The sequence below is a fragment of the Streptomyces sp. NPDC001970 genome, from assembly GCF_053594115.1.
Genome location: NZ_JBSFDW010000011.1, coordinates 132,786 through 187,452, shown reverse-complemented (window position 1 = coordinate 187,452; position 54,667 = coordinate 132,786). Strand labels below are relative to the sequence as shown.

The following is a 54,667-nucleotide window of genomic DNA, read 5'->3' as shown; positions in this document are numbered from 1 at the left end:
GGATCGGACCCCGCCGGACCGGTTCTCGTCGGATCAGTCGTCGGATCAGTCGTCGTCGAAGTCGTCGAAGTAGTCCGGCTGGGTCTGTACGTTGAGTTCGTCCATCCGGATGCGCTCCGCCGGGTCCGTGCGACGGTCGTCGAGCTTCAGTACGTCGAAGCCCTTGGCGATGTCGTTGGAGTAGATGTAGCCGTTGTAGTAGTACGCCGACCACGAGCCGGCCGTGATGTTCTGGGTGGTGGAGACCGGACCGCGCTCGAAGAAGGCGATCTCCTTCGGCTCGGCCGAGTTGGTGAAGTCCCACACCGAGACGCCGCCCTGGTACCAGGCCTGGACCATGATGTCGCGTCCCTTGACCGGGATGATCGACCCGTTGTGGGCCACGCAGTTCTCGGTGTCCGCCTGGTGACGGTCGATCTTGTAGTAGCTGCGGAAGACGAGCTTGCGCTTGTCGCCCTTGCCGACGATGTCGTAGATGCCGTCCGCGCCGCGGTTCGGACCGACCGCCGCGTTGCAGGTGGCACCGACGCCGCCGCCCAGCTCGTCGGTGAAGACGACCTTGTCGGCGCGCTGGTTGAACGTCGCCGAGTGCCAGAACGCGAAGTTGACGTTGTCCTGGACCCGGTCGATGACCTTCGGGTGCTCCGGGTCGTCGATGTCGAACAGGATGCCGTCACCCATGCAGGCGCCCGCCGCGAGGTCCTTCGACGGCAGCACGGTGATGTCGTGGCAGCCCGTCGTCTTGGAGACACCCGGGTTCGTCGGAGCGCCGGGGTTGCCGCCGCCGTCCGGTCCCTCGCCCGGGAAGAGCACCGGGAAGTTCACGATCGCGGACTTCTCGGGGGCGTGGCGCGGCACCTTGATGACGGAGATCCCGTCGTGCGGCGGCTGGCAGTCCGGGAACTCCGCACGCGGCGAGTACGAGGAGACGTACACATACACGTTGCGGCGCTCGGGCACCAGGGTGTGGGTGTGCGAACCGCACGCGGTCTCGACAGCGGCGACGTACTTCGGGTTGCGCTTGTCGCTGATGTCGAAGATCTTCATGCCCTCCCAGGAGGACTTCTCGGTCGCGGGCTGCGAGACGCTGTTGCAGGAGTTGTCGCTGCGCGAGGAGTCGGTGGAGAGGAAGAGCAGGTTCCCGGAGACGGAAATGTCGTTCTGCGAGCCGGGACAGAGGACCTGGGAGACGGTCTTCGGGGCCCTCGGGTTGCTGATGTCGAAGATCCGGAAGCCGTCGTAGTTGCCGGCGAAGGCGTACTTGCCCTGGAACGCCAGGTCGGAGTTGGTACCCGGGAGAGCATCCTTGGGGATGTTGACCAGGGGCCGGATGTTGTCGCTGTGGACGATCTCGTCCACGCCGGGTATCTCGCCGTTCGCCACGGCTGCCTGGGCGTCGGCGCGCTGGGCCGAGGAGACCGTCCCCGGGGTCGGGGTGTCCCCGGGGTCGGGGATGGCGGCCGCGGGTGCGGCCGTCAACAGTGTGGCGAGCAGCCCGGCCGCGGCTGCTGCCACGCCCAGACGTCTGCGCCGCACGCGGGTGGTGTGCAACGAGATCACTGCGTCCTCCCTTGTCTCCGTTCGAAGTTGAACGGTTCTTGGACCCCGGCAGTATCGTCCTTTGCATGCCCATTCCAACAGATGGAAACAGAGTCGTAATGAAAGATTTTGATCAATGAGCCGTGCAAGCGTGCTAGTACGATCACCGACGACTCGCTGACCACCCCAAGCGCTCCAGGAGGTTGCTGTGTTGCTCCGCCGTAGATCCGGCCCCGCCGGCAGAACCGCGATCGCCGCGGCGGCGATGGCCGCCCTACTCGCCCTGAGCGCCTGCGAGTCGGGGTCGGGCGGCACGGCCGAGGCCAAGGGCGACGGGGGTCCTTCCGTGGTCGCACCCGGGAAACCGGGCGAGCCGGCGAAGACGCTGTCGGCGGAGGAGGCCAAGAAGGCGCTGCCCGACAACAGTCCCAACTCGGCCGACATCACATACGCCCAGATGATGATCATCCATCACACCCAGGCCCTGGAGATGACCACCCTCGTGCCGGAACGCGCGGGCAGCGAGCCGGTCAAGCGGCTCGCCGAGCGCATCACGGCGGCGCAGCAGCCGGAGATCGGGGCGATGCAGGGCTGGCTGACAAGCAACGGCGGCGGGAAGGACGGGAAGAGCGGGGACGGTCACGGCGCCCACGATCACGCCGCCATGCCCGGAATGGCCACCAAGGCACAGTTGGACCAGCTGCGCGCGGCACGTGGGAAGGCCTTCGACGAACTCTTCCTGAAGCTGATGATCACCCACCACCAGGGCGCGGTCACCATGGCCGGCGACGTTCTCGCGCAGGGCAACAACGTCCAGGTGGAGGAAATGGCCAATGATGTGATCGCACAGCAGACGGCAGAGATCAACCGTATGCGCGCGATGTGAGCCTCCCCGGGCGCCCTCCCAGGTGCAATCCTGGAAGCACCCTGCGGGAAGGAGCGCAGCTGTGCTTCGAGTCGCCGTCGTCGGTTCTGGCCCGAGCGGGGTGTACACCGCTCAGGCCCTCGTCCAGCAGTCCCTGGTCCCGGACGTCCGTGTGGACGTGCTGGACCGTCTCCCCTGTCCGTACGGGCTGGTGAGATACGGAGTCGCGCCCGACCACGAGAAGATCAAGTCGCTGCAGAACAACCTCCGGAAGGTCCTGGAGGACGAGCACATCCGCTTCATCGGCAACATCGAGGTGGGCGCGACCGGGCCGGGGCCCGCGCGGCTGCTCGAGCTCTACCACGCGGTCGTCTACTGCGTCGGGGCAGCGCGCGACCGCAGGCTCGGGGTGCCGGGCGAGGATCTGCCCGGCAGCTGCTCGGCCACCGACTTCGTGTCCTGGTACAGCGCGCACCCGGACGCCGCGGCCGAGCGCTTCGCGCTCGGCCGCGCCCGGTCGGCGGTGGTGATCGGGGTCGGCAATGTCGCCGTGGACGTGACGCGGATCCTCGCGCGCGGCGCGGCGGAGCTGGTTCCGACCGATGTGCCGCATGCCGCGCTCGACGCACTGGCCCAGAGCGGGGTGCGCGAGGTGCACATGGTCGGCAGGCGCGGCCCTTCACAGGCCAAGTTCACGACCAAGGAACTGCGGGAGCTGGGCGGGCTGCCGGACGCCGCCGTCGCCGTCGAGCCGTCGGATCTCGGGCTGGATCCCGGGTACGCGGACCCGTCGGGGCTGCCCGCCGTGAACCGGCGCAACGTCGACGTCGTGCGGGGCTGGGCCGCCGGGCCGTCGGCGCCGGACGCTGCGGGCGAGCGCTCGCGCCGCATCCATCTGCGGTTCTTCCTGCGGCCCGTGGAGCTTCTGGAGGGCGACGGGCGGGTCGCGGCGGTGCGTTTCGAACGGACGGTTCCCGACGGCTCGGGCGGCGTGCGCGGCACGGGGACGTACGAGGAGATCGAGGCACAGCTGGTGCTGCGGGCGGTCGGCTACCGCGGAGTGCCACTGGAGGGGCTGCCGTTCGACGCGGCGCGGGGAACCGTGCCGCACGAGGCGGGACGGGTGCTGCGGGACGGCGTCCGGTCACCGGGCGAGTACGTGGCGGGATGGATCAAGCGCGGCCCCACCGGGGTGATCGGCACCAACCGGCCGTGCGCCAAGGAGACGGTGACGTCCCTGCTCGCGGACGCCGCCGAGCTGTCGGCCCGTCCGCTCGTCGGCGAACCGCTCGAGGCGCTGCGTGAATTGGGGCACCGGCCCGTCGAGTGGCCCGGCTGGGAGGCGATCGAGGAGGCCGAGGCGGCGCTGGGCAGGTCGCTGGGGCGGCGCTCGGTGAAGATCGCCGACTGGGCGGGTCTGCTCGAGGCGGCGGCGGGCGTGGAGTCGGCGCCGAAGGAGCCGGCGGCCTGATCCAGGAACGGTGATCCGGGAGGGTGACCCAGGCGCCCGGTCACCCGGGACGGATCAGTCGGTGCCGAGGCGGCCCGCCTCGCGGGCGGCCGCGGCGAGAACGCTGTCGAGGAGGCCGGGGAACAGGGTGTCCAGGTCGTCGCGGCGCAGCCTGTTCATCTTCGCCGTGCCCCGGTAGATCTGCCGGATCACACCGCTCTCGCGCAGCACGCGGAAGTGGTGCGTGGTCGTGGACTTCGTGACCGGCAGGTCGATGTACGAACAGGACAGTTCGTCCGCCGCGGTCGCCAGCTCCCGTACCACCCGCAGCCGTATCGGGTCGGACAGCGCGTGAAGCACACCTTCCAGGCGGATCTCCTCGCGCGCGGGGTGGGCGAGTGCGCGGGGGCTGGTCGCGGTGGTCACGGCGGCTCCACTTCATCCGGGGCCTCCATCGTACGAGACCCGTCGTAGTTTGCCCCAGGGCGACGGGCCGCGCCGGGGGCGAGGGCCGACGGGCGACGCGGGTGCGGCGCCCGGCCGACCGGGCACCGCACCGCCACGCCTTCCCCTGCCTCGCCCCGGGACGCGCGGTCCACGTCACCGGTTCGTCGCATCGGGGCGCGCCGCCGTGGCGACTACTCGACGATCAGCTCCACCGGGATGTTGCCGCGGGTCGCCTTGGAGTAGGGGCAGACCTGGTGGGCCTGCTTCACCAGCAGCTCACCGGTCTCGCCCGCGAGGGCCTCCGGCAGCTCGACGCGGAGCGTCGCCGTGAGGGAGAAGCCGCCGTCCTCGTCCTTGCCGATGCCGACCTCGGCGGTCACCGAGATCTCACTGGTGTCGACCTTGGCCTGGCGCCCGACCAGGCCGAGGGCGCTCGCGAAGCACGCCGCGTAACCGGCCGCGAAGAGCTGCTCCGGGTTGGTGCCCTCGCCGCTGCCGCCCAGGGCGGCGGGTGGGGCCAGGGCCAGGTCGAGGCGGCCGTCGGAGCTGACGGCGCGCCCCTCGCGGCCGTTGGCGGTGGCGACGGCGGTGTACAGCGCGTTCATCGGGACATCCCTCTGTCGATGGGGTCTGGCAGGGGCAACTACAGCACACAATTCAGTTGTGCACAACTCAATGGCGCGAGTGATAGGTACCCTGGAGCCCATGAAGACGACACCGGACGCCACGTGGGAAGCGGAGATCCTCCGCCTCGACCACCAGATCTGCTTCTCGCTGCACGCGGCCTCGCGCGCCTTCAACGGCGTCTACCGGGCGATCCTCAAGGATCTGGGGATCACGTATCCGCAGTACCTGGTACTGCTGGTGCTCTGGGAGCACGGCGAGCTTCCCGTCAAGACGATCGGAGCCCGCCTCCGCCTGGACTCCGGCACCCTTTCCCCGCTGCTGAAGCGACTGGAGGCGCTCGACCTCGTGCAGCGCCGGCGCAGCACGGAGGACGAGCGTTCCGTCACCGTGCGCACCACCGAGCAGGGCACGGCGCTCCGGGAGCAGGCCGTCCTCGTTCCGCAGCGGATCGCGGCGGCCACCGGACTGACCCTCGCGGAGATCGGCGATCTGCAGGAGCGGCTGGCGGCCCTGACCGCCAAGCTCGACGCGGCCGATCTGGACCTCGACGACTGGTCGGCCTGCGCAGGGACGGACGCGGGGACAGGCACGGATCCGGACACCGACGCGGACTGACGGCCGACGGTCGGCAAATGCCGGCCGACGGCGGACCGGACGGCTTTGTACGAGGAGCCTCGTAGTTTGACAACTGCCGTACTACGATGGGTATCGTACGAGGACCTACTTCGGCCCCGTCGTGAATGGAGTCCGCCGTGAGCGCCCTGTTCGAGCCGTACACCCTTCGGTCGCTGACCATGCCCAACCGCGTCTGGATGGCGCCGATGTGCCAGTACAGCGCGGAGGCGGACGGACCGAATGCCGGCGTCCCGGGCGACTGGCACTTCGCCCACTACGCGGCCCGCGCGACCGGCGGCACCGGACTGATCCTCACCGAGGCCACGGCGGTCTCCCCCGAGGGCAGGATCAGCCCGCACGACCTGGGCATCTGGAACGACACCCAGGTCGAGGCCTTCCGCCGGATCACCGGCTTCCTCAAGGCGCAGGGCACCGTCCCCGGCGTCCAGATCGCGCACGCCGGCCGCAAGGCATCCACCGGCCGCCCGTGGGAGAGCGGCGCCCCGGTCGGTCCCGGCGCGGGCGGCTGGCAGCCCCTCGGGCCGAGCCCGGTGGCCTTCGACGAAGGGCACCCGGTCCCCGATGCGCTGACCACCGGTCAGATCGCGGAGGTCGTCGGTCAGTTCGCCGACGCCGCGCGGCGCGCGCTGGACGCGGGCTTCGAGGTCGTCGAGGTGCACGGCGCGCACGGCTATCTCCTCGGCGAGTTCCTCTCCCCGCACAGCAACCACCGCACGGACGAGTACGGCGGCTCCTTCGAGAACCGCACCCGGCTCGCGCTCGAAGTCGTCGACGCCGTACGGGCGGTGTGGCCCGAAGCCCTGCCGCTGTTCTTCCGGATCTCGGCCACGGACTGGCTCGAGGACAAGGGCTGGACGGCCGACGAGACGGTGCGCTTCGCTGCGCTGCTGAAGGACCACGGCGTCGACCTCCTGGACGTCTCGTCCGGCGGCAACGCCGCGCGGGTACGGATTCCGGTCGGCCCGGGCTACCAGGTGCCGTTCGCCGCCCGGGTGAAGGCTGAGACAGGACTGCCGGTGGCGGCCGTCGGGCTGATCACCGAGGCGGAGCAGGCCGAGAAGATCGTCGCCAACGGCGAGGCCGATGCGGTGCTGCTCGGCCGCGAGCTGCTGCGCAGCCCGTCGTGGGCGCGCCGGGCGGCGCACGAGCTCGGGGGCCGCGTCCGGGTCCCTGAGCAGTACCACCGCTCGGTCTGACGGGCGTACGGCGGCACGCGTACCGGCGCCGGACGGGGTCGCTCCTCGCGATGCTCCGCGACGGCACCTTCCACCAGCCCCGACGCACCCGACCGGTTGACGAGACCGACAGGGCACCCCCGGTCGGTGCAGGCCATCGGGTTTCGACGGGCCTGCGCGGGTTGGAGGCCGACCTGGCAGCCGAGGTCGCTGCACCGGCCGGCCAGGCGACCGGTGAGGCGGGCTGTGCCGGTGCGTACGAGGGAACGGCCGGCCGCCGAGATCGGCGAAGGCGACTCGCGGGTGAACATGCGCCGGATCGCGCTCATGATCGAGTGCGGCAGCGACCGAGGGCCGCCTGCGTCCGCGGCGACGACGGCCCGGCCGGGCCGAGCGGACACCCGGGGTTCAGTACTCCCGGCGCTCTGGCGGGCACGCGGAGTCCTCAGCGGCCCTCGGCAGGGAGCCGTAGCGCTCCATGCCCTTGCGCTCGACGACCGCGACCAGGCCGGTGAACACACCCATGGACAGGCCCCGGATCACCACCTGCCGGTGCATCCTGCCGATCCCCACCGCGGCGGTCCCGCCGAGGAAGAGCGCGCCCATCAACCCGGTGAGCACCGGGTGGCCGGCGGCCCGGGCGAGCGGCCGCGACGGGCGCCGGGGCGTCCCGCGGCACGCACGATCGAAACCCCACCACGCCCGTCCCAGCGGCCCAAGGGCCGTGCGCGGCGCGCTCACCGCCCTTTCCGCTCCTGCCTCCCCGCGGCCCGGGTTCCGGACGAGCACATTGCGCTCGCCCGGGACTCAGGCCGACCGGTGACGAAGCCCATGGGGGCGCCCCGGTCGGGAACGCGCCGGTCACGACGCCGCGCCCGGCCGGGCCGACCTGCGCCGACCTGCCGGGCCGACCTGCCGGGAGTGCCGAACCACGGTCCGCTGTCAGTGGTCGGGTGCAGACTGGCCCGTATCCCTGACAACGGCGTCCTGGAGGTGTCGGCCATGACCGACGTACTGCTCGCTGTAGGCACTCGTAAAGGGCTCTTCATCGGCCGCAGGCGCGGCGGCCGATGGGACTTCGACGGCCCCCACTTCAACGCGCAGGCGGTGTACTCGATCGGGATCGACACGCGCCGCCCCGTCCCCAGGCTGCTCGTCGGCGGCGACAGCTCGCACTGGGGTCCTTCCGTGTTCCACTCCGACGACCTGGGCGCGAGCTGGACCGAGCCGGCGAAGCCCGCGGTCAAGTTCCCCAAGGACACCGGGGCCTCCCTGGAGCGCGTCTGGCAGCTCCACCCGGCGGGCCCGGCGGCGCCGGACGTCGTCTACGCGGGGACGGAGCCGGCCGCGTTGTTCCGCTCCGACGACGCCGGCGAGACGTTCGAGCTGGTGCGACCGCTGTGGGAGCACCCGACGCGCGCGAAATGGGTGCCGGGCGGCGGCGGTGAGGCCGTCCACACGGTGATCACCGACCGGCGGGACCCGGACGCCGTCACGGTCGCCGTGTCCACGGCCGGGGTGTTCCGCAGCCGCGACGGCGGCGCCGGCTGGAGTCCCTCCAACCAGGGAGTCTCGGCGGTCTTCCTGCCCGATCCCCACCCCGAGTTCGGCCAGTGCGTCCACAAGATCGCGCAGGACGCGGCCGATCTCGACCGGCTGTATCTCCAGAACCACTGGGGGGTGTACCGGAGCGACGACGCGGGCGCCAAGTGGACCGACATCGGCGAGGGCCTGCCCTCCGACTTCGGCTTCACCGTCGCCGCGCATCCGCACCGGGCGGACGTCGCCTATGTGTTCCCCATCACCGCGGACGCGGACCGTGTCCCGGCCGGACGGCGCTGCCGCGTCTACCGTACGAGCGACGCGGGCAGCAGCTGGGAGCCCCTGTCGGCCGGGCTGCCCGAGGGCGACCACTACGGCACGGTGCTGCGCGACGCCATGTGCACGGACGACGCGGACCCCGCGGGGGTGTACTTCGGCAACCGCAACGGAGAGGTGTACGCGAGCGCCGACGACGGGGACAGCTGGCAGGAGCTCGCCTCGCACCTGCCGGATGTGCTGTGTGTCCGCGCGGCCACGGTCGGTTGAGAGAGCGCTCCGCGGGGCCAGTAGAGTGACGCCCCGTGGCAGCACGACCCTTGAATGAGATTGTCGAACCGGGATGGGCGCACGCCCTCGGTCCGGTGGCCGAACGCATCGCCGCGATGGGCGACTTCCTCCGCGCGGAGATCGCCGCGGGGCGGACGTATCTGCCGGCGGGTGCACATGTCCTGCGCGCCTTCCAGCAGCCGTTCGAGGAGGTGCGGGTCCTGATCGTCGGCCAGGATCCGTATCCGACCCCTGGACATGCGGTCGGGCTGAGCTTCTCGGTGGCGCCCGAAGTGCGGCCGCTGCCGGGCAGCCTGGAGAACATCTTCCGCGAGATGCACACCGACCTGGGGCTGCCCCGGCCCTCGAACGGCGACCTCACGCCCTGGACCCGGCAGGGGGTGCTGCTGCTCAACAGAGCGCTGACCACGGCTCCCCGCAAGCCGGCCGCGCACCGCGGCAAGGGGTGGGAAGAGGTGACCGAGCAGGCCATCCGGGCCCTGGTGGCCCGTGGCAAGCCCATGGTGTCCGTGCTGTGGGGGCGTGACGCGCGCAATCTGCGTCCGCTCCTCGGCGAGCTGCCGTCGATCGAGTCCGCGCATCCCTCCCCGATGTCGGCTGACCGCGGCTTCTTCGGTTCCCGCCCGTTCAGCCGGGCGAACGAACTGCTCATCCGCCAGGGGGCGCAGCCGGTGGACTGGCGGCTGCCATGACCGACGGCGGCGCCGTGGGCGGATGGGTGCTGGGGGTCGACTCCGGGGGCTCCGGTCTGCGGGTCGCACTCGCCCCGGCCGCCGATCCGTCGTCCGCCCTGACGACGGCCTCGCGGGAACCGGTCCGTACCGGCCCCGCAGGGATCGACGCCGCGCATCTGCTGGAGCAGTTGCTGCCGATGGCTCGTGCGCTGCTCGAGCGTGCCTGTTCCACGGGTGCGGGCGACTCGCCGCCCGCGCCGCGCACGGACGGTGGCGCCGGCGGAGCCGCCGGGCCGGCCGCCGTCGCCATCGGGGCCGCCGGGATGGCCACGCTCGGGGACGAGCTGCGGGCCGTGCTCCCGCGGGCACTGGAAGCGGCGTTCGGGGTGCGCAGGCTGGCGCTCGCCGCCGACGCCGTGACGGCGTACGCGGGGGCCATCGGGCAGCGGCCGGGGGCGGTCGTCGCCGCCGGGACCGGCATGATCGCGATCGGGACCGATCTCATTGGCTGGCGCAGGGCGGACGGCTGGGGTCATCTGCTCGGAGACTGCGGCGGCGGCGCGTGGATCGGCCGTGCAGGCCTGGAGGCGGCCATGCGCGGGCACGACGGGCGCAGGGGCGGTTCGGCCGCGCTGCTGGCCAGGCTGGAGGCGGTGTTCGGCCCGGCGGACGAGCTGCCGGGGCTGCTCTATCCGCGCTCCGACCGGCCGGCGCTGCTGGCCTCCTTCGCACCCGAGGTCGCCCGCTGCGCGGCGGACGATCCGGTCGCCGCGCGCATCCTCGCCGAGGCCGCCGACGACATCGCCGCCGCCGCGGCCGCGGTCTGTCCGCCGCCGTCGGCCGGTTCGTGCGAAGTCGCCCTGACCGGGGGCCTGTTCAAGATGGGCAACCCCCTTCTCGTACCGCTGCGGGAGGCACTGTCCGCACAACTGCCGCACGCCCGGCCGGTGTCCGCGGCCGGCGATCCGCTCAACGGTTCACTGACCCTCGCCGCCGCCCTCGCGACCGGCTCGCTGACGCTGCCGCGCGACCCTCGCATGCTCCAGGTGACAGCGCCGCCCGATGACGCAGACCAGGACACCTAGTTATTAACGAACTCATCGGATAAATACGGACAGACGTCGCGCGAGTGCCCCCTCCCCGAACAGCTGCGCCGACAAAACCAGTAGCATGCGGCGCCATGAGCTCCCCCACTGGGCCTGCATCCGGCCTGCCTGTACGAATGCCGCGACCCCGCCAGCCCGGGCGGCACCGCCGCCCGGAGCCCGTGGCCGCCCCCGAGGGCGCGCCCGCGCTCGTTCTCGCCGTGCCCGGCACCCCCACCTCCGCGATACGCGGCCTCGCCGAGGAAGTCGTCAGCATCGCCCGTTCCGAGCTGCCCGGCCTCAACGCCGCGATCGGCTACCTCGACGGTGACGATGCCGAGTACCCCACGCTGGGGAGCGTGCTCGCGCAGTCGGCCGCGCAGCGTATCGAGCGGTACGAACTGGCCAAGGCCGCCGGTCGCGAGGTCGCCGAGCCCGATGGCCCGGCCTCCGTCGTGGTCCCGCTGCTCGCGGGCCCGGACAGCGCCCTGACCCGCCGGATCCGCCAGGCGGTCATGGACAGCCGGACGACGGCCGAACTGACCGACGTGCTCGGCCCGCACCCGCTGCTCGCCGAGGCGCTGCACGTGCGCCTCTCGGAGGCCGGTCTGGCCCGCGCCGACCGCGCCAGGCTGTTCACGGTCGCGACGGCCGCCGACGGCATCGTGCTGGCCACGGTCGGCGGCGACGAGGCCGTCCAGGCCGCCGGGATCACGGGCATGCTGCTGGCCGCCCGGCTGGCCGTGCCGGTGATGGCCGCGGCGCTGGACCAGGAGGGCGCGATCGCCGCGACCGCCCAGGAGCTGCGCGCTTCCGGTTCCGGTCAGCTGGCCCTGGCCCCGTACCTGGTCGGCCCCGAGCTGCCGGAGGGTCTGCTGGCCGCCGCCGCCGAGGAGGCGGGCTGCGCCGCCGCCGAGCCGCTGGGCGCGTACCCGGCGATCGGCAAGCTGGTGCTGTCCCAGTACACGACCGCGCTGGGCATCCCGACGCAGCCGCAGGGGGCTCAGGCCCACTGATCCGGGCGACGCCCGGGGACATCCTCGCGGCATCGCGTCCGTACAGAGACAGTCACGCCCGCACAGACGGAAGGGGCCCGCGCCGAGACGGCACGGGCCCCTTCGTGCACGCCGCCGACGACGAAGCGCCGGGCGACGGGGACCGCGGACGGAACACGACGCACCGCCGTGGGCGTACCGCCGACGGAGTGCCGTCGACGGAGCACGGCATACGGTCAGGCGAAGACGACGCAGGACGCCGCCGGGGCCGCCGTCGACCCCGCTCTGTGCGGCACACCCGTCTCGTCGTCGATCTCGAACCAGGTGACGTCGCCGGAGCGCTCGTTGGCGGCGTACAGCCTGGTCCCGGTCGGGTCGAGGGCAAGGCCGCGGGGCCAGTGACCGCCGCACGGCACGGTGGTGACCAGCTGGGCCTCCTCCCCCGCGGCCTCGAGCCGGAGCACGGCGATGGAGTCGTGGCCCCGGTTGGCCACCCACAGGAAGCGGCCGTCGTGCGCCACGGCCACCTCGGAGGCGTAGCTGGGGCCTTCGGCGCCCTCGGGCAGGACCGCGGTCTCGCCGAGAGGTTCGAGCACGCCCTCGCCCGCGTCCCAGCGGCAGACGGTGAGGGTCGGCTCCAGCTCGTTGAGCACGTACGCGTACCGGCCCGACGGGTGGAACGCGAGCTGGCGCGGCCCTGTGCCCGGCCGCAGCGCTGTTTCGCCGTGCAGCGTCACGGCCCCGGTGGACGGGTCGAGCTCATGGATGCGTACGCGGTCGGAGCCCAGGTCGACGCTGAGGAGTCGTCGTCCGGTGAGGTCGGGGACCACGTGATGGGTGTGCGGGGCGCGCTGCCGTTCAGGATGCGGGCCTACGCCCTCGTGCCGCAGCACGCCGACGGCGGCGCCGGGCTCCCCGCCGGGGCCGACGGGCAGGACGCTGACGCTGCCCGAGGTGTAGTTGGCGGTGAACAGGTGGCCGAAGGCCAGGGCGAGATGCGTGGGGCCTGCGCCGCGCACCGGAACAGGCGCGCCCAGAAGCCTGGGCGCCGCCGCGTCCTCGCTGATGTCGAAGGCCGCGACGGCTCCCTCCTCGGTCTCGGACACGGCGTAAAGGACGGGGCCCCGCTCCGCCACGCCGAGGGCGAGATACGACGGGTCGGCGACGGCGTCCGTCGCGGCGGTCTCCGTGAGGGCCCCGGTGCCGTCGTCCACGGCGGCCGTGATGATCCCCCGGCCGCCCGCCGAGGTGAAGGACCCGATGAAGGCCCGTCCGCCGCTCCTGTCGCCCATTGCGCTGACCCTTCGCCGTCGGCATGTCCTGTGCCGGGCCGACGGTAGCAGGCACGGTCTAGACCATCCCCTCCTCCTCGCCCTGGGCGCGCGCCAGCGCCTCCCGGTGGTGGACGAAGGCGGGCTTCGACTCCGTCGTGTCGTACGTGCGGTGGAAGACGGGTGTGGCCGAGCCGGAGATGGGCGGCACGATCCAGGACCAGTCGGCGCCCACCCGGCGTCCCCTGTCGTGCTCGCGGTCGATGTGGGTGAGGAAGCGGCGCGCCTCGGTGTGGTGGTCGGCGAGGGTCACCCCGGCGCGGTCGAAGGAGTGCAGGACGGCCCGGTTGAGTTCGACGAGCGCGCGGTCCTTCCACAGGGTGCGGTCGCTGGAGGTGTCCAGGCCGAGCCGTTCGGCGACGACCGGCAGCAGGTGGTAGCGGTCGGTGTCGGCGAGGTTGCGGGCGCCGATCTCGGTGCCCATGTACCAGCCGTTGAAGGGCGCCGCCGGGTAGCAGACACCGCCGAGCTCCAGGCACATGTTGGATATGGCGGGTACGGCGTGCCAGCGCAGCCCGAGGGCCGCGTGCCAGTCGTCGTCGGGGTGGCGCAGTGCGACCTCGAGTACGGCGTCGTCCGGCAGCGCGAACCACCGGGGCTTGTCGTCGCTGCCCTGGATGACCAGGGGCAGTACGTCGAACGGGCTGCCGGGGCCGCCGGGCCAGCCGAGCCGCTGGGCGTAGGCGGTGAGGCCGGCGTTGCGCGGGTCGCCGGTGACGCCGCTGCCGAACCGGTTGGCGTAGCCCGCGTAACGGACCAGCTGCTCGTTCCATATGCGCGGGCCGGGCAGGCCGGGGGCGTCGGGTGCGAAGATCGTGATCACGGGTCGTATCCGGCCTCCGTTGGTCGCCTCCCGCAGATGGGCGGCGGCCTCGACGGCCATGGTGTCGGCGTCGCGGACGTCACGGCGGTCCCTGACGCGTAACGAGCGCCAGTAGAGGCGGCCTATGCAGCGGTTGCTGTTGCGCCAGGCGACGCGTGCTCCGTGGGCGAGTTCGGCCGCAGTGTGCCGGTACGTTCCGGTCGCGTCGATCTCGGCGTTGACGGCGGCGATACGGGCGGCCAGGGCGGCAGGACCGCCCGACGCCGGCTCCTCACGGTGGTGGAGACGCAGGAACTCCTCGGCTTCGTGCCGCAGTTGCGTGTGACGGCTGCTGCGGGCGGCGGCGGCTCTTCGTCGGGTCTTCCGCATGGTGCGCACCCTCGGTCGTGACGGGGACGGGACATGATTGCCCACCACTACCCCATTTGCGGACTGATCCACCCTGTACGTGCCACTCGCACATGCCTCCCGCGAGAGCCGAATGCCGGGCAGGGCGCTGCCGTTGCCCGGGCAGGGGCCGCTCGGGCGGAGCCGAGCGGGGCGCGGAGAGGTACGGAGAGGCGCGGCGAGCTCGGCGAGCGCCCGTGCAGATGCGTGAGAGCGGCGTCCGCGGTGGGGTGTTGCCGCTGGGCGGGCAGGGCGACCCGGCCCTCGGCCGACGCGGTCGCACGGTCGGGCGACTCCAGGGCGTGCACGGCCGCCTCGACGCGCCGGCAGGCGGCGGCCAGCCGCGCGTCGTGCGAGGCGTCCGGGTCGGCCGCGACGGTGACCAGGCCCCGCATTTCGCGGGCGCAGTCGTCGAGCAGGGCGATGACCTGGCGGGCACGGGCCTTTCGCGCGCAGCGGGCTGAGCGGGTGGACGAGCGGCGCCAGCGACATCCGTACGCGCCCGAGGAGCAGCTCCAGCTCGACGGCGAGCGGTGCCGGGTCGGCCTCCGTGTCCCCGGCCGGCCTGCGCGTCGCCGCCGTGGTGCACTCGTGCACGCAGCGCACGGCACGCCGGCTCCATGCGTCGGTCGCCGCGTGCGTGGTGACGGACAGCACGAGCGCGACGCCGATCACGGCGCCCAGGGCGCCGACCGCCGTCTCCTCGAAGCGGAGGAGCAGCAGCCCGGGGTGCAGGACGCCGAGGAGCCCGTACAGCAGTCCGGGCATCACCGTCGGGAGTCGCCGCGTCGGCACCTTCACACCTGGCCTGATCGAGGACTGGCTCAATGGCATGGAACTGGACAAGGTCGGCTCGGCCGGCCAGAAGAACGCGTACCTCGTCCTGAAACTCGTCTTCGACGCGGCACGTCATCGCGGGGCTATCACGCTGGACCCCTTCCTGGACATCGCCCTCCCGAATATGCGCCGAACGAGGTGATCATTCCGACCTTCGCAGAGCTGAATTCCATCCGCGATGCAGCCGAAGACGATGACCTCCGACTTGTCATTGAGCTCATGTCCGGCTGCGGCCATCGCAACGGAGAGGCCCATGCGGCAAACATCAAGTCGATCGTGGCTGACGATGTCTACCGGATCAATGAGCAGATCCACGGCAACAGGGTCAAGCCGCACCACTGAAGCACCGCAAGCGCGGAGAATTCCGTGAAGTTCCCCTGCCCAGGAAGACCCACGAATTCATCTCGTATTTCGCCGATACGCACGGGGCAGACAAGGACGGATACCTCCTCGTCAAGGGAAATGGATCCGGCAACCAGCATATGCAGCATCACTTCTACGGGGACCAGACCCTGCGGTGGCGATGGAACAGGTGTCTCGAACGGGCGGACGTAGAGACCAAGTACACGATGTATTCCCTCCGCCACCACTTCGCATCGAACTGCCTTACCCACGGCATTCCGACCACTGACGTCGCCGAATGGATGGGACACAAATCAATCGAGGTCACCAACCGGATCAACCGGCACCTCCTGCCGGGCTCCACCACGAGAGCAGCCAAGATCCTCAACGAGCGACTTTGAGCCCCTGCCTATCAGAGAGCGCCGCACCTGAGTCGAGTGGCGCCCCTTCCCCGCGGTTCAGGAACCGACCAATGGAGAGCGCGGAGAGGTTCCAAGCGGCATCGCCAGTTCTGACAGGGCCTTCTCCAGGCCGTGCAGATGGACGAGGGCCGACTCGGATTCCGCCTGATGGGGCGTCTCGCGGGTGGCGGTCGTCACCCGACTGCTGCGCATCTCGCCGACGGTGAGGGCCTCCACCGCGGCCTCGACCCGCCAGCAGGCAGCGGCCAGACGGGCGTCATGCGACGCGGTCGGATCGGCGGCAACGGAGACCAGACCCCGCACCTCGCAGGCGCAGTCGTCGAGCAGCTCGATGACGTGACGGGCGCGCGCCTTCCGAGCACGGAACGGGCTCAACGGGTGCACCAGCGGGGCGACTGACATCCGTACCCGGCCGAGCAGCAACTCCAACTCGGCGGCGTGCGGGGCCGGGTCGGCCTCGGGGTCACCGGCGAGGCGAGCCGCCGCCTCGGCCGTGGCGGCGTGCACGCAGTGCAGTGCCCGCTGGATCCAGGCATCGTTCGTGGCGTGCGTGGTGACCGGCAGCACGAGAACCACGGCCAGCGCGGCACACACCGCGCCCACACCTGTCTCTGCGAGACGGAGCACGAGCAGGCTGGGGTCCAGCACGCCCAGCAGACCGTAGAGCAGGCCGGCCATGACCGTCACCGCCAGCATCATCCAGGAATACGAGACGGCGGCGGTGTAGAAGATCCCGAAGACACAGATGGCGACCAGTCCGGCCGTCGGCGCGGGCGCGCCGTTCAGCGGGATGGCGACCAGCAGACCGACGGCTATACCGATCAACGTGCCGAGGACACGGCGGAAACCGCGGACCAGGGTCTCGCCGCGGGAGGCCGTGTTGACGAAAATCCACCATGCGGTGCCGACGGCCCAGTACCAGCGGTCTTCGGAGAGCACCTGCCCGACGGAAAGCGCGAGCGCGCAGGCAGCAGTGGCCTGGAAGGCTTGCCGGGTGGTGGGCCGCGCCAGGCCGGTGCCGGGCAGGGGCGGCGGGGCTGCGGTGGGCGGGGTACGGCGCTCGATGGGCCAGAGCACGAAGCGCACGGCGCCGGCCGCGAGGAGGGCCAGGCCCACGGCGGCGTACAGCTCGGGCAGCTGGGCGGGGACGGCGTGCAGGAACTGCGTCATGAAGAAGTTCATGAACGCGAAGATCCCGAGCGCGTGGCCGCGCGGGCCCCAGCGGCGAGCGTAGACCCCGCAGAAGACGACAGCCAGGAACGCGGCGTCGCGGGCCAGGGTGACGCCGTGCAAGGCGGTGGCGAGCGCCAGCACCGGGAATCCGGCGGTGGGCAGCAGGGCGGTGGTGACCCTCTGGTCACGGACGGTCGCGTCGGTGACAGTGAAGAGGGCGAGCAGTGCCGCGAGCCCCCCGGTGATCGACGCGGTGAGCGAGAGGCCGCACAGCTCGGATACGGCGACGGCTACGGCGACACCGATGACGGCACTGGTCGAGTTCCGCAGTCTCAGGCGCCCCGGGTCCGGAGCCACGAACATCCTCTTCACGGCGGTTTGCCGCCCCCCTCGCGGTGGTACGCGCCGCACCCGCGGCCGTCCGGGGTGGTGGACAGCAAGCAGGCACAACGAAGGCACCGCGGTCCGGATCCGGCCTCGTCGCCGTCCGGCGCTGCGCGGCGCCGCAAATACATGGATACGACAAAGATAACCACCTCTGGGCCCACTGGCTCAACAGTCGCGTCATTGGCTGCGCCAATGGCACAGCTGATCAGTCTCGATGTCGGCTGGTGGGAGGCCAACGGATCACACATCACCCAGGCCCTGGGCCGCACGTGGCCTACTCCGCCGGACTCTGGCAGTCGATCGCCACGCGCCCACGGCCATCTGCGATCTCACGGCAACTTCCGCCGCATCGCACCTGGCCGGCTCCCCGACGATAGCCATTTCCCATCCGGCTGTCGCACGCCTGTCGCACTGCTTCACGACGGACGATGGCCTGGCGCTCGTCTACCTGTGGATCACTGGCAAGGTCCCCTATCACCCGGCACCCTCCCGTCAGGAGGGAAGAGCCGCGCCCGACAGCCCGATGGCGAGGTTCCGGAAGCTCCCGGTTCCCCGGGGTCACGCTCCTTGGACTCCGCGAAGGCTTGATCGTCGCCAACCGGCCGGGCCACCTTGGCATTCGCGGAGGCTCCTCCTTGCGGGGCGAACCCAGCAGGCCGCAAACGCCACATCGGCGTCGACACCCTTGGCCTCCTCCTGAGCGTCTGGGTCACCGCAGCCAGCGTCTCCGACAACGTCGGCGGCACCGGTCCCCGGTGCCGTCCGGCCTCAGGCGGGAAGCGGCTGCACTGCCTCCCGTTGGGCCGCCGCCGCACTGGCCGCGAGCGCGACGGCGCACCCGGCCGCCAGCAGGTGGCACAGCGCTGGCGCCCAGGCCCAGACGGTCAACGACATCCGCGGGTCCAGCGCGGCCGCCACGAGGACCATCGACACCATGTGGAGGATGCCCATACCGACCAGGAACACGATCACGAAGCTGTCGTAGAACGCGAATCCTCGGCGCATCAGCGTCACCGCCGCACACAGGGTCGCGAGTGCCAGGGCCATCAGACCAGCCGCGGCCAGCCTGTCGAGCAGCGCCCGGGAGGGGTCCGCGTACGGCGATATGTCCGTGAGGGTGTTGACGGCCATCAGCACCAACACGGCGGCCACCAGAACCGCGACGCTCCCAGCGACGAAACGCGCCCGCGGTCCGCGCACCCCCGGAGTCACCCCCAGCAGGAGCGTGACCTCCACCAGCCCGACGAAGTGCATGATGTACACGTACGCCACCGGATGCAGCACGCCGCGCACGTTGTCCCGTACGTACACGATGTCAAGCCCGTGAATCGAGGTCCCGCCGGGCTCCGTGGTCCAGACGGCCGCTCCGGCGACCACAGCCAAAAGGCACCACAATCCTGTGCCGGCGCGACACGCCCACCTCGCCCCCCTGCTCTTCATGAGCCGCATGGTAGCCACCGAAAACCCTTGCAGTCCGTGTAGTTGACCACGGCAGTCCGGCAGTTGGTACAGGACGATGATGGGGCCGCAGTCAGGGCGTGGGCTGCCAGTTCCGTCCACAAGCCCGCGTTGATGCCAGAAGTGGATGTCAGAGGCTTTCTGATCCGTAGCTCTAGCCGGATCGGTCGGCGACGGTCATACCGGTCGCATCGCGGGCCCGGAGGGACGCTGTTGGACGGGGGCGTAGCTGGCGTTGCGGTACGGCGCTGCTGTACAGCGACCAGAGGTCGACCAGCCCACGGACACCCCGCCACGTCACGCTTAGCCCCCTTTCAGGCCGGCCGCTGCTCCCTGGACCTGAGGAACTCGCGCGCCGCGCCAGTGAGGGCGAGACACACGCCCGCGACCGTCAGCGTGATGCTCAGGGCTCCATGGGTGTAGGGCAGGGAGGCCGCCATGACCACCCCCGCCAGCCCCAGGAGTACCGCACCTGCGATTCTGCGTTCGCGTGTCACTTGGTTGCATCCCTAACTTCAACTCGAGTACTGACCGGGATCAGACCGGGGAACCCGATCGGCTACTTGACTTGGCGCAACGACGACAGTCGTACGCCTGATGGCATGCCAGGCGATCAGCGGGACCCCTTGAGCGATCTCGAGAACGGTCGTGGCAGCCATGCCACCGTGGGTTCAAATCCACACCCACCGCAGGTGAAAACCCCTGACGAGGTGAATCGGTCAGAGGTCGTTGTGCTGTGCGGTGTCCGCTCGCCTCCGTGGTTCACCGTGGTTTACCGCTCGATCGGCCACGGAGGGGGCACGGCTGCCGAACGGCCGCTGGTGGCCGACCCAGGCCCTGGCTACCGTTCCTGTGACTTGAACCAGCGGACCGCAGCAATGGCGAGCCCGAGAACTGCGATGATCGTGACCAGTACGGCGAGCTTCGTACCCAAGTCCATTGCACCGAGCATGCGCTCCCCCTTCTCGTGCGGTGATGACCATGACATGGGTCCGGCGCCTATGGAAGCCAAGGTGACGTCTCTTGAGGATCATCTGAGCTTCAATGACGCAGGTGGGCGGAGTCTCAACGACTGAGGCAAGCCAGGTGGCCTCTGCGACCGGCTGAGGTTGGCCCGGCCGCAGGACTTGAACCTGTGGCCGCATCCTTATCAGGTCGGTCACACACCGCTGCTGAACCGAGGGATGCAGCCCGGGGATCCAAGTCATCGCCGTGCGGAGGAGAAAACGATGAAGGAGTGCACTGACGACGAGTACCTCCTGTATGTGAACGCCAGGGAGGGTTCCTGCCTCTGGGAGATCCTGGCGGACCGGACACAGAGCGAGGACGAGAAGCTTTGGGAGGAATACATCCCCGTCTTCTCCCGACTCATCGTGAGCTGGCAGCGCCTCGGGTTCTTTAAGGTTCGCCGAGGGCCCGAGTGGCCGGCAGCGTACATAGGCGATGACGTTCCGACAGATCAGGTAGCCGCCCTCGTACAGGACCCGGCCAGCTGGAAGTGCGAGGAGGAGCCGACCATCTTCATAGCGGTGACAGTCGGGGACCGGCCAATCACGGACCTGGAGGAGGACATGGGGGAGTCTCCATGGACCAGCCAGTCTGAGCAACGATCTTGAAACCCGTCGTGGCGCGAGTCACCGCGGGTTCAAAACCCACACCCACCGTAGGCGGGGCACCAGATCTGGAACTCGGTGGTGTCGTAACCGGTGACTTCGCAGTCGAGGCAGTTGCTCCACTCACGGGCGGTGAAGTGGCCAGGCATGCGGCGGTATCAGGCGGCGTGGGTTGCTCAACCGCCGTGACCTGGTAGGGGAACGATGCGCACCGCACGGTAGTCGTACCCGTCCTGTTTGAAGCCGGGTGCTTCCCATTCGATGTCGACCTGCTGCCCAGCCGACAGTGTGCGGAACCCCACCATCTCGATGTTGGAATAGTGGCCCCAGCAGCCCCCAGGAGTCTCGGGGCAGTCGAGCACGCCCCACCCTTCCTCCTCGCGCCACTCACGGACAGTCGCAGTCACCATGATCGGAACCTTACGGCCCTACCGTGCTGCCGTGACCAGTACCTGCGCATGGGAATCACCGCGCCCGGATCATCTGAGCTTCCTCTTCTCTACGCAGCGGTCCCACGCCGGCCGCCCGCAATCCTGCGGCCGGGATCGTCGGCTGAGCCAGCTGGCTGGCCAGCACGCAGAGGGTGTGCCACGATCCCTCCGAAAAGAGGAGGAAGGGGAGGCGATCATGAGTTGGTACATGGCCGCGGCGCTCTGCTCGATGTCGCTACTGGTTGCCTGCGGCGGAGTCGCCACCCTTGTCTGGGGCTGGCTGCCGCCATGGTTGCGCAGCCGGATCATCCGCCCAGTCCTGTTTGGTTGGACCCAACTGACTATGGCTGCCGCGCTCCTCGTTCAACTGGTTGGCGGTCTCTTGATCAAGACGTCCGACGTCCGTTTGGTGGTGACGATGTCCGGTGCTGTGGTGATGTTGCTCGCCGTCGGGTTGCTCGCGCTGGCTCAACACCAACCGCGACGCCGTTGAAACCTCGCCCTCCGCCCCCGGCGACTCGATGGTCGGACAGCCTGGAGCCGGCCTGGCGGCGGGTGTCGTCCGGCGTGAGGTCGGCGTAGCGGCTTTGGGCGGGAACTGCCGTGGGGGCACGAGGTAATCAGACGTACCTTACGAAGCATGAGCGAAGATGACTTGGTCTCTCGCGCACAGTGAGGGAACTCAGAGAGGCAGAACTGGGCGGTACTCGTCCGCCTGTCCACGGATGAGGACAACGAGCCCGCCGGCGAACCGACCGAGGGCGGGCCGCAACGCGGGTCCATGACCGGTCGGGACATCAAGAGCACCAAGGAGCAGGAGCGGGACGGCCAGGAGTACATCCGTCGTCATGGCGACACGTGCGTGCCCATCTATGACGAGCCGGACACGTCGGCATGGCGCAAGAAGCGCGTTCGTCTGCCCGCCGGACGTGTCGTCCATCGAGCCGTCCGCCCCGTCTTCGAAGGGGCACTGGAGGACCTCAAGTCCGGCTGGACACCTGATGGGCAGCGCCTCGACGGACTGATCGTCTACGACATCGACCGCCTGACGCGCGACAACCGCCATCTTGAGGATGCCATCGATGTGCTGGAGCGATACAGGCGGCCGATCATCGACATCAACGGAAGCCTTGACCTGCTCACCGAGAACGAGCGAGCCGCGGCACGTGTGGTCGTGGCGATGAGCAACAAGCAATCGGCGGACACCGCCAGACGCGTGCGCCGCAAGCACAGAGCCTTGGAGTGTGAAGGAATACCGACGGGAGGAGCACGTCCATTTGGCCTGCTCGACGACAAACGGACGCTTCATCCTGTCGAGTCGAAGCATCTGCGGGAAGCAGCACTTGGCATCCTGGGCGGCGCTCCAGTGCGTGCCTACACGGTCCGCTGGAACGAGGACGGGGTGACGACTCCGCGCGGGAGCACGTGGAGCCCGACCAGACGCCGAGGAGCTTCGCGATCGAGGTGACGGTGTTCTCCGGGCGGGCGAGCAGGTCGCGGGCGTGACGTACCGGTCACGTCGTCCTGGGCATGCCCGTGCAGCGGCCGTCCCGCTGGTCGCCACTCACTCGTCTGTGTACGGCCTTGCACCAACATGCCCCTGGTGGGGCGGCCTCGGAGGAGCACGTACGGCATCAGGCTCTGAGAAACGCCAGCACCGCCAGGACCCGGCGATGCCCGTCCGTGTACACCGGCAGATCGAGTTTATTGAAGATGCTGCCGATGTGTTTGTTGATGGCGGCTTGGCTGATGAACAAGTGCGCCGCCAGGCTCGCGTTGGACCGTCCTTCCGCCATCAGGCTCAGCACCTCCTTCTCGCGGGCGCTGAGCCGCCCCAGAGGATCGGGGTGGAGCTTGACGAGCTGGTGGATCACCTCAGGGTCCACCACGGTCCCGCCGGCGGCGACGCGGTCGAGCGCCGCCATGAAGTCAGCGACCGCACCGACCCGCTCCTTCAGCAGATAGCCCACCGCGGCGCCGTTGCACGAATCGAGCAGCTGCAGGGCGTACGACCGCTCGACGTACTGACTGAGCACGAGCACCGGCAGCCCGGCGTACGTCTCCCGCAGGGCGACGGCCGCACGCAACCCGTCGTCCCCATTCGAGGGCGGCATGCGCACGTCCGTGATCACCAGGTCCGGCCGGTCCCGGTGAACGGCCTCGACGAGTGCGTCCGCGTCGCCGACCACGGCGAGCGTCTCGTGGCCGAACCGCTGCAACAGGCCGACCAGCCCTTCGCGCAACAGGACCGCGTCTTCTGCGAGGATCACGCGAAGTGACATGGGATCTCCACATGGAGAAGAGTCGGACCACCGGTTGGGCTCGACACACGCATGCGGCCGTCCAAGGCGATGAGCCGGTCGGCAAGGCCGGTCAGACCGGTTCCGGCGGCCGGATCAGCGCCGCCGTGTCCGTCGTCCGTGATCTCAAGGACCAACATGTCGGAGTGGTAGCGGCCGTGCACTTTTGCGCTCCGGGCGCCGCTGTGTCGCGCGATGTTCGTCATGGCCTCGTTGATCAGGTAGTACACGTTGGTCTCGAGCTGCCGGGGAAGTCTTCCCGGCAGCTGGAGATCGACGGTGACCGGGACGGGGAAGCGGCTCGCATGGTCCTCGACCGCGGCGACCAGGCCGTTGTCCGCCAGCACCGGGGGATTGAGACCCCGGATCAGACTGCGCAACTCCTGGTGGATGGCGGAGAGTTGGTTCTCGGCCTCGGTGAGCTGGGCGGCGAGCGGGGCCCCTTCGGGGATGTCCAGGCGCATCAGACCGAGCGTCATCCCGAGCGAGACCAGCCGTTGCTGCGCGCCGTCGTGCAGGTCGCGCTCGATGCGTACGCGCTCTGCGTCGAAGGAGTCTATGAGCCGCACCCGCGACGCGTGCACCTCGTGCAGCGACTCCCCAAGCTCCTCGTCACGTGGGGCGAGGAAGGTCCGGGCGAGCGCGGCGCGGGCACCGGCCCACGACGTCACGGTGTACGGCGAGGCCAGCAGGACGATGGCGCCGAAGACCGCCCACGGCCAGGTGGCGCTGTCGACCGCCTGGAAGGTCAGCGCGGGCAAACCGAAGGAGAAGCCGAGCACCAACAGGTCCAGCCACCACAACGCCGCCGCAGAGATGAGCGTGAAAAGCAGTTCCCGCCAGGTGACCTGTTCGGTCAGGCGGGTCGACACCCAGGCCCGGAATCCGGGCTCCTCCGGCCGCCGGTGCGGGTCCGGCATCCCGTCGAGGTCGACGAGACGCAGTCGGCGCCGCTCGACTGTCGCCACGGTGATCGAGGACAGGACGACGCCGACGAGGGGGGCCACGCCGACCAGAACCACCAGCAGGATCAGCCCGGCCACGAGCCCGGTCACGAACACCGCCACGGCGGCCGCGCCGACCACGACACCGGTGGCCAAGTACGCCAGTGACCGCCACGGCCAAGTGGAGGTCAAGAAGCTCAGTGGGCGCTGAGCCATCGCCTGCCAAGCCGTTCTGGGACGCATGGGGCAACGGTATGGCAGGCGACTGTTTCACCGCGGTAGAGCCAGCTCTACTTGCGAGGTAGAGCGCAGATCAATGTGGTGCACCGGGTCGCTCCGCTGAAATCGACCCCATGACCACTACTAGGCAGGCCCCCGCATCGGATGCGGTTCAGCTGCAGACCGTCCGGAAGATCTACGGGGCCGGCGACCGCTCGGTCGCCGCGCTGGACGGCGTTTCCATCGGTTTTCCGCGCGGGACGTTCACCGCCGTCATGGGGCCGTCCGGCTCCGGAAAATCCACGCTGCTGCAGTGTGCGGCCGGCCTGGACCGGCCCACCGAGGGGCTGGTGATGCTGGCCGGCGTGGACATCGGCCAGGAGAGCGAGAGGGAGCGCACCAAGCTGCGGCGCGACCACATCGGATTCGTGTTCCAGGCCTTCAACCTGGTCGAATCGCTGACCGCGGCGCAGAACGTGGAGCTTCCGTCCCGTTTTGCCGGGCGCCGAGTCAGCCGGGAGCAGGTCGACGCCGCGCTCGCCGAGGTCGGGCTGGCGGAGCGGGCAGGCCATCGGCCCAGCGAGCTGTCCGGTGGTCAGCAGCAGCGCGTCGCGCTCGCCCGGGCCCTGGTGACCCGGCCGGACGTGCTGTTCGCGGACGAGCCCACCGGCGCCCTGGACACCGCCAACTCGCGTGAGGTGCTGCAGATGATGCGCCTGCTGGTCGACAAGGAGGGGCAGACCACCCTCATGGTCACCCACGACCCGGTGGCCGCTGCGGTCGCCGATGTGGTCGTGTTCCTCAAGGATGGCCGCATCGCGGACCGGATCAGCCTCATCCGCGACTCCGACGGCCGCAACGCGGCCTCGATCGCGGCGCACATGGCGAGCCTGGAGGCGTGATGCTGTTCTTCGCGAACGTCCGTGAACGCTGGACCAGCTTTCTTGCGGCCTTCGTCGCGGTACTCGTCGGCGTGGCGCTCATCACCACCGCCTTGATCATCTACGACTCCTCCCGCCCCAAGGTCCAGTCCCGGCTGTCGGCCGCCTCCGCGATCGCCGTCCCCGACCAGGTGGTCGACCAGGACAAGACCCCGGAAGACAGGGTGCCGTGGAGCCGCGACGAGGCCCAGCCGCTGATCGACGAGCTGGGCGCGGTGCCGGGCGTCGGCTCCGTGGTGGTGGACCGCTCGTTCTACGCGCAGGCGTTCCTCGGCAGCAAGCCGGTCGAGGACGAAGGAGCCCTGGTGTCGGGGCACGGCTGGTCGAGCGCACGGCTCGCGCCGTACAACCTCGTCACGGGACGGGCACCGGCCGCGGCCGACGAGGTCGTGGTGGACCGGGCGCTCGGAGTGGCGGCCGGCACGACGCTCACGGTGAACATCACCGCCGGACGTACCAAGTTCCGCGTGGTCGGCACCGTGGACGGACCGGGCTACTACTTCACCGACGACTTCGCCACGCGGCAGCAGCCGGGCGTCGGTGCCATCGCGATCCTCGCCGACAAAGGCGCGTCCGTCGGCGACATCAAGGCAAGGGCCGAGAGAGTCGTCGGCGACAAGGGCACCGTGCTCTCTGGCGACGGCCGGTCCGCGCTCCAGCCGGCGTGCGTGAAACACAAGCGGTTCCTCGGCACGCAGCTCATCGGAGCCATGGCGACGCTCGGCCTGTTCACCACAGTGTTCGTGGTCGCGTCCATGCTGGTCCTGGCGACCGGGCTGCGGCGGCGGGAGATCGGCCTGTTGCGGATGATCGGTGCATCTCCGCGTCAGGTGCGCCGGATGATTCTGGGCGAGGCGGGCCTCATCGGCCTGCTGGGCTCGCTGGCAGGCTGCCTGGTGGGCATCGGGGCCGCGCCGCTGCTGCGCGACATCCTGCAGGGGCTCGACGTGACGCCCCCGGAGCTCAAGGTGCGGGTGGCGATGTGGCCGCTGTTCACGGCGGCCGCGATCGGTGTCGGCGTCAGCGTCCTGGGTGCATGGCGGGCCAGCCGGATGGCCGCGCGGGTGGCGCCGATCGAGGCACTGCTGGACAGCGGGGCGAACAGCCGGATGATGAGCCGCGTCCGTTGGATCGGCGGCCTGACCGTGCTCGGCCTCGGTGTGGTGCTCGCGATCGTGACCGCCACTGTCGGTGCCGACACCCGGATCAACATGGCGATCTTCGCGACGATGGTGCTCATCGTGGCGGCGGCGCTGCTCGCCCCGGTGTGCGTCGGCCCCGTCGGACGGGCGCTCACCTCGCCCTTCAGGCGTCTCGGCTCGGCCGTCCCGCTTCTCGTGCGGGCGGAGCTGCGCGCCGACTCGCGCCGGGCGGCGTCACTTGCGGCCCCGGTGATCGCGGCCGTCGGTTTCGCCGTCCTGCTCAGCGGCATGGTGGACACGATGCGTGTGGCGTACCCGGCAGGCGACGCGCTCAAGCTCACGGGACAGGTGATCGTGACGCCGGACAAGACCCCGGGCAACACCGACGAGGTGGTCGCCGCCAACCCGGCGGGCAAGGCCGCGCTGCCGACCCGGGCCTTCGTCCGCGACAAGGACGGCACGCTCACCGTCATCGACGCGCTCGGCTCGCGCGATGCCCGCTGGAACAAGCCGGGGCAGGCGATGCTCGGCAAGAATACGGCGGACTTCCTCGGTGTGAAGGCCGGTGACGAGCACGCGGTGAGGTTCGCCGACGGTTCCACGGTGAAGCTGCGCATCGCCCAGGTCTTGCCGGACGACCCCGCCCGAGGTGACTTCGTGATGCCCCGTCAGCTAGTACGCGCGCACGACCCGGCCGCGCTCACCGACGACATCTTCGTCCCGGTGAAGTCGAAGCCCGCCTCGGTCGTTCCCGGCACGGCCGTGCACGACGCGGTGCAGTACGCGCTCGACGACTACGCCACCGACGCGAAACTGACCGACAGCCTCGCGGACATGCTGATCGTCATCGCCGTCGGCTACAGCGGGATCGCCGTGGCCAACAGCATGGCCATGACCGCGCACGGCCGGCGCCGCGACTTCGCCGTGATGAAGTCGGCCGGCGGCACGGTACGGCAGCTACTGCTGTTCTCCGCTGCCGAGACCACCCTCGTCGTGGCCGTCGGCGCGGCACTCGGCGTCCTGGTGACCTTGGGCCCGCTGGCCGGCATGGCGTCCGGACTGTCCCAGGCGACCTCCACGGATGTCGGCCTGCACCTGAACCTGTCCACCATGGCCGCGGTGATCCTCGGCTCCCTCGTGCTGGCAGTTGCGGCGAGCGTGGTCGTCACCTGGCGGACCATGCAGCGGGAGGCAGCGTAGGACGGCAGCGCGGCACACAGGCCGGGGCCCGCGGCCCGGCCAGTCGTCTCCCGCGGGAAGCACGCCGACCCCGCGCTGGTCGGGTGGAGGCCGGCACTCACACGGCGGAAGGACTGACTTGGCTCACGCGTCCGTACGCTCCTCGGCCGGTTCCTCATTCGCCCCGTCCGTCTCGCCCGCCGGTTCGCAGCCGACCTCCGCCGGCCCTGGGAAAGGCCAACCCCGCCCGACAGACTCACCCCCGCCCGCGTCCGCCGCGACTTTCGGCACATCCGTCCAAAGACCCGCCTGCCCGGCCAGAGCACCGAAACCCTCCCGACCAGGCCCCGGTAGACCACCAGGCAGAAAGCACACCCACCCCACACGAATCTTCTAGGCCCGGTCTGCTGTCGTTGCCGTGGACGTGCGGTAGACGGTAGATGGCCGGTGGCAGCGCGGCGGGACGCCCTGGAAGTTGAACTAATCGTTCCGCCCACCGTCTGCCCCCGCACCTCCACCCCTTGATTGTTCGACGTTCATCTATTTCGGCAAGCCTCGTCCCCACCTTCGGTATTCGGACGCAGGAGCTGAGATGGGCCACGGACACGGTCACACACACGACCATCCGCACCACCACGGAGCGGAGGCCGGGTCGCTGCCCCCCGCGCTCGACTCCTCCGTGCCCGACAGCGAGCTCACACCCGAGCAGCACTCGCGCCGCTCGATGCTCCGTCGCGCGGGTCTGCTGGGAGCCGGGATAGCCAGTGCGAGCGTGCTGGGCAGCGCGACGGCTGCCGCGGCTGAGGGCGGGCGGAGCGAGGGCACTGGGGGCAGCAGGCATGGGGGGTTCCTGTGGCTCGCCGGTGACCACCACATCCACACCCAGTACAGCAGCGACGGCAAGTACCGCGTCATCGACCAGGTGAAGCAGGGCGCGCGGCACGGCATGGACTGGCTGGTCATCACTGACCACGGTAGCGAGACCCACGCCAAAATCGGCGTGGAGAAGGTCAACCCGGACATCCAGCACGCCCGCGAGGAGTTCCCCGACGCCCTGGTCTTCCAGGGCCTTGAGTGGAACATCCCGGCCGCCGAGCACGGCACGGTCTTCGTCCACCCCGGACGCAACGAGGTCTCCGTGCTCAAGGAGTTCGAGACCTCCTTCGACGGCAGCCTGCGCAATGCCGGCGACAGCACCCCCGCGAACGAGGCGCTGGCGATCTCCGGTCTGCAGTTCCTCGCCGAGCAGGTGCAGCAGCGCAAGGTCAAGGACGCTCTGATGCTCGCCAACCACCCGGCTCGCCGTGGCGTGGACTCACCGCACGAGATCCGCGGGTGGCGCGACGCGACGGGCAGCCACCGCCGGATCGCGGTGGGCATGGAAGGCGCGCCGGGCCACCAGGCCGCGGGTCTCCCCTCCCCGGGCAGCGGCCGGGCCCGAGGTTTCTACGACAACAACCCGAGTGCCAACTCCTTTGCCGGCTTTCCGCTGGAGAGCTACCGCACCTGGGGTGGCTTCGACTGGATGACCGCCACCGTCGGCGGACTGTGGGACAGTCTCCTCGCCGAGGGCAAGCCCTGGTGGATCACGGCCAATTCCGACTCACACCAGGTCTACGCCGACACCTCCAAGCGTGGTGGCCCCGACAGCGACTTCACCGCCAACGGCCGGCACACCGACCCCGTCTACTCCGGCGGGACCGACCTGGCCCAGGGCGACTACTGGCCGGGCCAGTACAGCCGCACGCACGTGGGCGCGGACAGGTTCTCGTACGCCGCCGTCATGGACGGTCTTCGGGCCGGTCGGGTGTGGGTCGACCACGGAGGCCTGATCAGTGGTCTCGACGCGCGGCTCAAGGGTGGCGGGCGCTGGGCGACCCTGGGCGGCGCGCTGCACGTGAGGCGCGGCACCGAGGTCGAGCTGAGCATCGAGATCGCGCTCGCGAACGGCCCCAACTGGGCACAGTTCGTTCCGGAGCTTGCGCGGGTCGACGTCGTCCAGGGCGAGGTCACCGGTCCGGTCGCCGACAAGGACACCTTCACCGCCCCGACCGCGAAGGTCGTCCGGTCCTTCGAGGTGAACAAGTCGACGGGTACGGTCCGCTTCACCTACCGCCTCGGCCGGGTCGACGGCCCGCTGTACGTCCGGCTGCGCGGGACCGACGGCAAGCGGTCCGCCGTCGGCGCAGGCGGCGCCTCGGTCGACCCCGTCGGCCCGGCGCTCGACGTGGTCGGTGCCGCGGACCCCTGGAACGATCTGTGGTTCTACTCCAACCCCATCTGGGTCCTGCCCGCATGACCTCACGCCTGACGGTGATCGGCGTCGACACGGGCTGCACCAGCCTGCGCGACGCCGATCACCTGGTACGGGAATTCGCCCCGATGGGAGCAGTGTTCGCCTGTACGCATCTGATTCGCGACGGGCGCCCGCACATCGCCCTCTCCTTCGCGGTGCCCGCCGGCGCGGCCGCGGACGACGCCTGGCGCAACTTCGTCGCACAGGGAACCGGTGCGGCGCTGCAGGAGCGCCGCGCGGGGCCGGCGGAACTCGCGGCAGGAGCCGCACAGGCCGCCGCCGAGCACACGGCCCGCTCGGCGGGGCGGGCGGTGGTCTTCCCCGGCTCATCGGCACTCACCGGCACGCTCGCCCTCGGCGCACTGTCGGCGGCATCCGCGATCGACGAGGTCACCGTGCTGGGGGCGCCCGGCCTTCACGACGCCGGACAGCAGGTCGTCACCCGCGACCATGTGCGGCCCGAATGGCGTGCCGGGCGGCTGGTACTGACAGTGATGCCTGCGGCGGGCGGCACCCTCATCCCGTTCGAGGTTCCGAACCCCACCCCGTGCTGTGCGGATCACGGCCACGAAGACTGAGGCGCGGAAACACGTCCGGGTGCTTACAGACGTCCGAGACACGATTCCGGGAAACCCGGGTGGTTGGGGCCGTTGTCCAGCGCCACGAACAAGGCGTTCGAGGACCGGTTCAGCGCGGCCGAACGCCGCGCCAGCGCTCAGTAGGTGAACGCGCCGACGCCCCGGCCGGATGGATGGCCGGGGCGTCGTGTGCGCAATCCGTGACTCGAACCAGCGGGCGCTGGGGGCCGCCCCTGCCCGCCATGAGCCCGCCGTGTCAGCCGTCCTTCTTCCACAAGCTCACCGCGGCGATCGCGCCAGCGGCAGCGATGACGACTGCGGCGATCAAGTAGAGGGGAGTCACTGCACCACATGCTTGGTCGAACGCCACGATGAGGGCAGGTCCGCCGCACGAGACGGTCACGACGCCGTAGTCGCTGGTGTGGGTGAGGCTCACCGGCAGCAGAGCGACGACGAGAGCCGCGGCGCCGGCGGCTATGGCAACGATCTTGGCGCGGGTGCGAGGCGGCATCTGGGGTCCCCCCGTAGCGATCGGTGCCACCGGCAAGGGTAGCTGCGGCGATGCTGTGCGAGAACCCGGCGTTGTGAGAAGTCGGCGCGGTCGCGGACCTTGGCGTGCTTGTGCGGGGAGAAGTTGTCCAGCACCACATACAGCTTCTCCCCGGGCCGGCGGGCGCGCAGGGCCTTGAGGAGGGGGAGGAACTCGCGCCGGCGCTCGCGCGGGTGGATGCGGTAGTACAGCTTGCCGGTGGTCAGATCGAGGGCGGCGAGCATGTGCCTCACACCGTTGTGCCGGTGGTAAGTGGCTTGGAGCCTGCGCGGACGCCTCACCTGACCCCATGCCTTGCCCTTGCGCGGCATCAGGTTCAGCGGGCCGAACTCGTCGGCGCACATCACCCGCCCGTCCGCCGGCGGGGTGCCGCGGCTTCGACGTCACCGCGACCGATCCCGCCCCTACCGCCGAGACGGCCCTGCGTTCGTACGGGGACCGATGGTGCCGGTCCCGACGATCGCCACGCGGTGGACGGGCCTGTGGGATTTCATGGCTGGTCACCTGCTCCTGAAAGTTTGACACGGGCTCTGAGGGAGGGAGGCGGCTGAGCTGGCCGGCATCAGCGGCCGTGCCAGACAGGGGCGCGTTTCTCGGCGAACGCCCGCGCGCCTTCCCGCGCGTCCTCGCTGGAGAACAGCCCGCTCGTGAGCTCGTCCTGGCGTGTGAAGGCGTCACTCTCCTTCAGGCCCTGCGTTTCACGCAGGACCTCCTTGACGGCCGCCAGCGCCAGCGGTGCGTTCCGCGCGACGCGCCCCGCCAGCTCGCGGGCCGCGTCCAGCGCGGCGCCGGGTGGGGTCAGCTCGTTGACGAGGCCGTACTCCTTGCCTTCGGCTGCGGTCAGCGGCTCGCCCGTGAGCAGTACGCGCGCGGCTACGTGGTACGGAAGGCGGCGCGGCAGCCTGACCAGTCCGCCCGTTGCCGCCACGAGACCGCGCGTGACCTCGGGCAGACCGAAGCGGGCGTCTTCTGCGGCGACGATCAGGTCGCAGGCGAGCACCATCTCGAAGCCGCCGCCGAGCGCCCAGCCCTCGACCGCGGCGATCAACGGCTTGCGCACCGCCGTGCCGGTGAGCCCGCCGAATCCCCGGCCGGGGATCACCGGCAGCTCCCCCTTGGCAAATGCCTTCAGGTCCATACCGGCGCTGAACACCCCGCCCGCGCCCGTGAGTACGCCGACGGACAGCTCCGGGTCCCCGTCGAGCAGATCCACGGCCGCAGCAAGTTGTACCGCGGCCTCGTGGTCGACGGCGTTCTTCTGGGCCGGGCGGTTGAGGGTGATGGTCAGCACGCCGCCACGGCGCTCGTGGAGGACCATGTCGGACGCTTCGGACGCCGTGCTCATCGCGGCGCCTCCGCTTCCGTCGCGCCGGGAATCGCTCCCTTGGCGCGCAGCTCGGCGATCTCGGCGGGGCCGAATCCCAGCTCGGCGAGAATCTCGTCGTTGTGCTCGCCCAGATCGGGCGCTCGCTTCGCGGGCACCTTCGGCACCCCCCGGAGGTTGACCGGGCTGCTGATGGTTTCCTCCAGCCCGGTGACTCCTTCCAGCGGCACGACGATGTCGTTCGCGCGCAGCTGCGGGTCCTGCGCGGCCTCCTCCGGCGTCTGAATGAGGCTGTAGGTGACGCGTTCCCGGGCCAGGGCGTCCTTCCAGTGGTCGAAGGGCTGCGAGCGGAACTCGGCGTCGAGCAGTTCGCTCAGCGCGGCAGCGTTCTTGACGAAGCCCTCGATGTCCGCGAATCGGGGGTCCTCGATCAGCTCGGGGTGTCCGATGGCCCGCGTCAGTCCGGGCCAGTGCGGGGGTGAGGCGACCAGCATGAACCACTCGCCGTCCGCGGTCCGGTAGGGGTTGATCAGCGGGTTCGCCGGGGTCTTCCGGTCGTGCAGCTCGAACGGTGTGCCGCCGGCGAGCGCGCCGGCCACGAGCGTTCCCGTGGCCCAGACGCCCATGGCGAGCAGCGACGTCCCGACACTGGCTCCCTGTCCGGTCCGCTCACGGCGGTACAGGGCGGTCACGATCGCCGCGTAGATCCCGATCGCCGACATGTAGTCGCCGCTGCCCCAGACCGGCACCGTCGGCGGGGCTCCCGCGTCCCGGGTGGAGGCCAGCAGCCCGCTGCGCGACCAGGCGGCGGTCAGGTCGAAACCCGGCTGGCCGGCGTCGGGGCCGGTATCCCCGAAGCCGGTGATGTCGGCGTAGACGACTCTTGGGTTCCAGCCGGAGACCTCTTCGTATCCGAGGTGCAGCTTCTCGCGCGTGCCGTGCGGGAAGTTGGTGATCACCACGTCGGCCCATTCGACGAGGCGCTTGAGGACCTCGGTGGCCGACGGGGACTTCAGGTCGATCACCATGCCGCGCTTGTTGCGGTTGGCGAGGTGCCAGCTGTAGTTGGCCTCGGCCCGGGGACTGGGCGGCACGGAGCTCAGCCGCCGCTGGGGGTCGCCCTGTCCCGGCGGCTCGATCTTGATGACGTCCGCTCCGAAGTCGGAGAGTACGGTGGCCGCGGCCGGTGCGGCGATGAAGCTCGACGCGTCGAGGACCTTGAGGCCGGTGAAGACGGATTCGGTGGTCATCGTTGTCACCTCACGAAGGCGCTCAGGCCGTCGGTGACGGCGCGTCCGACGATGAGGGTCTGCATCTCCCGCGTGCCCTCGTACGAGTAGATGGCCTCGGCGTCGGCGACGAAGCGGCCGATGTTGTAGTCGAGGAGGATGCCGTTGCCGGCCAGCAGTTCCCGCGCCCACCCCACGTTCTCGCGCATCCGCACGGTGCAGTAGGCCTTCGCCAGGGCGGACTGTTCATCCCGGAATACCCCGGCGTCCTGCAACTGGGCCAGGCGCGTCATCATCCCGCAGGAGGCCGTGGCGTTGCCGAGCATCTTCACGAGCAGGTCCTGCACGAGCTGGAAGCCCCCGATCGGGCGCCCGAACTGTTCGCGGTCCTTCGCGTACTGCAGGGCGATCTCGTAGGCGGCGAACATCACGCCCACCGCCTGCCACGCCACGCCGCTGCGTGTCTGGCGCAGGATCTTGGCGGTGTCCTTGAACGAGTTCGCGTTCTGCAGCCGGTTGGCCTCCGGAACACGGCAGCCGTCGAGCACGATGTCGGCGTTCTGCACGATCCGCAGCGCCATCTTCTTCTCGATCTTCGTCGCGGTGAACCCGGGGGTGTCCTTCTCCACGACGAAGCCCAGCACATGACGGGTCTCGACATCGCGGGCCCAGATGACGACCAGGTCGGCGAACGTCGCGTTTCCGATCCACCGCTTCGCGCCGTCAAGGATCCATACGTCGCCGTCACGGCGCGCGGTCGTCTCCAGACCGCCGGACACGTCGGAGCCGCCGTGCGGCTCGGTCAGCCCGAAGGCGCCGATCTTCTCGAAGCGGCTCATCGCCGGCAGCCACCGCCGCTTCTGATCCTCGGAGCCGCAGGTGAGGATGGTGCCCATGGCCAGGCCCGTGTGCACGCCGAAGAAGGTCGCCACCGACGCGTCGGCATGCGCGAGCTCCAACGCCATGAGACCCGCGAAGAGGTTGCTCGGCCTGGATTCCTGCGAGTCCGGGTCGGCCCAGTCCACAAGACCGAGCCTCCCGAAGCCTTCGATCAGCTGGAAGGGGAACTCGGCCCGGGCCCAGTGGTCGTCGACGATCGGGGCGACCTGCGTGCGGAGGAACTCGCGGACGGACTCGATCTTCCCCCGCTCGTTGTCCGACAGCAGTTCCTCGTAGGCGTAGAAGTCGGCGGGCAGCAGCCCTTTGTCCAGGTAGGGACCGGACGGTGTCGGCAAGGTCGTCGTGCCGCTCATTGCAGTCTCCTTCAAGCGCTGTGGGGCGTGGCCAGGAGATCCGCGCCCGGCGTTTCGGTTCCCGGGCGCGATTAAACGCGGGTCCGGGGCCAGTCCCCCGGACCCGCGCCGGGCAGGGGTGCCGTGTCGCCGCAGACCACCCCAGTGGACCGTCGCCGCCGGTGCGGGAGAGTGAGGCAGGACTGCGCGGACTGTCGGAACGTCATGTCGGTGGTGGCGCTGGAGCCGCTGCTGCGGTGGGCGTGAAGCCGGGGCGACCTCCGCTCCGGTCCGGTCCAAGCGACCGGTCTCGGTCAGGGCCGCATTACGGTGGGGCACGAGGGCCTTCCTGGTCGCCGGTGCAGATGTCGCAATCCACACCTGGCCAGAAGGCCCTCACTCATTTCAAGATCCCTCAGCCGAGACCTGCATCACCCGTCCACAACCTCCCAGGACAGAACACCTAGGGAGGCGGCCTGTCCTGTTCCGAGGCGATTGCCGGGCCAGGTTGGGCAGGGAGCCGGGCAAGGCTCTGCTCCAGAGCGTCGAGTGCGGCCCGGGCTTCGGCGATGCGCGCATGGACCTGCTCATCGCCCAAGGCCGCCGTGTCCGCGGATGATGGCGGGGAAGCAGTCTGGGCCTCCAGCTGGCGTGCCTCCTCAAGGGAGTTGATGACGACTCCGACGAGGAGGTTGACCAGCACGAAGGAGCCGAGCAGGACGAACGACGCGTAGTAGAGGATGCTCCAGCGGGAGATCTCCAGTCCGGCGCGGACGGCATCGCCGAGGCCGTCGAGAGTGATGAGCAGGAACAGGGTGAGGACGGCGCGGCCGAGAGAGCCGTAGTGCTCGGGGTCGTTGTCGGCGAAGAAGACCCAGCCGACCATGGCGTACACGTACAGCAGCAGCGTGCCCACGAGCAGGAAGCTCAGGGTGCCGGGCAGGCTCTTGCCCACGGCGACGATCACGATGCGCAGCTGCGGGAGGAATCGCGCCGCGCGCAGTACCCGCGCCAGGCGCAACAGCCGCAGCACGGTGGCGTTCTCGCGGGCGAACGGGGCGAACGCGAGGACGACCACGGCAAGGTCGAAGAGGTTCCACGGGTCGCGGAAGAAGTCTTTGGGCCGGTCGGCGTGGGCGGCGGCACGCAGCAGCAGCTCCGCGGTGAAGGCTGCCAGGAACAGGTGCTCGGCGGCCTTCAGGACATCATGCCACTGGCGTACGGCACCGTCGTAGGTCTCGATGCCCAGCAGGACGGCATTGCCCAGAATGAGGCAGAACACCGAGGTGGTGAAAGCGGTGGAGTAGACGATGCGACGGCTGCGGATGGCCAGAGCCTGCTGTAACCGACCGGTCCGGTCCGGCATCGGAAAGGTCTCACTTCCTGTGCGGCCCGCTGGGGCATGAACCGGAGTGGATCTTAGGGCTTGTCGAAGACCTTCTTGCCGACCGGGGTGAGCCCGTGCCCATGATGCGTGCTCTTGCCGACGTCCAGGCCGAGGAGAACGCCCACGCTGCTGGTGTCGATCAGCGTGCGCGCCATGCGATCAACAGGGGGAACAGTCATGCCGGGCCCGGAGGCCAGCGGCCCTCTTGCAGGACCGCGAAAAACATAACGGGCACAGCAGCACGGCGGCGATCATCGCCCGCTGCAGCGTGCCGTCGGAGAGTTGATGCGGGTGCGAGCACAGAACTCGGCCGGCGTCCAGGCCGATCTCAGCGAGTGCGTCGCGCTCCTGTGTTCGGGCGTCGGTGCCGCGCTGGTGTGTGCTCTCGTCGCCGACGCAGGGGTTCTGGGCGCCACGTTGGCTCATAGAGACATCCGGGAGCGCGGGTGAGAGGGTTCTCATCCGGTGCTTATCGGCGGATCATGATCGGTGGGCAGGATGGCCGTCATGAGCGCGCAGAAGGTGGCCACTTGTGTGGGCCTCGTGGCGTTCGTGACGCTGCTGTTCGGCGTCGGGGCGCCAGCGTTGCTGCCCCCGGACCCGGTGCCGGAGATCACGATCGTTGAACCGGCGGCGAATCAGACGGACGAGGGGGACGACGATGAGGCGGACCCGGCCCCGCCGGTTCCCTCCGGAGGCGACGATGACGCCGACGACGGCCGAACCGGCTACGGTGCGGATTCCGACGACGGGTCTGACGACGACGGACCCCACGGCGGGGGACAGGGCGACGACGACGGACCCGGTGACGACGGATCCGGCGACGACGGGGACGACTGGGGCGACGGGGACGACTGAGCCGCCGCCCCGCCGGCGGTGGCGGCCCGTGCTCGGACTGCGGCTGCGGCTGCTCGGCTGGGCGCTCGCGCTGCTCGCCGTGGCCAGCCTCTCCTCCGTGGTGGTGATCCGCCAGGTGCTGCTCAACCAGCTCGAGAACCGGATCACCGCCGACATGCGCCAGGAGGTGACCGAGTTCCGTCGCCTCGTCGGTGGCCAGGACCCCGCCACCGGAGGGCCGTTCGGCACCGATCTGCGCGCCATCGCCGACACCTATCTGCTGCGCAACGAACCGCAGACCGGCGAGGCGGTACTGGTCTTCGTCGACGGGCGCTTCTACCGCGCGACGGAGGACCTGCCGTACGACCTCGCCGCCGACACCGCCCTCACCGCCCGCTGGACCTCCCTCTCCGACAGCGCCTACGGGCAGGTGGCAGACACCCCCGCCGGCTCCGGGCGCTGGCTGGCCGTGCCGGTGGTCATCGACGGGACGGTGCGCGGGCACGTGGTGGTGGCCGAGTTCGGCGCCGAGCGGCGCGCCGAGATCGACCGGGCGGTGCAACTGATGATCCTGGGCTGCTTGCTGGTGATCGTCGTGGTCGCCGCCGGCGGCTATCTCGCCATGGGACGTGCGCTGCGCCCGCTGCGCACGGTCACCGACACCGCACGCGCCATCGAGGAGAACGACCTGTCCCGCCGCATCGCGGTGACCGGCACGGACGAGGTCGCCGACCTGGGCCGTACGTTCAACGCGATGGTCGGCCGGCTGCAACGGGCGTTCGCCGCCCAGCGGGCGTTCGTCTCCGACGCCGGGCACGAACTGCGTACCCCGATCACCATCGTGCGCGGACATCTGGAGCTGATGGGAGACGACCCGGCCGAGCGGGCCGAGACCATCGCGCTGGTCACCGACGAGCTGGACCGGATGAACCGCATGGTCGACGACCTGCTGATGCTCGCCAAGGCCGAGCAGCCCGACTTCCTGCACCCCGCCCTCATCGACGCGGCCGAGGTGATGCACGAGGTGTACGTCAAGGCGGTCGCGCTGGGCGACCGGGACTGGTGCCTCGGCGTCGTGGACCGGGCCGCGATTCTGGCCGACCGGCAGCGGTTGACCCAGGCGCTGATGCAACTGGCTCAGAACGCGGTGCAGTTCACATCGTCCGGCGACCGGATAGAACTGTCCGCCCGGGCCGAGGGCGAGCGGGTGCTGCTCGCCGTCGAGGACACCGGCGTGGGCATCGAGCCGGAGGACCGGGAGCGCATCTTCGACCGGTTCGCCCGGGCCGAGGCCGGCCGGGCCCGGGCCGAGGGCGCGGGCCTGGGGCTCGCCATCGTCGTCGCCATCGCCGAGGCACACCGTGGCACCGTTACGGTGGACAGTGTCCCGGGTGCCGGATCCTGCTTCACCCTGGTCCTGTCCGCCGAGCCGGAGGAGGCGCCGTGAACCGGGTCCTCGTCGCCGAGGACGAGCCGCGTATCGCCTCGTTCCTGGCGAAAGGGCTGCGCGCCGCCGGGTATGTGACGACCGTGGTCACGAACGGCGTCGAGGTCGCCGCCCGGGCCCGCGGCGACGACTTCGACATCCTGATCCTGGATCTCGGCCTGCCCGGCCAGGACGGCCTGGCCGCGCTGGCGCAGTTGCGCACCCGCGGCGAGCGCCTCCCGGTCATTGTGCTGACCGCCCGGGACGGCGTCCCTGACCGGATCACCGGCCTGGATCTGGGCGCCGACGACTACATGACCAAACCATTCAGCTTCGACGAGCTCCTGGCCCGGGTGCGCGCCCGGCTGCGCGACCGCGGCAACGATACCCCCACCTCCCTGGAGGCCGGTTCCGTCCGGCTGGACCTGGTACGCCGCACCGCCACGGTGGCCGGCCGGGAGGTCGAGCTCACCGCCCGCGAATTCCTGCTGGCCGAAACGCTGATCCGGCACCGCGGACAGGTTCTCTCCCGCGAGCAGCTGCTGGACCGGGTCTGGGGCCTGGCCCACGATCCCGGCTCCAACGTCGTCGACGTCTACATCGGCTATCTCCGGCGCAAACTGGGCGCGGACCTCATCGACACGGTCCGCGGCATGGGTTACCGCCTCGCCGGCGACTGAGGGCGGGCGCGTTGATGCTCGCTCGTCGGCGATCGACGGCGCGGAGCCGCTCGCCTGAGAACACTCTCATCGAGGCCACACCGCCTGCTCACCGACGCCGCGCAGGCTCGGGAGCATGACGTCTCTCCATACTGCGCCTGATGCCGACGAGTCCGTGCGTGACACCGACGAATCCGCCTCTGACGCCGACGAGTTCGTGCCCGACCCCGACGGCGACCTGCACCTGCTGACCGGACCGGATGCCGGCGACATGCTCGCAGCCGCCCTGGAACCGACCGGCGCGCACCTGCTGTCCTGGCGCGCCGATCAGGTGGACCACCAGCCAGGCCGCGCCAGCACGGCCGGTTACCGGGTGCAGGTCCGCCATCGCGACGGGACGGCCGGCGAGGAGTGGCTGGGGGCCCGCACCGGCCGCCGCCTTCCGTCCGGGGCGCTGGTACTCGACAACGGCGTCGCCAAGGTGGCGGTATGGCGCTTCCCGTACGACCCCCGCCTTCCGGCACTGCCCGGGGCGTACGACCGGGCCGCACTCGCCCGGCTGCTGTCCGACTTCGGGCTCGGCAGCGGCCCGATCACGGTGCGGGTACATGCCTACCGGCCGGGCCGCCGCGCCGTCATCGAGGTCGGGGGCGCCAAAGGCCGGCTGTTCCTGAAAGTCGTCCGCCCCAGCCGGGTCGAGGCCCTGCATCGGCGTCACCGCCTGCTCACCGAGGTGGGCGTCCCCTCCCCGCCCAGCCTCGGCTATACGGACGAAGGTCTGCTCGTACTACAGGCCCTGCCTGGTGAGACATTGCGCCGGGCGCTGCAGCACGGCAGCGGCCCGCCGCCGTCCGCGCAGGCGATCGTCTCGCTGCTCGACCGGCTCCCACCCGAGTTGGCGCAGCTCCCCGATGCCCGGCAGTCGTGGCCGGCCAAGGCACCGCACTACGCGGCTGTGCTCGCGGGCGCGCTGCCACCGCTGGCCGGCCGGGCCACCGAGCTGGGCGCGGAGCTCGCGGCGGGCTCCGAGCCCGGACCGGTCACCGCGGTGCACGGTGACCTCTACGAACAGCAGCTCCTGGTGGTCGGCGGCCGCATCTGCGGGCTGCTGGACGTGGACACCGCCGGCCCCGGCGAACGCGTCGACGACCTGGCCTGCTTGCTGGGGCATCTGTCGGTCCTGGCCCAGCTCGCCCCGGCACGCGCCGACGCTGTCAACGGGCTGGGCGCCGCCTATCTGGCGGCGTTCGAGCGACTCGTCGACCCCGCGGAGCTGCGCCGGCGGACGGCGGCCGTGGTGCTGTCCCTGGCCACCGGCCCGCACCGGGTGCAGGAGCCCGGCTGGCCCGCCGCCACCGGCGCCCGTCTGGACCTCGCGACCCGCTGGCTGCGCAGCGCGGACACCCTGGCCGCCGTGCCATGAGGGCTCTCTCACGGACGGCACAGGACCACCTCATCGCCGACGTCGAGAGTGGAGAACGGAACCAACCGAAGGAGGAACACCTCATGCGCATCACCCGACCATGGCGCATCGCCGTTGCCGGAGCCGGCGCGACCGCCGTCCTCGCGGGCCTGGGGGGCGTCGCGGCCGCCGGCGACGACATCGACGTAAAGGACAAAGTCAAGCCCATCAGCGTGGGCACGGGATCGGACGACGGCAAGGCGGACGACTCGGCCAACTCGGCCGACAGCCCGAGTTCGTCACCGTTCGACTCCGCGGACTCCCCGTCCCCGGCGCCCAAGCCCGCGAAGCCCAAGCCGACTGCCGACTCGGCAGACTCGCCTGCCCAACCCAAGCCCAGGAGCGCCGACTCGGCAGACTCCCCGAACGCACCGGCCAAGCCGACCCAACAGCGGCAGCCCACCGCGGACTCGGCCGACTCCCCGGCCGCACCCGCCCCCAGCGACGGCGGCTCGGCCGACTCGGGCGGCTCGGCCGACTCGGGCGGCTCGGCGGACTCCGCCGACTGACCTGATCGGCGGCCGGCTCCACGACCCGGTGACACCGGGCAGGACTGCACCCCGGTCTGCCGCCCAACCCGACGGGCGATGGACCGGGGTGCAGCGGAGATCTGGCAGGGCGACAAGCGCGGCCAGAGACTTCTCCTTCTGCGCCAGGAGGACTGACGCGCCAGGTCGTGTCGTCAAAGTGATCTCGAGTTGTGGATCACCGGGTGGTGACACGCCGCCATGAACTGTCCGATGCGGAGTGGCAACGCGTGGGCCGAGATGGCGTCGAGCGTGGGAACGGACTGGGCGACGTACCGCCGGGAAGGGCCCGGCGTGAGCGCGTTCGCGCTCGAGGCGGGCGTCGTCCACCACACCTACTCGGCGTACGAGCGGGGGCTGGACGTCCTCTGGGGCATGTACCAGCGGCTCGACCGCGCGCCACTCGGTCGCAACGAGACCGGCTTCCGGTGGCGCCGCCACGACGAGTACGCCGGCGGCTGACGCTCACGCAAGCCTGCGCCACCGGCCTCACCACCGCACGCGGAACGCTGCGCCACCGGCCTCACCACCGCACGCGCAAGCCAGCGCCACCGGCCTCACCACCGCACGCGGAAGCCTGCGCCACCGGCCTCACCACCGCACGCGGAACGCTGCGCCACCGGCCTCACCACCGCACGCGGAACGCTGCGCCACCGGCCTCACCACCGCGCGCGCCGGCCTGCTCGGGCGGGCGCCGCGCGGTGGTTGGTCTCCTTCGGCCCCACGGCGGGCAACCCCTCGCAGGGCGCGGCCACGGCCGACTACTACGCCCTCACGGACTGGGCCTACGTCGACGAGCTGGTCTTCTGGGGCGGCTCGTCGGGCGAGGGCCTGATCCTCGCGCCGAACGCCCCGATCGTGGACGCGGCCCACCGGCACGGCGTGCCCGTCCTGGGCAATGTGTTCCTGCCGCCCGTGGCGTACGGCGGACAACTGCAGTGGACCCGCGACCTGGTGCAGAAGGACTCCGCCGGGCACCACCCCCTCGCCGCCCGGCTCGTCGCGGTGGCGGAGGCGTACGGCTTCGACGGCTGGTTCGTCAACGCCGAGACCGGCGGCGGGGACGCCGCGCTCGCCGAGAGCATGCTCGGCTTCCTCACCGAGCTCAAGGCGCTCGGGGCGGCCAAGGGCCAGCGCGTCACGTGGTACGACGCGATGACCGTGAACGCCTCGGTGAGCTGGGAGGGCGCGCTCAACGACCAGAACAGGGCCTTCTTCCGGGCCGCCGACTCCATGTTCGTCGACTTCCGCTGGACCGCGGCCAGGCTCGCCTCATCCGGGACACTCGCCGATCAGCTCGACCGCAGCCGCTACGAGCTGTGGGCGGGCGTCGACGTCGAGGCGAGCGGCTGGAACAAGGCGGTCGACTGGGACGCGTTCATCCCCCGGGACCGGGACCACATCGTGTCGTACGGCTTCTACCGGCCGGAATGGACCCGCAACCACCTGCCGGCCGACCGCACCCCGGGCCAGTTCCACGCCGCCGACGACCGGTTCTGGACGGGCCAGTCGCTCGACCCGTCCCAGCCGGACGGCGCGAGCGGCTGGCGCGCCCCCGCGACCGCGGTCGCCGACCGGTCGTCGCCCGGCACTCGCTCGCGCCCACCGGCTGGGGCGACGGAGGCGGCGGCACGACGCGCGAGATGGTCGCCAAGGCCGCCCGGATGCGGGACCTGGAGGGATCGGCGACCGTCGTCCGGGAGACCCCGGCGGAGTTCTTCACCAAGGCCGAGGCCGAGTACCCGAATCCGCCGGTGTGGGTCGGCGAGCTCTACCTGGAGCTGCACCGCGCCACGCTCACCAGCCAGGCGAGGACCAAGCAGGGCAACCGGCGCTCGGAGCACCTGCTGCGCGAGGCCGAGCTGTGGGCGGCGACGGCCGCGGTGCGGACGGGATTCCCGTACCCGTACGAGCAGTTGGACCGGGTCTGGAAGACGGTGCTCCTGCACCAGTTCCACGACATCCTTCCCGGCTCGTCCATCGCCTGGGTGCACCGCGAGGCCGAGAGGACGTACGCGGCCGTGGCCGAGGAGCTGAACGGCGTCATCGGCGCGGCTCAGCGCGCCCTCGCCGGTGACGGCACGGCCGAGCTGGTCTTCAACGCGGCGCCGCACGCCCGGCACGGGATCGCGGCCGGTGGCGCCGCCCGGACGGCCTCCGCCGGTGCCTCGTATGTGCACCCGCGTGAGGGCGGCGGTCACATCCTGGACAACGGTCTGCTCCGGGTGGAGATCGACGGGCGTGGTCTGGTCGTCTCCGCGTACGACATCGGCGCGGAGCGCGAGACGGTCGCACCGGGCAGTGCGGCGAACCTGCTGCAGATCCATCCCGACTTCCCGAACATGTGGGACGCATGGGACGTGGACGAGTTCTACCGCAACACGGTGACCGACCTGGTGGACGCGGACGAGGTCGGGGCGGCGCAGGGCTCAGGGGCCGCGGCGGTGCGGGTCGTGCGCACCTTCGGGGCCTCGAAGGTCACCCAGGTGCTGTCGCTCGAGCCCGGGGCCAAGCGGCTCGACATCGCCACCGAGGTCGACTGGCACGAGACCGAGAAGTTCCTGAAGCTGGCGTTCCCGCTGGATGTGCACGCCGAGCGGTACGCGTCCGAGACCCAGTTCGGCCACTTCCACCGGGCCACCCACACCAACACGAGCTGGGAGGCCGCCAAGTTCGAGGCCTGCAACCACCGCTTCGTGCACATGGAGGAGCCGGGGTGGGGCGTCGCACTGGTCAACGACTCCACGTACGGCCATGACGTGACCCGCACCGTCCGCACCTCCGACTCCGGTACGACGACCACGGTGCGGGTGTCCCTGCTGCGCGCCCCGCGCTTCCCCGACCCCGAGACCGACCAGGGCCTGCACCGCTTCCGCCATGCGCTGGTGCCGGGGGCGACGATCGGCGACGCGGTCCGCGAGGGCTACCGCGTCAATCTGCCGGAGCGCCGGGTCACCGGCGCAGGGGACGAGGTGACGCCGCTGGTCACGGTGGACAACGACGCGGTCGTGGTGACCGCCGTCAAGCTCGCGGACGACGGCAGCGGCGACGTCGTGGTCCGCTTCCACGAGTCGCGGGGCGGCCGGGCCCGGGCGGCTCTGACGGCGGGCTTCCAGATGTCGGACGCCACGCCGACGGACCTGCTGGAGCGTCCGCTCGCGGAGGCGGAGGAGCCGCAGCGGGCGGGGAACACGGTGTTCCTGACGTTGCGTCCGTTCGAACTGGTGACGCTGCGGCTGAAGCGGGACTGACGTCGGAGTTGAGCCATTCCGATCGAAGAACGAAATCACCTCGCGCATCAACAGGCAGTGGCTCGGCTCGTCAAGGCGGCCATGAGCCATTGGTACAGTGCGGAGTCGCTTCCGAGCGGCCGGAGGAGGCCAACGGACCATGGCGGTCGACGAACTCGACACCCGTATCCTGCGGCTGATGATCGAGCAGCCGCGCACCAGCGTGCGTGAGTACGCGCGCATCCTGGGCATCGCGCGCGGCACGCTCCAGGCGCGGATCGACCGGCTCGAACGCGACGGGGTGATCACCGGCAGCGGGCCGTTCCTGTCCCCCGCCGCGCTGGGCCATCCGGTGCTGGCCTTCGTCCACATCGAGGTCACTCAGGGGCATCTGGACGAGGTGGGTGATGCGCTCGCCTACGTACCGGAGATCGTCGAGGCCTTCTCGATCACCGGCAGCGGGGATCTGCTCACGCGGGTGGTGGCCCGTGACAACGGTCACCTCGAGGATGTCATCCAGCGGCTGATCAACCTGCCGGGCGTGGTCCGTACGCGCACGGAGATGGCGCTTCGGGAGCGCGTGCCGCACCGGCTGCTGCCGCTCGTGGAATCGGTGGGACGCACCGCCGGCGGGGCACGCTGACGCCTTCGCCGGGCAGGTTGGCATCCTGGAGTCCATGAGCACTGCGCGAAGGACGTCGGTCATTTTCGATCTCGACGGGACGCTCGTCGACAGCGAGCCGAACTACTACGAGGCGGGCCGCCGGGTCCTCGCCGGCTACGGCATCACCGATTTCAGCTGGGAGCACCACACCCGCTTCATCGGCATCGGCACCCGCGAGACGCTGGAGAGCCTGCGCGAGGAGTACGGGATCGACGCCCCGGTCGAGGACCTGCTGGCAAGCAAGAACCGGCACTACCTGGCGCTGGCGCGGGCGAAGACCGAGGTGTACCCGGAGATGCGGAAGTTCGTCGAGCGGCTGGACGCGGCAGGCGTGTCGATGGCCGTGGCCTCCGGCTCCTCCCGCGCGGCGATCGAGACGGTCCTGGAGGGCACCGGCCTCGGTGCGTACCTCACCACCCTGGTCTCCGCCGAGGAGGTCGCGCACGGCAAGCCCCGGCCGGACGTCTTCCTGGAGGCGGCGCACCGGCTGGGCGCGGAGCCCGCCGACTGCGTCGTCGTGGAGGACGCCCCGCCCGGCGCGGCCGCGGCACACGCCGCCGGAATGCGCTGCATCGCCGTCCCGTACGTGCCCGAGACGGCCGACGACGAGGCCTTCCGCACGGCGGGGCTGCTCTTCCCCGGCGGCCAGCCGGAGTTCACTGCCCAGGCGGCGTACGACTGGCTCGCCCGGTCGGCTCCGTCCGTCTGAACGCGCGGCCGCGGAGCCTGCGGGAGCGGCGGCGGCCGGCTCGCCCCGCATCCGTCACAGGTCGGGGCGCGGCGCTTCGTCAGCCGCGTGCAGTGGCGTGCCGAAACGCGCCAGGCAGTGCCAGACCTTCTTGAGCGCCTGCGGGTCGTGGCGGCCGGTTCTGGCTGCGTTTCCGATGATCCGGGGATCGAGCAGGCCATCGACCGCGATCTCGGTGCCGAGCTCCACGTATTCCTGTCCGCGGTAGTCGGGGTGGCGTTGCAGGTCCTCGACGGTGAGCCGGAATCCGGAGTGCCATTCGACGGGGCACGGAAGCAGGCGGGCGGCCGCCTCCACGGCCGTGCCGCGGTGGCTCGGATCCAGGACCAGTGCCTCCACGTCACGGTCGAGCCTCACCGGCCCGTGCACCTGCGCCTCGACGTAGTCGTCGAGAGCGTCCTGTCCGTCGGCCTCGGCGAGCTCGATGAGCGCCATGCGGGAGGCGACACCGAATGCCGACGGCTCGAGAAAACTGTCCGGATAGCAGAACGTGGTGCGTCGAAGCGTCCCGGCGGCCAGCCTGACGTGGGCTGATCCGAATCGCGGCGCCGCGCCGAAGGTCTTGCGCCGGAAGTTCAGCGCACCGTAGACAGGACGCTCGTCGGCGGGTGCGTCGTCGTACGCGCCGCCGAAGATCCTGCTCTCCCAGTGCCAACGGTCCCCACCGAGGTGAGCCGTCAGTCCCCCGTTGCTCGTTCCGGTGACGAACTGCGAGCGGTAGACGCCGCCGTCCGCCAGCTCGGCCAGGATCCCGCGGTCGCCGACCTCGCGGTCCGGATGGAAGTTCAGCGTCACTCGCAGCGCGGAGCCGAGCGGATTCCCCGACGACAGGGCCTCGACATGGCGAACGGCTCGTTCCTGCGAGGGCCGGGAGGGGTCAACGCTCATCGGCGCAGTGTGCCCGAGTGCGATCCGCCGCCGCATCCGGATTGATCCTGCCGAACGCCGAACGCCGTGCCCGACCCGGCTGCGGCGCGGCTGCGCCGCGCGACGGGTCCCTCTCACTTCGGGACGCCGATCCAGACGGTCTTGACGTGCCCGTCGGGCGAACTGCCCCATGCGCAGGAGAGAACTCGATCTCCATTCGAACAAGCTCGCCGTCGCCGGCGCAGAAGGCCTCATCCTGGTGGTCCTCCACGCCGAGCCCGGCTGCCGAAGCGCGGAACTCCGGCGCCTCCTGGGGAGCCTTGTCGCTTCCGGCGACGGCACGTCGCAGGCGAGTGACCGCAGCGAGGTCGTCGAGGAGCAGTGAGCCGAAGAATCTGCCGGGTCGAGGGGCGGGACAGCAGGCAGCCAGCCGGCTGTTCGGCACACCGCCCCGGTCGGCAGCACGTCCGGGGCGGTGTGCGGCGGGCACCGGCCGCGCCCCCGCCGGAGCTCCCGTCCGACGCGGCTGCGGAGCGTGCGCGCGTCGTTCGCCGGGCCGTTCAGTCGGCCGGTCGCGACATCGCGTCCCGCACGGCTCGCAGGATGTCCTCGGACAGGGGGAACCTGCCGTCGCCCGAGCGGGCAGTACGGCACCTACGAGGGTGGACGGAACCGCCGGTCCGGCAGCCCCGCAGTGCCCGCAAGGGGGGTGTCAGCCTGAAGCGGCCTATGCACCACGACGGACCCTGGCGGCCTTGCGGGCCTCGGCAATCTGACGGGCCTCAGCAGACCGGCGAGACTCGCCACCGCCGCGACCAGCCCGCCCCGGACGGGTGCCCAGTCCGCGGAAGGGGGCACCGTCGCGCTTCGGGCGCTCCGCGACCGGCCCCCTGCCGCTGACGGGGACACCGGAGGGAGCCTGGGCGCCGGTGATGCGGCTCAGCTCGGCCTCGCCGGAGCGGACCTGCGTGATCTGCGGCCTGATGCCCGCGTCGGACATGAGACGGGCCATGTCCCGGCGCTGGTTGGGCAGGACCATGGTGACGACGGTGCCGGACTCGCCGGCGCGGGCGGTACGGCCGCCGCGGTGCAGGTAGTCCTTGTGGTCGCCGGGCGGGTCGACGTTGACTACCAGGTCGAGATGCTCGACGTGGATGCCGCGGGCCGCGACGTTGGTGGCCACCAGGACCGTGACGTCGCCCTCCTTGAACTGGGTCAGGATCCGGGTGCGCTGGGGCTGCGACTTGCCGCCGTGGAGCGCCGCTGCCTTCACGCCGCTGCTCAGCAGGTGCTTGGTGAACTGGTCGACAGCGTGCTTGGTGTCCAGGAACATGATCACGCGCCCGTCGCGGGCGGCGATCTCGGTGGCGGTGGCGTACTTGTCGGCGCCGTGCACCTGCAGCACGTGATGCTCCATGGTGGTGACCACGCCCGCCGACAGGTCGACCGAGTGGACCACCGGGTCATGGAGGTAACGACGGACCAGGAGGTCGATGTTGCGGTCCAGCGTGGCCGAGAACAGCATGCGTTGGCCGTCGGGGCGTACCTGGTCCAGCAGTTCGGTGACCTGGGGCATGAAGCCCATGTCGGCCATCTGGTCGGCCTCGTCCAGGACGGTGATGTTCACCCGGTCCAGGCGGCAGTCCTTGCGCTCGATGAGATCCGCGAGGCGGCCAGGGGTCGCGACGACCACCTCGGCCCCGGCACGCAGTGCGCCAGCCTGCCTGCCGATCGACATGCCACCGACCACAGTGGCCAGCCGCAGCTTCAGCAACCGGGCGTACGGGGCGAGCGCATCGGTGACCTGCTGGGCCAGCTCGCGCGTCGGGACGAGGATCAGGGCCAGCGGCTTCCGCGACTCGGCACGCTGCCCGGCCGTGCGCACGAGGAGCGCCAGGCCGAAGGCGAGCGTCTTGCCCGATCCGGTGCGCGCGCGGCCCAGGACGTCGCGCCCTGCGAGGGAGTTCGGCAACGTGGCGGCCTGGATCGGGAACGGCTCGTTCAGGCCGAGACTGGTGAGCATCTTCAGCAACTCGGCGGGCATGTCCAGCTCGCCGAAGGTCGCAGCCGCGGGGAGGGCAGGGGTGACGGTGACCGGCAGCGCGAACTCCCCCTGCGGCGTGGAGGGGCGGCGCCCGCTGCCGTCCGAACTGACGCCGGGGCGACCCTGGCCCTGTGGCCGGAAACGGTCATTCGTGTGAGCTGAACGGCTCATGGGAGAACCTTCCTCGACGGGGCACGCATCGAGGAATTCCCGACAGAAATGAGCCGGATGAATTGCAAGAACGAGCCGGAATTGGAGACTAAAATAAGTCCACCGGAATATAAAAATCAGCAAGCTGGGGCCCCACCCTGAAGGTGGGGCCCCAGCTACCTCATACGCTTCGGCGTCAGGCGGGAGTGATGTTCTCCGCCTGCGGACCCTTTTGTCCCTGCGTGACGTCGAAGTTCACCTTCTGGCCTTCCTGAAGCTCACGGAAGCCCTGGGTGGCGATGTTCGAGTAGTGGGCGAAGACGTCGGGGCCGCCACCGTCCTGCTCGATGAAGCCGAAGCCCTTTTCCGCGTTGAACCACTTGACGGTGCCAGTAGCCATGTCAGATCTCCTTCGGGGCAGTGCCCAGAGGCCCACACCGTGTGAACCCATGCGTTGCCACAATGAACCCCGTCCGGATAAGCACCGGATTTACGAAAATGCCCGACGACATGCAGCCGCCAAGGCACTTGAAGTTTCGGGAACCACAACTGCAACTACCGTTAAGTTTAGCACGGAACACGCATTTCGCACCACCCTTCACCCGCCACACCACACCCCACCCTTGCGGGAGCGCCCAATCAGCCACGCAAGCCTGTGCGAACTCGAATACACGTGAAAGGTTAATTTTCAGCTTAAATAAGGCGCAACATAAGGAGAACTCGTCTCTTTATCACCTTCTCAGCGACTCCGCATCGGGGCACCCGGCCTCCGGAGCTGGCACGACGTTCTCTCACCTGTCGAACATATGGTCGTTCGACGTCTCCGAGCGACATCTCGGCTTCGACACCTTCGACCTGGTCGAGCAGATTCTCGTCTCGCACCACCTCACCCGCGACGGCGACGTCGGCCGCTACCGTCGCGGCAGCTCCCGGCATCGGTACGCGTGGCCGGCGGAGCTCGACCTGATGGCACGGATCGCAGGGCTCGAACTGGAACGGCGCGTCGCGGACTGGGACGGAGCGCCGTTCACCCAGGACTCCACGAAGCACATCTCCGTGTGGCGCAAGCCGGCCTGACGCGGCGCCTCCCGGCGCGGCGGCGGTCGGACCAGGGGGTACGGTCACCTCCCGTGACATCAGGTGCAGGGGCAGAGGGCGTGTGATGGATCTGCGGGTGGGCGACGTCGTCAGGATCTCCCGTCCGTTCACCGAGGCCCTGGTCACAGGCAAGCAGCAGTCAGGCGGGGAAGTCGTTCTCGAGTGGCCGTGGCGGTCGGTCGACCCGGACTGCGAATGGATCCACTGGAACGGTGAGGTGGTCGTCGACGGCGATGCAGGGCAGGACAAGTGTCGCCGCGGGTTGTTCCGCACCGATCCGGCGCCCCACCGGCTCAGCACCGGCGACATGTGCCGCGTCGGCATCCCGCCGACCCTCGTACACGTAATCGACGTCGCCCACTACACCCCGTCCCAGGAGACCGGTTGGCTGCCGCGCCCCAGTCGGCTGGTGGTCGTCCTGCCCGCAGGCCGCTCGTTCGACTCCCGTCTGGAGACGCAAAGCGAGAGCTTCGACCCCGACGACGACATTCCGCTCGCCTTCGACCTGGTCTTCCGAACGCCTTCCTGGAGCCCGGCGACGAGGTCGCCGACAGCACTGGCCGCGCCCGGCGCTTCGACGGCCCGTGGAACTGGCAACCCCTCGACGGCGCCGAGCCCCACGAGCCTGCCTGGCCGCTCACCCTCCTCACCCGCCACCCCCGCGTCAACGCGACGACCACAGAAGCGGCAGTCGCCGTCGCCAATGCGACGAATACCGGCTCCCACCAGGAGGAATGCGCCCGCTGGAGCGCCGCCGCCCGGGCGAACCCTCCCTCACAGACCGTCGCCACATGACCGTCACGAAGCTGGAACTGCCCCTGCCCCACGACGTCGTCGGCTCCGCACCCTCACACTTGGTGCGGCCGGAAATCGGCCCTGCAGTCGTGGCCCCACCAGGGTTACCCGAGAAACGACAAGCGAACCTGACGGTTGGGATTGTCCCTATTCGTGTCGACCAGACAGACCGACTGCCAGGTGCCCAGCTCCAGCCGCCCTCGGATGACGGGCAGGGTCGCGTGCGGCGGCACCAGCGCGGGCAGGACGTGGTCGCGGCCGTGGCCGGGGCTGCCGTGGCGGTGCTGGTAGCGGTCGTCGGCGGGGAGCAGGACGTGCAGCGCGGCCAGCAGATCGTGGTCGCTGCCGGCACCGGTCTCGATGAGCGCGATCCCGGCGGTGGCGTGCGGCACGAAGACATGGAGGAGACCGTCCCGGCCCCCCGCGGTCTCCTCCAGGAACTTCTCGCACTCGCGGGTCAGGTCGGTCACGGCCTCGGCCGTACCGGTGACCACGCTCAGAACTCTGGTCGTGAAGGCTTCGGGCATAGGTCCATCCTCTCGCCCATCCTGCAGGATCGCGCGTCCGCGTGGCGAGACACCATTGACCGGTCGCCGACCCGGTCGCTACGTTCTGCGCCATGTTGCGTACAGCCTTGCTCACCACGCGCGGTCACATCGACCTGCTGCGGGTGGCCTCCGCCGCGGGTCCCCGCGGCTGCTGACGCCTTCTCAGCACAGGGAACGGGATCGGCGCGCCGAGCGTGCGCGTAGGCCGTAGCGCTCGCACCGCCCTCCCTTCTTTCCCGCTCGCCCCTCTCCTCTCTTCTGCCTCGCCCGCCCCGTGGTCACGGCTTCACCGTGCTGCCGCAGGGGCGCTGAGGCGCATCTCCCCTGCCCAGGAGCCTCCGTGACCGTCGGGCACGCCCCGCCGGATATTCCTGCGATATCCCCATCCACGATGTCGCCCGTCGAGCTCCCGCCCACTGTCGCGACCCCGCCGCCCCCGACACCGAATTCGCGCTCGTAGCCGTCACCCCGCCCGACGACGGCCGCGGAGGTCGCGCACGCCGCCGCGTACCCCGCCGGCTGCGCCGCACCGTCGGCCCCCTGCTGCTGCTCGTCGTCCGCACTCTCGAAAGGCTCCTGCTGCAATGGCGACCGACGTTCAAGGGACAGTGAGCACCGCTCCTCAGGCGACGACGGCGGTACGCGTCGGGGGGCTGACCCGTTCCTTCGACGGCCGTGCGGTCATCGACCGTCTGGATCTGACCCTGCGTGCGGGCGAGTTCACCGCACTGCTCGGGCGCAGCGGCTGCGGCAAGTCGACGCTGCTGCGCGTGCTCGCCGGGCTCGACCGCGACATCGAGGGCACGGTCCTCGTCCCCAAACGGCGGGCCGTCGCCTTCCAGGCACCGCGGCTGATGCCGTGGAAGCGGGTGTGGCGCAATGTGCTGCTCGGCCTGCCGGGCAAGCCCGAGCGTGCCGTCGCCGGGCGGGCGTTGGAAGAGGTCGGTCTCGGTCAACGCTCCGGCGCCTGGCCGAAGACGCTCTCCGGCGGCGAGGCACAGCGGGCCTCGCCGGCCCGGGCGCTCGTACGCGAACCCGATCTGCTGCTGCTCGACGAGCCGTTCGGCGCGCTGGACGCGCTGACGCGGCTCAAGGCCCAGCGACTGGTCGCCGGGCTGTGGCAGCGACGCGGTTGCGCCTTGCTGCTGGTCACGCACGACGTGGACGAGGCGCTGCTGCTCGCGGACCGGGCGCTGGTGATGCGGGACGGCGTCATCGCGTACGAGACCCCGGTCGCCCTGGACCGTCCGCGCACCGTCGGAGATCCGGGGTTCGCCGTGCTCCGCTCCCGGCTGCTCACCGAACTCGGCGTGGACGAGCCCGCTCCGCAGGCCGCCCCCGTGGGCGCGACCTCCGCCGCCTGAATCCCCTCACCAGCACGCATGCTCGCGCTGGCGCGGGGTCCGTCGAGCGGGACAAGCTGGAGATCTCCCCGAATCTGTGGGCGGGGTCGGTCTGGTCCGGGGTGGTGCGGGTACGGCGCTGGTCGGCAGCCACGCGGATGTCGCGGACCGTATCGAGGAGTACCACGAGCTGGGCATCGAGCACTTCGTACTGTCCGGGTACCCGCACTTGGAGGAGGCGTACTGGTTCGGGGAGGGCGTCACGCCCGAGCTGGGGGCGCGCGGGCCGCTCCCGAAGGTCCCGGTGTCCCCGCTGCCGGGCGTTCCGGAGGCGAACGGACGCCCGGCCTCGGCGCCGGGCGGCGCGCCGCTGCTGGTGGCGGGCGGCCGGTAGACACACGGGCCCGCCCGGGCCCCACCGACGCGGTGCGGTCGGGGCGGGGCGGGGGCTGTCGGGCTTCGGCGGTGGCGTGAAGGCGAAGGCGGGGCGCGTGTATGGGCCAGGGGCGTGGGCCGGGAACGTGGGGGCAGGCCCTCGGGCCCCGGGGTGATCCGCACCGGGCGGAGCGCCGGAGTGCCCGACCTCCGACGCCGGACCGGCTCGGTATGTGACCGGTACCGTCCATGGACGCGGGGGGGGCGGCGGCGTGGGCCGGGAACGTGGGGGCAGGCCCTCGGGCCCCGCGGTGATCCGCACCGGGCGGAGCGCCGGAGTGCCCGACCTCCGACGCCGGACCGGCTCGGTATGTGACCGGTACCGTCCGTGGACGCGGGGGGCGACGGCAGCCACCATGGCCTCATGGCTCACGACACTGCTCGTACGCCCCCGTCACCGCCCCTACCCCCCTCCGCCGACATCGTCGTCATCGGCGCCGGCGTCATCGGCGCGAGCATCGCCTTCCACCTCGCCGAGGCCGGGGTCCGCGACATACTCGTCCTGGAGCGGGACACACCCGCGTCCGGGTCGTCGGGCAAGCCGATCGGCGGTGTGCGCGCGCAGTTCTCCGATCCGCTCAACATCCGTCTGGGGCAGCGCAGCCTGGCCGCCTGGCGGGACTTCGCCGCGCGGCCCGGCGCGGACGTGGGGCTGGAGACCGTCGGCTATCTCTTCCTCCTCGACAGCGACGAGGACGCCGACGCGTTCCGCGAGGCCGCGGCCGCACAGCGGGAGCTGGGCGTGGAGAGCCGCGTCATCGGCCCTCACGAGGCGCACCAGCTGTGCCCGTACGTCGATCCGCGCGCGATCGTGGCCGCCGCCTACTCCCCCGGCGACGGGTACGCCCTGCCGAAGGCCGCCGTCCTCGGCTATCTGCGGGCGGCGCGCCGTCTGGGCGCGACCGTGCACACGCGGTGCGCGGTCACCGGCATCGACGCCGTCGACGGCACACTGCAGGCCGTGCGCACCACGGCAGGCACGGTCCGCACGCGCACCGTCGTCTGCGCGGCCGGTGCCTGGTCGGCCGCGATCGGCGCGATGGCCGGCGTATGTCTCCCGGTCATCCCGCTGCGCCGCCAGATCGCCCTCACGGGCCCGATCGTCCCTCAGCCGCCCCGCATACCCTTCACACTCGACTTCGCATCGACGCTGTACTTCCACAACGACACGGCCGACGGACTCGTCCTCGGCCTGTCCGACACCCGCCAGGAACCGGGCTTCGGACGGGACTTCAGCGAGGAGTGGCTGGAGCCGTTCCGGGCGGCCGCCGCACGCAGCGCCCCCGCGCTCGCGGAGCTGCGGCCGATGACCGGCTGGGCAGGGCTGTACGAGATGACGCCCGACCGCAACGCGCTGATCGGGGAGTCGGCGGACGTCTCCCGTTTCCTGTACGCCACCGGCTTCTCCGGGCACGGCTTCCTCCAGGCACCGGCGGTCGGCGAGATCGTGCGCGATCTGTGGCTGGGGCGGGAGCCGTTCCTCGACGTCGGCCCGCTGGCGGCGACGCGTTTCGACGGCGCCGCCGCGGTACGTCCCGAGGCCCACATCATCTGACGGAGGTTCGCATGGTCCCCACCTGGCAGCTTCGCGCCGCCTTCGCCCGCCGGCTCGCCGCGATGTACGGCAAGGAGGTACCCGCGTACACCACTCTGGTCGAGGTGGCAGGACAGGTCAACGACGACGTGCTCCGGACAGGCGGCGAGAGC

Annotated in this window: 55 protein-coding genes and 6 pseudogenes (2 of these 61 only partly in view); 37 read left to right on the top strand and 24 right to left on the bottom strand. The window is 70.6% G+C overall.

Annotation, left to right across the window (positions count from 1 at the left end):
* Window positions 1–73 carry the 3' end of a TetR/AcrR family transcriptional regulator gene (locus ACWCP0_RS16660; RefSeq protein ID WP_451079517.1) on the top strand. 638 nt of this gene lie to the left of the window's left edge, so the window shows 73 of its 711 coding nt (coding positions 639–711); its start codon lies off the left edge, out of view; the stop codon is at window positions 71–73.
* Here ACWCP0_RS16660 and ACWCP0_RS16655 read toward each other — a convergent pair.
* Window positions 46–1,560 (bottom strand): LVIVD repeat-containing protein, encoded by a 1,515-nt coding sequence (locus ACWCP0_RS16655; protein WP_451079516.1) that lies wholly within the window; start codon window positions 1,558–1,560, stop codon window positions 46–48. The two genes, ACWCP0_RS16660 and ACWCP0_RS16655, sit on opposite strands and share 28 nt — an antisense overlap.
* A gap of 244 nt (window positions 1,561–1,804) precedes the next feature.
* Between ACWCP0_RS16655 and ACWCP0_RS16650 the strand changes: the two genes are divergently transcribed.
* On the top strand, window positions 1,805–2,425 hold the full coding sequence (locus ACWCP0_RS16650) for a DUF305 domain-containing protein (protein WP_451079542.1): 621 nt from the start codon (window positions 1,805–1,807) through the stop codon (window positions 2,423–2,425).
* A 61-nt stretch (window positions 2,426–2,486) separates the two neighbouring features.
* Window positions 2,487–3,875 (top strand): FAD-dependent oxidoreductase, encoded by a 1,389-nt coding sequence (locus tag ACWCP0_RS16645; protein WP_451079515.1) that lies wholly within the window; start codon window positions 2,487–2,489, stop codon window positions 3,873–3,875.
* Between the two features lie 54 nt (window positions 3,876–3,929).
* On the opposite strand, the gene ACWCP0_RS16640 is transcribed toward ACWCP0_RS16645, so the two are convergent.
* Together ACWCP0_RS16640 and ACWCP0_RS16635 are read right to left on the bottom strand one after the other, a co-directional pair.
* Window positions 3,930–4,280 carry an ArsR/SmtB family transcription factor gene (locus tag ACWCP0_RS16640; RefSeq protein ID WP_451079514.1) on the bottom strand — a complete coding sequence of 117 codons (351 nt, stop codon included), beginning with the start codon at window positions 4,278–4,280 and terminating at the stop codon, window positions 3,930–3,932.
* Between the two features lie 212 nt (window positions 4,281–4,492).
* The gene (locus ACWCP0_RS16635) at window positions 4,493–4,906 is read right to left on the bottom strand and encodes an organic hydroperoxide resistance protein (RefSeq protein WP_451079513.1); all 414 of its coding nucleotides are present in this window, start codon (window positions 4,904–4,906) and stop codon (window positions 4,493–4,495) included.
* 100 nt (window positions 4,907–5,006) lie between these two features.
* On the opposite strand from ACWCP0_RS16635, the gene ACWCP0_RS16630 reads away from it, so the two are divergent.
* Window positions 5,007–5,543, top strand: a complete 537-nt coding sequence (locus ACWCP0_RS16630; RefSeq protein ID WP_451079512.1) for a MarR family winged helix-turn-helix transcriptional regulator — start codon at window positions 5,007–5,009, stop codon at window positions 5,541–5,543.
* A gap of 137 nt (window positions 5,544–5,680) precedes the next feature.
* On the top strand, window positions 5,681–6,760 hold the full coding sequence (locus ACWCP0_RS16625) for an NADH:flavin oxidoreductase/NADH oxidase (protein WP_451079511.1): 1,080 nt from the start codon (window positions 5,681–5,683) through the stop codon (window positions 6,758–6,760).
* A 387-nt stretch (window positions 6,761–7,147) separates the two neighbouring features.
* On the opposite strand, the gene ACWCP0_RS16620 is transcribed toward ACWCP0_RS16625, so the two are convergent.
* The gene (locus ACWCP0_RS16620; protein WP_451079510.1) at window positions 7,148–7,480 is read right to left on the bottom strand and encodes a hypothetical protein; all 333 of its coding nucleotides are present in this window, start codon (window positions 7,478–7,480) and stop codon (window positions 7,148–7,150) included.
* Window positions 7,481–7,741: 261 nt separating this feature from the next.
* Here ACWCP0_RS16620 and ACWCP0_RS16615 point away from each other — a divergent pair, with 261 nt between their 5' ends.
* The 4 genes from ACWCP0_RS16615 (at window position 7,742) to ACWCP0_RS16600 (ending at window position 11,623) form a co-directional block, all read left to right on the top strand.
* On the top strand, window positions 7,742–8,827 hold the full coding sequence (locus ACWCP0_RS16615; RefSeq protein ID WP_451079509.1) for a WD40/YVTN/BNR-like repeat-containing protein: 1,086 nt from the start codon (window positions 7,742–7,744) through the stop codon (window positions 8,825–8,827).
* 35 nt (window positions 8,828–8,862) lie between these two features.
* Complete coding sequence (locus tag ACWCP0_RS16610; RefSeq protein ID WP_451079508.1) at window positions 8,863–9,540, top strand: uracil-DNA glycosylase; 678 nt, start codon at window positions 8,863–8,865, stop codon at window positions 9,538–9,540.
* Entirely contained in the window at window positions 9,537–10,607 is a 1,071-nt protein-coding gene (locus ACWCP0_RS16605) for an N-acetylglucosamine kinase (RefSeq protein WP_451079507.1), read from the top strand. The genes ACWCP0_RS16610 and ACWCP0_RS16605 overlap by 4 nt, the downstream gene beginning before the upstream one ends.
* Before the next feature lie 95 nt (window positions 10,608–10,702).
* Window positions 10,703–11,623, top strand: coding sequence for a sirohydrochlorin chelatase (locus tag ACWCP0_RS16600; RefSeq protein WP_451079506.1), 921 nt, complete (start codon window positions 10,703–10,705; stop codon window positions 11,621–11,623).
* Window positions 11,624–11,838: 215 nt separating this feature from the next.
* On the opposite strand, the gene ACWCP0_RS16595 is transcribed toward ACWCP0_RS16600, so the two are convergent.
* From ACWCP0_RS16595 to ACWCP0_RS16585, 3 genes and pseudogenes are all read right to left on the bottom strand, one after another.
* Complete coding sequence (locus ACWCP0_RS16595; protein WP_451079505.1) at window positions 11,839–12,894, bottom strand: lactonase family protein; 1,056 nt, start codon at window positions 12,892–12,894, stop codon at window positions 11,839–11,841.
* Between the two features lie 58 nt (window positions 12,895–12,952).
* On the bottom strand, window positions 12,953–14,125 hold the full coding sequence (locus ACWCP0_RS16590) for a nitric oxide synthase oxygenase (RefSeq protein ID WP_451079504.1): 1,173 nt from the start codon (window positions 14,123–14,125) through the stop codon (window positions 12,953–12,955).
* A gap of 170 nt (window positions 14,126–14,295) precedes the next feature.
* A pseudogene (locus tag ACWCP0_RS16585) lies at window positions 14,296–14,917 on the bottom strand (FUSC family protein); the annotation flags it as partial.
* A 58-nt stretch (window positions 14,918–14,975) separates the two neighbouring features.
* On the opposite strand from ACWCP0_RS16585, the gene ACWCP0_RS16580 reads away from it, so the two are divergent.
* From ACWCP0_RS16580 to ACWCP0_RS16570, 3 genes are read left to right on the top strand one after another with little or no spacing between them, the layout of a single operon-like run.
* Window positions 14,976–15,122: a hypothetical protein gene (locus ACWCP0_RS16580; protein ID WP_451079503.1), complete on the top strand. Its 147-nt coding sequence runs from the start codon at window positions 14,976–14,978 to the stop codon at window positions 15,120–15,122.
* Window positions 15,119–15,322, top strand: a complete 204-nt coding sequence (locus ACWCP0_RS16575; RefSeq protein ID WP_451079502.1) for a hypothetical protein — start codon at window positions 15,119–15,121, stop codon at window positions 15,320–15,322. Before ACWCP0_RS16580 ends, ACWCP0_RS16575 begins: the two co-directional genes overlap by 4 nt.
* Window positions 15,319–15,723 (top strand): tyrosine-type recombinase/integrase, encoded by a 405-nt coding sequence (locus ACWCP0_RS16570; protein ID WP_451079541.1) that lies wholly within the window; start codon window positions 15,319–15,321, stop codon window positions 15,721–15,723. The genes ACWCP0_RS16575 and ACWCP0_RS16570 overlap by 4 nt, the downstream gene beginning before the upstream one ends.
* A gap of 57 nt (window positions 15,724–15,780) precedes the next feature.
* Here ACWCP0_RS16570 and ACWCP0_RS16565 read toward each other — a convergent pair whose 3' ends face one another.
* Window positions 15,781–17,280: an FUSC family protein gene (locus tag ACWCP0_RS16565; protein WP_451079540.1), complete on the bottom strand. Its 1,500-nt coding sequence runs from the start codon at window positions 17,278–17,280 to the stop codon at window positions 15,781–15,783.
* A 678-nt stretch (window positions 17,281–17,958) separates the two neighbouring features.
* Here ACWCP0_RS16565 and ACWCP0_RS16560 point away from each other — a divergent pair.
* Window positions 17,959–18,045, top strand: a pseudogene (locus ACWCP0_RS16560) (IS5 family transposase); the annotation flags it as partial.
* Between the two features lie 27 nt (window positions 18,046–18,072).
* On the opposite strand, the gene ACWCP0_RS16555 reads toward ACWCP0_RS16560, so the two are convergent.
* Together ACWCP0_RS16555 and ACWCP0_RS16550 are read right to left on the bottom strand one after the other, a co-directional pair.
* Window positions 18,073–18,687: a hypothetical protein gene (locus ACWCP0_RS16555; protein ID WP_451079547.1), complete on the bottom strand. Its 615-nt coding sequence runs from the start codon at window positions 18,685–18,687 to the stop codon at window positions 18,073–18,075.
* Window positions 18,688–19,076: 389 nt separating this feature from the next.
* Window positions 19,077–19,259, bottom strand: coding sequence for a hypothetical protein (locus ACWCP0_RS16550; protein ID WP_451079501.1), 183 nt, complete (start codon window positions 19,257–19,259; stop codon window positions 19,077–19,079).
* A 732-nt stretch (window positions 19,260–19,991) separates the two neighbouring features.
* Between ACWCP0_RS16550 and ACWCP0_RS16545 the strand changes: the two genes are divergently transcribed.
* Window positions 19,992–20,378 carry a hypothetical protein gene (locus tag ACWCP0_RS16545; protein WP_451079500.1) on the top strand — a complete coding sequence of 129 codons (387 nt, stop codon included), beginning with the start codon at window positions 19,992–19,994 and terminating at the stop codon, window positions 20,376–20,378.
* 173 nt (window positions 20,379–20,551) lie between these two features.
* Here ACWCP0_RS16545 and ACWCP0_RS16540 read toward each other — a convergent pair whose 3' ends face one another.
* Window positions 20,552–20,785 (bottom strand): cold shock domain-containing protein, encoded by a 234-nt coding sequence (locus ACWCP0_RS16540; protein ID WP_451079499.1) that lies wholly within the window; start codon window positions 20,783–20,785, stop codon window positions 20,552–20,554.
* Between the two features lie 217 nt (window positions 20,786–21,002).
* On the opposite strand from ACWCP0_RS16540, the gene ACWCP0_RS16535 reads away from it, so the two are divergent.
* Together ACWCP0_RS16535 and ACWCP0_RS16530 are read left to right on the top strand one after the other, a co-directional pair.
* Window positions 21,003–21,299 (top strand): hypothetical protein, encoded by a 297-nt coding sequence (locus tag ACWCP0_RS16535; protein WP_451079498.1) that lies wholly within the window; start codon window positions 21,003–21,005, stop codon window positions 21,297–21,299.
* A 288-nt stretch (window positions 21,300–21,587) separates the two neighbouring features.
* Window positions 21,588–22,274 carry a recombinase family protein gene (locus tag ACWCP0_RS16530; protein WP_451079497.1) on the top strand — a complete coding sequence of 229 codons (687 nt, stop codon included), beginning with the start codon at window positions 21,588–21,590 and terminating at the stop codon, window positions 22,272–22,274.
* Window positions 22,275–22,440: 166 nt separating this feature from the next.
* Here the strand turns inward: ACWCP0_RS16530 and ACWCP0_RS16525 are convergent, their stop codons facing one another.
* Window positions 22,441–23,088, bottom strand: a complete 648-nt coding sequence (locus tag ACWCP0_RS16525) for a response regulator (RefSeq protein ID WP_451079496.1) — start codon at window positions 23,086–23,088, stop codon at window positions 22,441–22,443.
* A complete protein-coding gene (locus ACWCP0_RS16520) occupies window positions 23,073–24,293 on the bottom strand; it encodes a sensor histidine kinase (RefSeq protein ID WP_451079495.1) in 1,221 nt (406 codons plus the stop codon). The genes ACWCP0_RS16525 and ACWCP0_RS16520 overlap by 16 nt, the downstream gene beginning before the upstream one ends.
* Before the next feature lie 110 nt (window positions 24,294–24,403).
* Here ACWCP0_RS16520 and ACWCP0_RS16515 point away from each other — a divergent pair, with 110 nt between their 5' ends.
* The 5 genes and pseudogenes from ACWCP0_RS16515 to ACWCP0_RS16495 all read left to right on the top strand — a co-directional run bounded on the left by ACWCP0_RS16515 (window position 24,404) and on the right by ACWCP0_RS16495 (window position 30,405).
* The gene (locus ACWCP0_RS16515; protein WP_451079494.1) at window positions 24,404–25,171 is read left to right on the top strand and encodes an ABC transporter ATP-binding protein; all 768 of its coding nucleotides are present in this window, start codon (window positions 24,404–24,406) and stop codon (window positions 25,169–25,171) included.
* Window positions 25,171–27,552, top strand: coding sequence for an FtsX-like permease family protein (locus ACWCP0_RS16510; protein ID WP_451079539.1), 2,382 nt, complete (start codon window positions 25,171–25,173; stop codon window positions 27,550–27,552). Before ACWCP0_RS16515 ends, ACWCP0_RS16510 begins: the two co-directional genes overlap by 1 nt.
* A gap of 165 nt (window positions 27,553–27,717) precedes the next feature.
* A pseudogene (locus ACWCP0_RS16505) lies at window positions 27,718–27,916 on the top strand (NF041680 family putative transposase); the annotation flags it as partial.
* A gap of 207 nt (window positions 27,917–28,123) precedes the next feature.
* Window positions 28,124–29,830 carry a PHP domain-containing protein gene (locus ACWCP0_RS16500; protein ID WP_451079493.1) on the top strand — a complete coding sequence of 569 codons (1,707 nt, stop codon included), beginning with the start codon at window positions 28,124–28,126 and terminating at the stop codon, window positions 29,828–29,830.
* Window positions 29,827–30,405, top strand: coding sequence for a hypothetical protein (locus tag ACWCP0_RS16495; protein ID WP_451079492.1), 579 nt, complete (start codon window positions 29,827–29,829; stop codon window positions 30,403–30,405). The genes ACWCP0_RS16500 and ACWCP0_RS16495 overlap by 4 nt, the downstream gene beginning before the upstream one ends.
* A 256-nt stretch (window positions 30,406–30,661) precedes the next feature.
* Here ACWCP0_RS16495 and ACWCP0_RS16490 read toward each other — a convergent pair whose 3' ends face one another.
* The 7 genes from ACWCP0_RS16490 to ACWCP0_RS16460 form a co-directional block, all read right to left on the bottom strand.
* A complete protein-coding gene (locus ACWCP0_RS16490; protein WP_451079491.1) occupies window positions 30,662–30,916 on the bottom strand; it encodes a hypothetical protein in 255 nt (84 codons plus the stop codon).
* Window positions 30,880–31,299, bottom strand: coding sequence for a transposase (locus tag ACWCP0_RS16485; protein ID WP_451079490.1), 420 nt, complete (start codon window positions 31,297–31,299; stop codon window positions 30,880–30,882). The genes ACWCP0_RS16490 and ACWCP0_RS16485 overlap by 37 nt, the downstream gene beginning before the upstream one ends.
* Window positions 31,300–31,517: 218 nt before the next feature.
* Window positions 31,518–32,300, bottom strand: coding sequence for a crotonase/enoyl-CoA hydratase family protein (locus ACWCP0_RS16480; RefSeq protein ID WP_451079489.1), 783 nt, complete (start codon window positions 32,298–32,300; stop codon window positions 31,518–31,520).
* The gene (locus ACWCP0_RS16475) at window positions 32,297–33,529 is read right to left on the bottom strand and encodes a CaiB/BaiF CoA transferase family protein (RefSeq protein WP_451079488.1); all 1,233 of its coding nucleotides are present in this window, start codon (window positions 33,527–33,529) and stop codon (window positions 32,297–32,299) included. The genes ACWCP0_RS16480 and ACWCP0_RS16475 overlap by 4 nt, the downstream gene beginning before the upstream one ends.
* A gap of 5 nt (window positions 33,530–33,534) precedes the next feature.
* Window positions 33,535–34,761 carry an acyl-CoA dehydrogenase family protein gene (locus tag ACWCP0_RS16470; RefSeq protein ID WP_451079487.1) on the bottom strand — a complete coding sequence of 409 codons (1,227 nt, stop codon included), beginning with the start codon at window positions 34,759–34,761 and terminating at the stop codon, window positions 33,535–33,537.
* A 442-nt stretch (window positions 34,762–35,203) separates the two neighbouring features.
* Window positions 35,204–36,106: an ion transporter gene (locus ACWCP0_RS16465; protein ID WP_451079486.1), complete on the bottom strand. Its 903-nt coding sequence runs from the start codon at window positions 36,104–36,106 to the stop codon at window positions 35,204–35,206.
* 53 nt (window positions 36,107–36,159) lie between these two features.
* Window positions 36,160–36,282, bottom strand: a complete 123-nt coding sequence (locus ACWCP0_RS16460; protein ID WP_451079546.1) for a hypothetical protein — start codon at window positions 36,280–36,282, stop codon at window positions 36,160–36,162.
* A gap of 352 nt (window positions 36,283–36,634) precedes the next feature.
* On the opposite strand from ACWCP0_RS16460, the gene ACWCP0_RS16455 reads away from it, so the two are divergent.
* The 10 genes and pseudogenes from ACWCP0_RS16455 (at window position 36,635) to ACWCP0_RS16410 (ending at window position 45,641) form a co-directional block, all read left to right on the top strand.
* Window positions 36,635–36,985 carry a hypothetical protein gene (locus ACWCP0_RS16455; protein ID WP_451079485.1) on the top strand — a complete coding sequence of 117 codons (351 nt, stop codon included), beginning with the start codon at window positions 36,635–36,637 and terminating at the stop codon, window positions 36,983–36,985.
* 28 nt (window positions 36,986–37,013) lie between these two features.
* The gene (locus tag ACWCP0_RS16450; protein WP_451079484.1) at window positions 37,014–38,411 is read left to right on the top strand and encodes a sensor histidine kinase; all 1,398 of its coding nucleotides are present in this window, start codon (window positions 37,014–37,016) and stop codon (window positions 38,409–38,411) included.
* On the top strand, window positions 38,408–39,070 hold the full coding sequence (locus ACWCP0_RS16445) for a response regulator transcription factor (protein WP_451079483.1): 663 nt from the start codon (window positions 38,408–38,410) through the stop codon (window positions 39,068–39,070). The genes ACWCP0_RS16450 and ACWCP0_RS16445 overlap by 4 nt, the downstream gene beginning before the upstream one ends.
* 115 nt (window positions 39,071–39,185) lie before the next feature.
* Window positions 39,186–40,472: a phosphotransferase gene (locus ACWCP0_RS16440; RefSeq protein WP_451079482.1), complete on the top strand. Its 1,287-nt coding sequence runs from the start codon at window positions 39,186–39,188 to the stop codon at window positions 40,470–40,472.
* An 83-nt stretch (window positions 40,473–40,555) separates the two neighbouring features.
* Complete coding sequence (locus ACWCP0_RS16435; RefSeq protein WP_451079481.1) at window positions 40,556–41,020, top strand: hypothetical protein; 465 nt, start codon at window positions 40,556–40,558, stop codon at window positions 41,018–41,020.
* A gap of 231 nt (window positions 41,021–41,251) precedes the next feature.
* Complete coding sequence (locus ACWCP0_RS16430) at window positions 41,252–41,500, top strand: DUF899 family protein (RefSeq protein ID WP_451079480.1); 249 nt, start codon at window positions 41,252–41,254, stop codon at window positions 41,498–41,500.
* A 207-nt stretch (window positions 41,501–41,707) separates the two neighbouring features.
* A pseudogene (locus ACWCP0_RS16425) lies at window positions 41,708–42,622 on the top strand (endo-beta-N-acetylglucosaminidase); the annotation flags it as partial.
* Window positions 42,619–44,289: pseudogene (locus tag ACWCP0_RS16420) on the top strand (alpha-mannosidase); the annotation flags it as partial. The pseudogenes ACWCP0_RS16425 and ACWCP0_RS16420, both read left to right, overlap by 4 nt.
* A 139-nt stretch (window positions 44,290–44,428) precedes the next feature.
* Complete coding sequence (locus ACWCP0_RS16415; RefSeq protein WP_451079479.1) at window positions 44,429–44,911, top strand: Lrp/AsnC family transcriptional regulator; 483 nt, start codon at window positions 44,429–44,431, stop codon at window positions 44,909–44,911.
* A gap of 34 nt (window positions 44,912–44,945) precedes the next feature.
* Window positions 44,946–45,641 (top strand): HAD family hydrolase, encoded by a 696-nt coding sequence (locus ACWCP0_RS16410; RefSeq protein ID WP_451079478.1) that lies wholly within the window; start codon window positions 44,946–44,948, stop codon window positions 45,639–45,641.
* 54 nt (window positions 45,642–45,695) lie between these two features.
* Here ACWCP0_RS16410 and ACWCP0_RS16405 read toward each other — a convergent pair whose 3' ends face one another.
* Window positions 45,696–46,568 (bottom strand): DUF3626 domain-containing protein, encoded by an 873-nt coding sequence (locus ACWCP0_RS16405; RefSeq protein WP_451079477.1) that lies wholly within the window; start codon window positions 46,566–46,568, stop codon window positions 45,696–45,698.
* Window positions 46,569–46,737: 169 nt separating this feature from the next.
* Between ACWCP0_RS16405 and ACWCP0_RS16400 the strand changes: the two genes are divergently transcribed.
* A complete protein-coding gene (locus ACWCP0_RS16400) occupies window positions 46,738–46,932 on the top strand; it encodes a hypothetical protein (protein WP_451079476.1) in 195 nt (64 codons plus the stop codon).
* 342 nt (window positions 46,933–47,274) lie between these two features.
* Here ACWCP0_RS16400 and ACWCP0_RS16395 read toward each other — a convergent pair whose 3' ends face one another.
* On the bottom strand, window positions 47,275–48,762 hold the full coding sequence (locus ACWCP0_RS16395) for a DEAD/DEAH box helicase (protein WP_451079475.1): 1,488 nt from the start codon (window positions 48,760–48,762) through the stop codon (window positions 47,275–47,277).
* A gap of 175 nt (window positions 48,763–48,937) precedes the next feature.
* Complete coding sequence (locus ACWCP0_RS16390) at window positions 48,938–49,141, bottom strand: cold-shock protein (protein ID WP_210586179.1); 204 nt, start codon at window positions 49,139–49,141, stop codon at window positions 48,938–48,940.
* A gap of 98 nt (window positions 49,142–49,239) precedes the next feature.
* On the opposite strand from ACWCP0_RS16390, the gene ACWCP0_RS16385 reads away from it, so the two are divergent.
* Window positions 49,240–49,818, top strand: a complete 579-nt coding sequence (locus ACWCP0_RS16385) for a hypothetical protein (protein WP_451079474.1) — start codon at window positions 49,240–49,242, stop codon at window positions 49,816–49,818.
* Between the two features lie 920 nt (window positions 49,819–50,738).
* Here ACWCP0_RS16385 and ACWCP0_RS16380 read toward each other — a convergent pair.
* A complete protein-coding gene (locus tag ACWCP0_RS16380) occupies window positions 50,739–51,161 on the bottom strand; it encodes a secondary thiamine-phosphate synthase enzyme YjbQ (RefSeq protein ID WP_451079473.1) in 423 nt (140 codons plus the stop codon).
* Between the two features lie 605 nt (window positions 51,162–51,766).
* Here ACWCP0_RS16380 and ACWCP0_RS16375 point away from each other — a divergent pair.
* From ACWCP0_RS16375 to hglS, 4 genes and pseudogenes are all read left to right on the top strand, one after another.
* The gene (locus tag ACWCP0_RS16375; protein ID WP_451079472.1) at window positions 51,767–52,546 is read left to right on the top strand and encodes an ABC transporter ATP-binding protein; all 780 of its coding nucleotides are present in this window, start codon (window positions 51,767–51,769) and stop codon (window positions 52,544–52,546) included.
* A 47-nt stretch (window positions 52,547–52,593) separates the two neighbouring features.
* Window positions 52,594–52,919 (top strand): annotated as a pseudogene (locus ACWCP0_RS16370) (alkanesulfonate monooxygenase); the annotation flags it as partial.
* Window positions 52,920–53,324: 405 nt separating this feature from the next.
* A complete protein-coding gene (locus ACWCP0_RS16365; RefSeq protein WP_451079471.1) occupies window positions 53,325–54,515 on the top strand; it encodes an NAD(P)/FAD-dependent oxidoreductase in 1,191 nt (396 codons plus the stop codon).
* A gap of 11 nt (window positions 54,516–54,526) precedes the next feature.
* A protein-coding gene (hglS, locus tag ACWCP0_RS16360) for a 2-oxoadipate dioxygenase/decarboxylase (protein ID WP_451079470.1) crosses the window boundary here: on the top strand, window positions 54,527–54,667 show its beginning. 1,191 nt of this gene lie beyond the right edge of the window; the window shows 141 of its 1,332 coding nt (coding positions 1–141); its start codon is at window positions 54,527–54,529; its stop codon lies beyond the right edge, outside the window.

Bases quoted from the DNA above. Each gene is read 5' to 3' on its own strand.
- ACWCP0_RS16650 (WP_451079542.1), top strand. From the start codon at position 1,805: ATGGCCGCCCTACTCGCCCTGAGCGCCTGCGAGTCGGGGTCGGGCGGC.
- ACWCP0_RS16635 (WP_451079513.1), bottom strand. From the start codon at position 4,906: ATGAACGCGCTGTACACCGCCGTCGCCACCGCCAACGGCCGCGAGGGG.
- ACWCP0_RS16630 (WP_451079512.1), top strand. From the start codon at position 5,007: ATGAAGACGACACCGGACGCCACGTGGGAAGCGGAGATCCTCCGCCTC.
- ACWCP0_RS16615 (WP_451079509.1), top strand. From the start codon at position 7,742: ATGACCGACGTACTGCTCGCTGTAGGCACTCGTAAAGGGCTCTTCATC.
- ACWCP0_RS16605 (WP_451079507.1), top strand. From the start codon at position 9,537: ATGACCGACGGCGGCGCCGTGGGCGGATGGGTGCTGGGGGTCGACTCC.
- ACWCP0_RS16600 (WP_451079506.1), top strand. From the start codon at position 10,703: ATGAGCTCCCCCACTGGGCCTGCATCCGGCCTGCCTGTACGAATGCCG.
- ACWCP0_RS16595 (WP_451079505.1), bottom strand. From the start codon at position 12,894: ATGGGCGACAGGAGCGGCGGACGGGCCTTCATCGGGTCCTTCACCTCG.
- ACWCP0_RS16590 (WP_451079504.1), bottom strand. From the start codon at position 14,125: ATGCGGAAGACCCGACGAAGAGCCGCCGCCGCCCGCAGCAGCCGTCAC.
- ACWCP0_RS16580 (WP_451079503.1), top strand. From the start codon at position 14,976: ATGGAACTGGACAAGGTCGGCTCGGCCGGCCAGAAGAACGCGTACCTC.
- ACWCP0_RS16565 (WP_451079540.1), bottom strand. From the start codon at position 17,280: ATGTTCGTGGCTCCGGACCCGGGGCGCCTGAGACTGCGGAACTCGACC.
- ACWCP0_RS16545 (WP_451079500.1), top strand. From the start codon at position 19,992: ATGAAGGAGTGCACTGACGACGAGTACCTCCTGTATGTGAACGCCAGG.
- ACWCP0_RS16540 (WP_451079499.1), bottom strand. From the start codon at position 20,785: ATGGTGACTGCGACTGTCCGTGAGTGGCGCGAGGAGGAAGGGTGGGGC.
- ACWCP0_RS16535 (WP_451079498.1), top strand. From the start codon at position 21,003: ATGAGTTGGTACATGGCCGCGGCGCTCTGCTCGATGTCGCTACTGGTT.
- ACWCP0_RS16530 (WP_451079497.1), top strand. From the start codon at position 21,588: ATGACCGGTCGGGACATCAAGAGCACCAAGGAGCAGGAGCGGGACGGC.
- ACWCP0_RS16525 (WP_451079496.1), bottom strand. From the start codon at position 23,088: ATGTCACTTCGCGTGATCCTCGCAGAAGACGCGGTCCTGTTGCGCGAA.
- ACWCP0_RS16520 (WP_451079495.1), bottom strand. From the start codon at position 24,293: ATGCGTCCCAGAACGGCTTGGCAGGCGATGGCTCAGCGCCCACTGAGC.
- ACWCP0_RS16515 (WP_451079494.1), top strand. From the start codon at position 24,404: ATGACCACTACTAGGCAGGCCCCCGCATCGGATGCGGTTCAGCTGCAG.
- ACWCP0_RS16510 (WP_451079539.1), top strand. From the start codon at position 25,171: ATGCTGTTCTTCGCGAACGTCCGTGAACGCTGGACCAGCTTTCTTGCG.
- ACWCP0_RS16500 (WP_451079493.1), top strand. From the start codon at position 28,124: ATGGGCCACGGACACGGTCACACACACGACCATCCGCACCACCACGGA.
- ACWCP0_RS16495 (WP_451079492.1), top strand. From the start codon at position 29,827: ATGACCTCACGCCTGACGGTGATCGGCGTCGACACGGGCTGCACCAGC.
- ACWCP0_RS16490 (WP_451079491.1), bottom strand. From the start codon at position 30,916: ATGCCGCCTCGCACCCGCGCCAAGATCGTTGCCATAGCCGCCGGCGCC.
- ACWCP0_RS16485 (WP_451079490.1), bottom strand. From the start codon at position 31,299: ATGTGCGCCGACGAGTTCGGCCCGCTGAACCTGATGCCGCGCAAGGGC.
- ACWCP0_RS16480 (WP_451079489.1), bottom strand. From the start codon at position 32,300: ATGAGCACGGCGTCCGAAGCGTCCGACATGGTCCTCCACGAGCGCCGT.
- ACWCP0_RS16475 (WP_451079488.1), bottom strand. From the start codon at position 33,529: ATGACCACCGAATCCGTCTTCACCGGCCTCAAGGTCCTCGACGCGTCG.
- ACWCP0_RS16470 (WP_451079487.1), bottom strand. From the start codon at position 34,761: ATGAGCGGCACGACGACCTTGCCGACACCGTCCGGTCCCTACCTGGAC.
- ACWCP0_RS16465 (WP_451079486.1), bottom strand. From the start codon at position 36,106: ATGCCGGACCGGACCGGTCGGTTACAGCAGGCTCTGGCCATCCGCAGC.
- ACWCP0_RS16460 (WP_451079546.1), bottom strand. From the start codon at position 36,282: ATGGCGCGCACGCTGATCGACACCAGCAGCGTGGGCGTTCTCCTCGGC.
- ACWCP0_RS16455 (WP_451079485.1), top strand. From the start codon at position 36,635: ATGAGCGCGCAGAAGGTGGCCACTTGTGTGGGCCTCGTGGCGTTCGTG.
- ACWCP0_RS16440 (WP_451079482.1), top strand. From the start codon at position 39,186: ATGACGTCTCTCCATACTGCGCCTGATGCCGACGAGTCCGTGCGTGAC.
- ACWCP0_RS16435 (WP_451079481.1), top strand. From the start codon at position 40,556: ATGCGCATCACCCGACCATGGCGCATCGCCGTTGCCGGAGCCGGCGCG.
- ACWCP0_RS16430 (WP_451079480.1), top strand. From the start codon at position 41,252: ATGCGGAGTGGCAACGCGTGGGCCGAGATGGCGTCGAGCGTGGGAACG.
- ACWCP0_RS16415 (WP_451079479.1), top strand. From the start codon at position 44,429: ATGGCGGTCGACGAACTCGACACCCGTATCCTGCGGCTGATGATCGAG.
- ACWCP0_RS16410 (WP_451079478.1), top strand. From the start codon at position 44,946: ATGAGCACTGCGCGAAGGACGTCGGTCATTTTCGATCTCGACGGGACG.
- ACWCP0_RS16405 (WP_451079477.1), bottom strand. From the start codon at position 46,568: ATGAGCGTTGACCCCTCCCGGCCCTCGCAGGAACGAGCCGTTCGCCAT.
- ACWCP0_RS16400 (WP_451079476.1), top strand. From the start codon at position 46,738: ATGCGCAGGAGAGAACTCGATCTCCATTCGAACAAGCTCGCCGTCGCC.
- ACWCP0_RS16395 (WP_451079475.1), bottom strand. From the start codon at position 48,762: ATGAGCCGTTCAGCTCACACGAATGACCGTTTCCGGCCACAGGGCCAG.
- ACWCP0_RS16390 (WP_210586179.1), bottom strand. From the start codon at position 49,141: ATGGCTACTGGCACCGTCAAGTGGTTCAACGCGGAAAAGGGCTTCGGC.
- ACWCP0_RS16385 (WP_451079474.1), top strand. From the start codon at position 49,240: ATGCCCGACGACATGCAGCCGCCAAGGCACTTGAAGTTTCGGGAACCA.
- ACWCP0_RS16380 (WP_451079473.1), bottom strand. From the start codon at position 51,161: ATGCCCGAAGCCTTCACGACCAGAGTTCTGAGCGTGGTCACCGGTACG.
- ACWCP0_RS16375 (WP_451079472.1), top strand. From the start codon at position 51,767: ATGGCGACCGACGTTCAAGGGACAGTGAGCACCGCTCCTCAGGCGACG.
- ACWCP0_RS16365 (WP_451079471.1), top strand. From the start codon at position 53,325: ATGGCTCACGACACTGCTCGTACGCCCCCGTCACCGCCCCTACCCCCC.